Consider the following 56,248-nt stretch of genomic DNA (forward strand, 5'->3'; position numbering starts at 1 on the left):
CACCAGTTCAAACGACTCCGCACCCGCTACGAGCGACGCGCCGATCTCCACCAGGGCCTGCTCGAACTGGCCTGCAGCCTCGTATGTCTCCGCCGCCTCCGAACCGCATTCTGAAACGATCAGTAAGGACTCCAGCGCGTCTACGCGCTGTTCGGGCTCGACGCGAGCCAAAACCCATACATCAAGGACAAGAAGCTGAGCACGGCACTCCTGCAAGACGCTTTCAGGCACTGACGGCGGCTCTCTCCCCTCCTGGTACGTCGAACGGCTCCGCTCCCGCTGGCTGACATCTCAACGCTGAAATGACCTACCTCGGCCCCTGTCCGTGCCGTTCCGAGCAGCCATGCCGACGGCTCTTCCCGCACACCAGACGGGCTGGAGCCGGCTGCACACTCGCCAGCTCCAGCGATCGGGTACAGCACCCCGTTCAAAGCGACTGGCAACTTCAGAAACCTGGCGGTGGGCGTCACCACAGGAAGAGATTGTCGAGCCGTGCCCGGCTCGCTTGCCGAGAGTGTGCTCCGGACGCCGGCATCCAGCCGGTCATGCGGATCCCTCAGTGAGTGAGACTGGTGTGTGGGACGCAGATCGGCCCCGGACCCGGAAGGAGTGGAATGGACATCGTGTACGCCGCGCAGACGGCCTCCTTCGGCGAATTCCTCGACGCGTACGACCCTTCTCAGCCGAACGCCGAGGTGAACGGTCGCAGCGTCCTGATGGGCGCGCTGACGAACGTGGACCCTGGTGCGCGCAGCGCGATCGCGAACCGCCTCCTCGACGACGGCGCCGACGCGACGACGGCCCATGACGGCGTGAACGCGCTGCACGTCCTGCTCGGCAGCGCTCATCTCGCTCCCGAACTCGAAGCGCCGCTGCTGCGCCGACTGCTCGACGACGGCGCCGACGTCAACGCCGTGGCGGAGGGCTACGGAACGCCGTTGCAGCTGCTCATGAGCCAGTTCGCCTACACGGACGAGACGCTCGCGCCGTTCTACGACGTGCTGTTCGCACGAGGCGATCTCGACCTGCTGATGACCGGAGCCTTCGGGAAGTCTGCCTACGCCCTTGCGGTGAAGACCAGGCGCCGGCAGGGACTCAGGGCCCGGATGGAGCGATACCTGGCCGTCCACGGCATCGGGATTCCCTCCGTGCTCTGAAAAGAGACGACATCGACTGGGGCGCCACCCTCGGCAGCGACGGAGACGCAGGCCGGGGCTTCGAAGCGGAGCGGGGTGCGGCTGGCTCGCCGACGGCGGTCTGACGCGTACACAGCAACAGGGCCCATCCCCGGCGGTTCAAGCGATGGGCCCTGCTCCTGCGCACGGGAAGGGATCACGCCGAGTTCCGCGGCCACCCCGGCATCCTCGACGGCAGTGGCCCACTGGGCGCCACGGACGGCACGGGCACAGACCGATCTCCAGCAACCCAGCCCATACCCACTTCCGCCGGGACGGTAGGTTGACCAGCTGAAACACGCGTCGATGGGGTGGGAAATGGTGTGGTGGAACCCGGGCAGAGAACGCACGCGCGCCCTGAGGGGTATCGCAGGCCTCTTCGTGATCGCTGCTACGGCGGCCTGCTCCGCGAGCGAGCCTCCAGCGGAAACGGCCACGTACCGCGAGGGCAGGCAAGCGGGTGTCGAACTGCGCGAGACAGGCACCTGGCCGGACATCTCCCGGACCAAGGCCGAGGCACTGTGCGAACGGTCCTACGTGATGACCCTGGGCCTGTCGGGCACAGAAGCGGAGGAATTCACCGACGGTTGCGCGACAGAACTCATCGCAGACTGACCGGCCAGCCGCCGAGCCCCCCGGAGATCACGGCGACCGGGACCCGAAGAACGCGCCCGCCGAACCAAAGCAGCACAGAGCCGGCCGACACCCACCGAAGCGCGCACGGACGATGACCGACCTGAACCAGAATCCCTCCCCCACCCGCGCAGGAAGCAGATCAACCTGAACGCCGCCCTTGCGGGCACGGAGAGCAAAGCTTGTGAGTGGGCGGGGAGACGTCTCGGTGGACTACGAGTACACCTGCCACCAGCGGTCGGCCTCGGCGCGGGTTGCTTCGGCGTCGTACTGATGTGCGTCGAAGTGGAGTTCCGGCGGCGGGTAGGGGGGCGGGGGCGAGCGGGGACCACTGCGGCACCTCCCCTCCGACCACTGGACGATGTCGCCAAACCGCTGCACGACCGCGGTCAGGAAGTCGCAGCACCCAGCCGTGCACTCTGGCTCAGCGGTCGCCCGCAACGGGCTGGGCAGCCCCGCCGGCAGCATCACGGCGGCGTACGGTCCGCGGCACCCGGTCCATCACGCGTCTCCCACCCACCAGAACGAAGCGGCCAGTAGGTCCCGCCGGTTCTCATGAACACCGCCCCGGACTCGGATGGCGCGCCACCCTCGAAACCATCCCCGCGCAAGCCAAGCCACTGCCGCCGCGGCCAGGTTGATGGGGCGCGGTGTTTCGGCTTCCTTGCGGCGCAGGATGGTGATCAGCTCGCCGCCCGCGTGCAGGCGCAGCTCCGGTCTCGGGCCCGTTCAGGACAATCCCACTGCCATCGTTCCGCCGGGCTCGCCCAGACCGTCTCGCGGGTGACCGGGGCCGACAGGGGCCGGTCAGACACGGGGGATGAAGTCGGGGTTGATTCCGAGCGCGCTGACTCCAGCACGCACTTCCTCCATGAACTCGACGATACTCTCCCAGGGCGCCTGGGAGACGTGGATGTCCGGGGAGTAGACGGAGCCGAACCGCCAGCCGCAGCGCACGTTGGCCATGCGGATGGCGTAGAGCCAGTCGGCCGCCTCATGGGTGAGTCCGGCGTGGATCGCGTCGGCGACTGCCTCCCGCCAGGCGTCGACGGCTTCCTCGGCCCTGCCTTCCAAGCAGTTCCTTCGCGCTTCGCGTGCCTTGATCAGCGCAGCGTGCCGTCCCGGGACGGTCTGGTTTCGGGCCGCCTTGAGAAGGGTTCGGCGTTCTGCATCGTCGTATTCGGCTCGCATGAGGCGCGCAGTCGGACGAGGGTGTCGTCGTCGTGGTCGTCCCGGCGCTGTTCCTCGGCCTCCTGGACAGCCTTGTCGATGAGGAGCCGGTGATTGGCAGGCAGATCGTGCCCCAGGGCGAAGCGGCGTTCGACGGAGAGGAGGAAGAGGACAGGCCGGTAGGCGGCATGGTGGTCCGGCCCCGCGTACAGGACATCGGCGAGTGTGTCGTACGACGTGCCGAGGGAGTGAAGCACTGCTTCAACGGCCGTGCGGATGATTTGTGCGTGCCGTCGGATCTGGGGCCTGCTGCAACTCTGCTTCCTCTGCCTTGCGGGCGAGCTCGTCGAGCAGTCCCGCCAGCCTTCTCGGCTCGTGCCTGTCGCCGGCATGGAGTGCTTCGGCGGCGAGGCGGGCGGCGAGATCGGCTGCGTGGTCTCGTGCTTCTGCGGCTTGCAGGGCCTCCAGCTGCCGCTCGCGCAGTACGGTCGCGTGGCCACGGAAGCCGGCGTCTTCCATCCGGGTGGCGATGTCGCCGTACTTGCGTGCCGATTGTTCGGGCGCGGTGGCGTACTCGTCCTTTGCCGCGCGCAGGATCGGTCGCACGACACGGGTGGTGAGTGGCCCCAAGAGGATGCGGTCTGCCAGTTCCCTGCCGGTCGGGCAGGGGGGCGGGTACGCCGGTGAGCGGTGTGCCGGTACAGAAGAACTCTGCTGTCTCACGGGACCAAAAACGAGCAACGACATCGGCCTGGGAAGCTAGGAAGTCGTTGATCTGCTCGGCGCCCCACAGATCCAGTTCCAGGTCCTGGGGACTCTTCTGCCGGCGGTGAAACTCGTCGGCGAGCTGGGTGCGTTCCGTTCCGGCGGATGTGGCGATGATCATCTACCGGGCGTCGAATGGGCGATCTCCGGTGGCGAACTCCTCGACAGCAGCACGCAGCTGGCCGGCCGTGAACGTCTTGTAGTCCTCGCACTGCACGACGACAACCTGCTCGCTACGGCGAGGATGAGCTTCTCGAATCGGTCCCAGCCGATCGACAGGTCGAGGTCAGCACCTGGCGGTCGGGTACCTGGGAACCTCCGGGCGGCGGGAGCCTGAGTGTCTGGTCGTCCAGGAGCGACTACCAGCGGGAGGTGCCGGAAGCGGGTGCTGTCGGGGTGCTGTCGGGCTGGTCCACGAGCGTTTGTGGCAGCTGGGTCCGACCCTGCCCTGAGCGTTCGCCTGTGCTGCGGTCAGCATCTCCGCACGCGTGGGGTCCCCCCAACACGGTCTACTCCGTTGAACTACGACGGCCCCTCGGGGGACGCCGGACCGGCCCCCTCCTGAACCGGGTCCTCCCGCGGGAAGTCCCCAGCGTCGTCCGGCTGCACCTGAGGTGGCACTGGATTCGGGCGGTCGGGTCGGAGCAGTGCGGGCGGATTCGGCCCGGTGAGATAGCAGCGCAGCCGGAGGCGTGCGATGGACCGGACCCGGGGCCCGGGCCGGTGTACGTCGATGGCCACGCGGATCCTTGGGAGCGATGCCAGCAGGCGCCCGGCCCACAGGAGGCCCAGGACGGTCCGGTCCCGCCGTCGCTGCCAGCGGGTGCGGTGCATCTGCCGTTCGTGCTCCCTCTCACTGATGCGCCGACGTAGCCGGTCGCGTTCGTCGATGAGGGCGTCGTAACGGGCGGCGTCGGTTCCGGCCAGCAGAGCCAGCACCGCGTTGACGCCCAGAGCCTTCATCAGGTGCGGCTCGTACCTGTCGGGCAGTCGGTCGGCCAGCGCACGGTAGAACAGGACCGCCCGCGCACTGCACAGCAGCGCCTCGGTGTACCTCTCCAGTTCGTCGAGTACGGAGGCCTGTGCCAACAGGGCCCGGGCCAGCTGCGCCAGTTGCACCGAGTGGCGCTCCTCGGCCAGTTCGAGGGAGAGAGCGACGCATTCTTCCAGGACCTCAAGGGCGCGAACGTGCTCACCAGCGGCGGTCAGATCGGCCGCGTGGTTGTGCAGCGAGTCGAGCAGGTCGCGCAGATGGGCATCGGGTACAGCGAGCGCGAGCCGGCGCCTGACCTGGACCGCGAGGCCGCTGACCCTCGCGGCGTCCTCGACAGCGGTGAACACGGCGGCGTAGCGGTTCGCCAGATTGTGGAGTACGCCTCCGAGTACCTCGTCGTAGCCGCTGGGCCGGTCCCGGGCCAGGCCGGTCAACAGGTCGAGCGCCTGCTCGCAGGACGTGAGCGCCGCCGCCAGTTCGCCCTTCGCGGCGAGCGGGACGGACCGGTTGCTCAGTGCGACGGCCAGCCGCAGCCGGTGATGCCCCTCCTCGTCGCCGCCCTCCTCCACCAGCCGTTCGCCCATCGTGACGGCCTCGGTCGCCGCGGCGAGCGCGTCCTGGTCGAGTGCCAGTTCCGAAAGCGCCATCGACCGGAAGCTCAGTGCGTCCACCAGATCCTTCTGGAACTCCTCGGGGGAGCCATGGGCCAGCACGCGGTAGATCCCCACCGCGCGGCTGCTCGCTGCGAGTGACTCCTCCCAGCGATGAATCGCGCCCAGCCTCAACGCGAGCTCGTGTTCGGCGGCCGCCCACCCCGCTCGCTCGCGGACGGGTCCTATGCGCCCGCCGGCCCGCCACAGCACCCGGTTCCGCCGGACCGCGCGGAGCCGCACGGCGAGCCGGACGGCTTCGTCACCCAGCAGCCGACTGCGCTGGGGGACGGCCGAGAGGAGGCGCTCCGCCAGCTCGACCGGCAGGTCGGCCCGTTGCACCACCGTACTGACGGGGTTCACGAGCACTCCGGGGTTCTCGGACCGTACGGCGACCGTCACGGCCGGCACGACGAGTCGCCGAGGGAACGTCCGGACCAGGTCGTCGATCTTCCCCGCGAGATCGGGGTCCAGTCTGACCGGGAGCGCCGCCGCGCGGGCCAGGACGGTGAGCGGATGTTCGGCCTCGGATTCCTCCAGTTGCGGCAGGAGGGACGTCAGAAGACCGGAGCCGCCGTGGACCCGCCGAGCCACGTGGTACTCGCTGAGGCGGTCAGGTGCCAGCGCGCCCCAGTAGGAGTCGTTGATGTCGGGGTAGAGATCGCGCAGCCAGCGGGTCAGGGCGGTCAGCACCTTCTCGCTGAGACCTGCGAGCGCGGGGGCGGTGGCGAGCAGCTGCACGGCCCGGTCCCCGTTCCGTACCCGGGTGAGCGTCGCGAGGGCGACGGCCTCGGCGAGCACACCGGCTTCGAGGTCCGCGAGGGCTGGGTACTGTGCGGCTGTCCGCCGCCAGTAGCCCTCTTCGTGGTCGAGCAGCAGGCTCTCCACGTCGACCTCCGAGTCGGAGGTTCCGGAAATCCGGGGGCCCTGTCCCTTGCCGGCGTTCAGCAGGTCGGTCAGTGCCCGCATCTGAAGGACGAGTGCCGAACCCGAGGAGGCGCCCGCGAAATGCTCCGGCCCGGGAGCGAGCGAGCGCCCGGCCGCCTCCCAGTCGGTCTCCGTGTGACCGGGAAGTCGAGCGAGCCGCACCGCCAATGAGGTCACCGCCGCGCGGTAGAACCGCTGTCGTTCGGAGGCGCCCTCCGCCGCGTCCCGCAGCCGGACCACGCGGGCTCCGCCGAGAATCCCCGCGCTGCGGGGGCCGTTTCCTGGCAGGTGCTGCCACCACTCCCCGCTGCTGCGGGCAATCAGCAGGAGGCGGACCGGAGCGTCCACGGGGCGCTCCTCCAGAACCCGGAGCACATCCGTGATCAGCGAGGGTCGGGTGTCGGCGTAGTCCATGACGATGAGCAGCGGCCGATCGACCGCGGCGAGGGCTGCCAGCCCTTGCCCGTGCCCGTCTCCGACACTCGCCGGGCCGCTTTCCCGGAACTGGCAGGCCGCCCAGCCCTCGGCCGCGAGCCGTCGGGCGAACTCCCGCGCGAGGCGCGTCTTGCCCTGGCCGCCGGGTCCCACGACGAGCCGTACCGAGACGCCCTCTCCCCCGCACCATTCCCGGAGCTCGTCGAGCAGCGCGGTGCGGCCGATGAAGGGCATTGCCTCCACCTGCGGTCTCAGCAGTTCGGCCGGGGAGCGCGGCAGCCGGTGCGGAGCCGGGGACTCGCTGAGGTGCAGCAGCTCTACGGGCTCCACGACCGCGGTCCGTCCGGTCCGTTCCCGGAGTACCTCCTGGAACTCCGGGTCCCGCAGCAGCCGGTGCGCCGGGACCGCGTCGAGTTTGCCGTGGGCCCAGTTCGCGGCGTCCTCCGTGATGACGCCGCAGAGCACCCCGTGGGCCCACAGGGCCGCCCCCGACATGCCCTGCCAGCCCGAGGCCCCCGGCCCATCGGGGACCGGACCGTGGGCACTGAGTCGCCACCGGTCTCCGAGCATGCCGTCCCCGGGGTGGACGACACCGCTCACCTGGGTCGTCTCGATCTCGCCGGCGGTCCGCCCGGCCGCCGCGAAGCCGATGGCGGTGGCCGTGGTTCCCGGTAGGGAGGTGACCAGGCGTCCGTACCGCACGGGGGAGTCGCTCAACCGGCTGGGCCAGTGCTGGGCCGGCACCTCCAGAAGGAGTGCGTCCAATCCTCGTTCCCGGCCGTCCCAGACGCTGGTGCACGGGAGCAGTCCGGGCGCCTGGAGGGGCTGGACCTCAGCCCTGGCACCGGGCGGCACGGCATGGGCTGCGGTGAGGATCAGACGGGGCGCGATCACATAGCCGGAGCTGATCCGGGTCGGCCGACCTTCGTACGTGGCCCGGACAGCCACCACCCGTCGTTTGTCCATCGGGCCGAGACTGGGTCAGCCGGACGCGGGCGGCCGGAACAGGCTGCCACCCTCGACGGCACCCGTACCGCCGGGCACCTCCTCCGAGACCTGGACCGGCTGCCCGTCACCGTACACGGGCGTGAGAGTCAGGTTGATGCGGTGAGTGGTGGTTCGCGACAGCCCGGCGTTGACGTCCGCGGACACCACCCAGGCCCGGAAGCCGCCCTTGGCCGCTACGTCCTTGCGGAGTTCGACCGCGAACTCCATGCCGATGGGCCCGACTTCGAAACGGAGCCGCTCTCCGGCACCTTCGGCCGCTGCCCGAACCAGCTCGTCCCGGATCAGACCCACCGCCCGGTGGAGTTCCAACTCGTCCACTCGCGCACCACCTCTCACAGCCGTCTCGGCGAAAGCCTGTCGGACACCTCCACCCCATGAGCCACGGTCCGTACCCGATGTCCGGAATCCATTGGTAGCGGGGCTGATTCCGCACGGATTCCTCGCCGGTTGCCGGGCGACGGACCTCGCTCTCACACCGCGTGAACGGTGAGGCGCGGGCGAGGTCTGCCTGTCGGGGTTCCCGGCCGCTCCGGGCCTCACTCGACATTTGCGGGGATAGTGGACCGATCTGGGCGTCACGTTCTTCGACGACAGGCGTCTGGCGCGTGACCTCTACGCGGCGGCGAGCCAGGACTCAGTTTCAGTTTCTGGCACGAGTACGACCCCGCGCTGGTCAGGGAGCTCGTCATGCACCGGCATCTGGGAGGCGGCCCGCGGCGTCCGGCGATTCAGACGCTCCTGCGGACCCCGCGGCCGTCGTCGTGGGGGCCGGGGCGTGTGGGGAGCGCTCGGGCTGCTCCGCTGCGCGGGTGCAGCGCCGTTCGGCCAGGACGACGCCGAGCGGGCGGCCCGGCTCGTACCGGCGCTGCTGGCCGCCCTGCACCGGTACACGACCGCCGGCCCGCTCTGCCCCGAGGTTCCGCCTCTGGCGGCGGGCGTGATCACCGTCGGCCCCGATCACCGGATCAAGGCTGTCAGCCCGCAGGCGCTGCTGTGGCTGGACCAGTGGGCGGCGCGTGCCCGGGCAGAAGCCCGCCGTCAGGGCGGGTCGCTCCCCCTGGTGTGCGCGCCGCCGGCGGCCGGCCTGCGGCCGCTGGAGCGCCTGCCAGGGCCAGGTGCTCGACGCGGGCGCCACAGGCGATGTCGTCCTCGTCGTTCAGGGGGCCACCTGGGACCTCGTCCTGCCGTCCCTATGTTGCGTGGTACTCCCTCACTCCGCGGGAACGCGACGTCGTCACACAGCTCCGCACGGGAGCGTCCGTCAAGCAGATTGCCCGCCGCCTCGGCCTGTCCGCGTACACGGTCGACGACCACCTCAAGGCGGTCTTCTGGAAGACCGGAGCGGACGGGCGCGACGAACTCGGCGCGGCGCTCACCCGCTGACCCGGTCAGCGCCGGGGCCGTCTCTGATCCGTCAGCGTGACAATGGCCGCGAGCCCTTCCGGTGCCTCCTGGTGCGCCGTCCGTCCATCCCTGGCATCAGGGGGCCGCAGCGACGTGGATCCGGCCCACCGTGAAAGGGAAGACCGGTACCCAGCCGGTCGGCTCGCGCAGCGAGGCCGAGACGTACCCGCTCGTCGAGCCGCCGGCGCGCACCGTCCGGTCCGCCGGAGAATCCCGTACGGGCATGACGCGCATGACGCGCATGACGCGCACGGCTTGAGGACACGGACATGCCGTTGCCCCGTCGGGATCCCACCTCACCGAAAGACCTCACCGTGGTCCTGACCCGCGCGTTTCGTCGGTGCCCCGCTTCTCCCGCCGTTCCTGCGCGCCCCGGACGGCGCCGGGCTAGATCCGGGAGTTGCGCAGTGACTGCCACGCCGCGCCGGCCAGCGCCCGGGCCGAGCGGGGGACGGACAGGTGCTCGTGTTCGCGGTACAGCTCCCAGTTGTACTTGATCAAGGACGCCTTGTTGGAGGACAGGGAGTTCGCCTGGTGGGCCCGGTACACCGCGAGCGGCTCGGCCAGGCCGCGGGCGTCTGCGCCGTCCCGCATGATCGACAGCCACAGGGCGTAGTCCTGGCGCTTGTGCATCTCCGGCATCAGCCTCGTGCCCAGGATCCTGCGGTCGTACATGGCGGTGAGGGCGCCGATGTAGTCCCGGACCAGCATCGCGCGGTAGTCCACGTGGTCGCGCGCGCGGATCACGCGGCCGTTCGGGACCCAGTCGGTGCTCTCGCCGGTGTGGTCGGCGTCCATCTTGAAGTACGAGGTGAACGTGAGCGGCGCCGTGCCCTCGGCGGCGAAGGCGAGCTGCTTCTCGGTCTTCTCCGGCAGCCACATGTCGTCGCTGTCGAGGAAGGCGATGTAGTCGCCCCTGGCACGCTCGATCGCGAGGTTGCGGGCCCGGCCCGCGCCGCCCCGCTCGGGCGCCGACTGCGGCAGGACGCGCTCGTCCTGCTCGGCGAACTCGCGGAGCAGATCCATGGAGCCGTCGGAAGACTGGTCGTCGGTGACCAGCAGCTCCAGGTCGGCGTGGGTCTGCGTGAGCACCGACCGGACGGCGGGGCCAAGGGTCGTCGCCGAGTTGTACACGGGCATCACGACCGAGACCAGGGGCACAGCTTTTCTCCTCACAAGACCAGGAACGACAGTCCATTCAAGCACCCCGACCGAGGAGGACCTGCCATGCAGGTGGTTGTCGCCGGCCCCGGCCTGCTTCGGATGCCGGTCGGCACCGCCATGCCCGCCCCCCCCCTGCGCCACACCCCGCACGCACGCAGCTCCGGCAGCCGGACCCCGCCATGACTACCTCGACGAGTTCGAGAGGGACCGGTCCGTTGGGTGGCCGAGGAGTTCGGGGTGGAGGAAGAGGCCCTTCTGGTTCGGGGGTTTCTCCTCTTCGGGGGTCAGGGGGTGGGCTCTGGCCCAGTTGTCGCAGCGGACTCCGGTCACCTGCCAGCAGACCTCTAGGCCGGGACCGCCGCCCGCTATGGCGAAGGTGTGATCGGTGAGGGGGCGGCTGACGTGGAGGTCGGGGGCCGGGGCGCCGATCGCGGTGAGCTGGTAGCGGAAGGATTCGTTCAGCGACTCGAACCACTCGGGCAGTTCAACGGTGGCGCGGCCCTGTTCGTCGAGGGTCGCTGTGCCGTCGTACACGTTCTTCAGGTCCGGGGACTGGACGGCCGCGTGGACCAGGAAGCGGTTCTCGGGCTCGATGGGGTGGTCGATCCTGATGATGTTCACGCTGTCGGACACCGTCCCGGTGATGACGACGTCACCGTCCAGGAACGCCGCCTTCTCCGTCCCCTTCGCGTACAGGCCGGTGGCGCCGTGGGCTTCGACGCCGTAGTACTGGTCGCTGGTGCCTTTGACGCCCGGCCCCAAGGTGCACTCGCCGAGGACGCCGGCGTTCTCGCGACCGCCCTTGCCCTGCACCCCGTGGTTGTCCGTGCTGCGGCCGAACACGCCGGGGCCGTCGCCGCCGGTGCCGCGCACACCGGGGTGCGCTCCCCCGCCTTCGCCGGCGACTCCCACGTCTTCCTCGCTGATGCCCGTGACGCCGGCGCCCGTGGTGCTCGACGCGGAGACTCCGGGTCCGCTCGTACTCTCGGCCAGGACGCCCGCGCCGCTGTCGCTGACGCCCGAGAGGCCGGCGCCGTCATCGCCGGTGCCGAGGACGCCGGGGCCGGCGTCGCTGGTCCCGGAGACGCCGGGGCCGGAGGTGCCGGTCCCCCGTACGCCGGGGTCGGCTCCGCCGGCCTTCCCTTCGACGCCCACACCGCTGTCGCTCTCGCCGAGGACGCCGGGGCCCTGTTCGCTGGTGCCGGAGACGCCCGCTCCCTGTGTGCTCGTGCCGAGCACACCCGCGCCGTCGGAGGCGATGCCCTCCACTCCCGCGGACGCCGCTCCAGCCGTGCCGCGCAGGCCGACGCCCTGTTCGCTGGTGCCCGCGACTCCCGGGCCGGTGGCGGTCGCGTGTCCCTTGACGCCCGCGGCGTCGCCTCCGCCCTGGCCGCTGAGGCCGTCGCCCTTCGTACTGGTGCCCTGGACGCCGGGTCCGTCGGTGCTCGTCCCGGTCACCCCGGGTCCGCCGACCGCCTTCGCCTCCACGCCCGAGGCCGTGGCGCCGCGGGTCTCGGCGAAGACACCCGTGCCCTCCTCGCTCGTACCGCTGACTCCGGCGCCGGCGCCGGCCTCGCCGACGACGCCCGCCCCCTCCCCGCCACCGGTGCCGGTCACGCCGGCGCCCGAGGCGCTCGTGCCACGGACCCCGGGGCCGGTCTCGCCGGCGCCCGTGACGCCCGGGCCCGAGCCGGTACTGCTTCCGGTCACGCCCGGGCCGTCGACGCCCGTCCCCGACACGCCGGCGCCGGGGCCCTCGGTGCTGCCGGCCACGCCCGCGCCCCGCTCGCTCGTCCCCTGCACGCCGGGGCCCTCGCCGCCGGCGCCGAGGACGCCCGGGCTCTGATCGGTGCCCTCACCGCTCACACCCGGGCCGCCGCGGCTCGTGCCTTTCACCCCCGGCCCCTGGGTGCCGGTGCCGAGCACTCCGGGTTCGGCCCCCTTGGCGAGGCCCGACACGCCGACGCCGACGAGGCTGGTACCGAGGACTCCTGTGCCGGCGGTGCCGGAACTGCGGGAGGAGCCCAGGACCCCTACGCCGCCGTCCTTCTCATGGATGCCGAGCACGGCACCGACCTCCTTCGCCTCCGTGCTCGGCGTCCCGCTCACTCCGACGACGCCGCTGCCCTGCGCGCTGTCGCCGAAGACGGCGAACTTGACGTCCTTGGCGATGGTGTCGAATCCGGTGCCCCCGCTCTCCTGTCCCACGACCGGTCCTGCTGGGGACATGGTCGCCTCCTCTCGGGTGTGTCGGGACGTCACTCGTAGGCGATCTGTACACAGAACACCCTGGCCGTGCCGTTGGCGGCTCCGGTGATGTCGATCGTCAGGAAGTGGCGGTGCGACTCGTTCTCGATGCGCACCACCCCCGTCGCGTTCTCGGGGGTCTGCAGCACGTTCGTCGTCACGAGGGGCTCCGCGCCGACTCCCTCGTTGCCGATGGGACGCCGCTTCAGGGCGACCGTCAGGGTGCCGGCCGACTTGTTGCCGGTGACGAGAAGCGACTTCACGCGCACGCCGTCCGGGAGGACGATGCTCATGAAGCCGTGGGCCTCCGCCGCGAGCAGGGGCTTCTCGACCATGTCCACGCCCTGGATCCAGACCGGGCTGTCCTCGTCGGGGAACAGCGCGGGCGCCAGGGTGAGGTGCCGTGTCTGCACCGCCCCGCCCAGTTCTTCGATGATCGGATTGATCTGGTTCTGCGCCAGACCGGCGAACTCGGCCTCCAGCTGGTGGAAGCGACTGTTGAGGCCGTCCTCGCCGCCCGCCTGGACGCGGTGCTGGTGGTCGATCCAGTCCTTGTGACTGAACTTGGGGACGTAGTGGTCAGGCATGGCGGCCGTCCTTGCGTAGGCGGATGAAGGGGGACGAGAAGGGGTCCGTGACGTGGTAGGTCGGGAAGGTGTGCAGGCGCGGGCGTTCCGTGTCCTGGTCGTCGAGGCCGGCCAGGGTCCGCAGGCGGGCGGTGTCGCATTCGACGCCGACGGGGTGGAACCAGTTGAGGACGTTGAGGATCAGGTCGTACTGCTCCTTGGTGATCGACTTCTTGGTGACCGACGCGCCGCTGCCGGTCGCCCCGGGCTTGAGGTCGACCTCGCACCGGTAGGGCAGCAGGCCCTCGTCGGGGAGGTAGGTGGCCCGGAGCAGGACGCGTCCGGGCGTGACGCCGGCGACCGTGCAGACCGGGGCCTGGGGTGTGGTCGGTTCGGCTGTGCCGGGGCCGTCCGGGGTCGACGACCACACGAGTTCCTCGCCCAGGCCGGTGCCCAGCGGCACTTCGGCGGCGAGCCGGGGCGGGGCGGCGGGGTCCGCGCCGAGCGGCGCGGGGTCGGCGAGGAGGACGGTGCCGCTGCGGCGCGGCGCCATGACGAGGCAGGGCGGGTACGGGGCGGCGGCGGGGCTCGCGGCCAGGGCGGGCCCGCCGCGGCCGGGGCTGAACACCTGGGGCAGGCGGACGTCGGCGGCGGTGTCGACGAGCAGGACCTGGCCGACGGCCGAGGGTGAGCCGGCGGTCGCCACGTACAGCAGTTTCTCGTCGCCGCTGAGACTCAGCGCCACGGGCACGGTGCCGGGGGGAAAATCGGCGAGGACGACCTTCGGGGTCGCGTCCGGTGGGTGGTAGAGCAGGACCCGCCCGCCGCCGGCGGTGCCCGCGCCCGGGCTGATCAGGTACAGCTTCTCGCCGTCCGCCGTGACGGCGAGGGAGCGGGCCTTCGGATCGCCGGTGGCGACCGTCTCGCGCAGCATCAGCGTGGCGCGTTCGACCCGGCACCATCGGCCGTCGGCCAGGAGCGCGTACAGGGAGGGGCTGTCGGCGGCGACCGCGAGGTACCGGGGGGCGGCGGGCAGATCCAGCGGGGTGTCCGCCCGGCCGGCCGTCACGTCGAAGGCCCGCAGCTTCGCGTCGCCGCAGCCGACGTAGAGGCGGTCGGTGTCGGTGGCCAGGGCGGCCGGGCGCGGGCAGAGCAGCTCCGGCGGGTCGGCGGGCTCCAGGTCCACCGGGCCGAGGACGGCCACGCGGCCGAGCCTTTCGTGGGCGACGAACAGGCGGTCGCCGCCGAACGCGAGCGCGCCGGGGAAGGGGGCGACCCGGCGGGAGGCGCCCGGGGCGAGGTCGGGATGGGGCTGCCCCTCCACCTCCGTGAGGGTGACGGAGGTGATGCGGTGCGAGCCCGGATCGGCCAGGAAGAGCCGTGACCCGTCGGCGGCGAAGCAGGCGGCGGCGGGCGCGGCGGCGGGCGCGACCTCGAACGGGACGGACTCCTCCACCGTGACCTCCCGGGGGCCGGTGACGGTGAGCTGCTCGCCGGGGCGTACGGCGACGCGGACGGTCTCCGTTTCACCGGGGGTGGCCGGGTCGACCCGGATGTGGTCGAAGCCCGCCGCGAAGGCCCGCGCCGCGAGGGCCGAGGCGGTCAGCGTGGAGTGACGGATCCGCAGGGCCCTGCCCTGGGCGTGCAGGGCGGCGTCGGGGTCGGGCGGCGGGGCGCGGTCCGCAGCCGGCCGGCCCGCCTCCGGAGCGGCGTACGAGGCGAGGACGATGAGGGATCCGTCGGCGGGGGCGAGCAGGTCGAGCAGCCGGCCGAGGGCCTCGCCGGTGGCCCGTTGCATCAGCCGGTTCGCGTGCCCGGGGCCGGGGCCGTAGTCGACCGGGCGCGGCGGCCGGTTCAGGTCGTCGGTGCGCAGGCGCAGCATGCGCGGGTCGAAGTCGGGGGTGGGCGGGCCCGCGGCGGCGGCCTCGGTGGCGCCGTGGCGGCCGGTGCCGCTGATGCTCTCTCCGGCGCTCAGGGCGGTGTCGCGCAGACCGATCCGGACGCGGCCGGTGCCGCTGCCGACGTGGCCGCGGTACGCGACCTCGACGCGTACCGCGACGTCCCCGGCCGCGAGGGCGTGCAGGGTTCCCGGCTCGCCCGGCAGGAAGGCGGCGTCGCCCGCTCCCGAACGGAGCACGGACCAGCGGATCTCGGCGTCCCGGAGGCGGGAGGGATCGGGTTCGACGCGGAGGGTGAGGGCGTCGCCTTCCACGACGTCCGGCAGGCCCGCACCCGGGGCCGTACCCCTGCCCGCGTCCGGGCCGGGCCCGGTGCCGGGTCCGAGTCCGGTGGCGGCGGAGGCGGCCGTCGTGATGCCGAAGGCGTCCCCGCGGGGCTGGGCCGCGTAGACGTCGCCTTCTCTCGTGTGCCGGACCCAGCCGAAGCCGGCCGCGTGCGCGAGGGCGCCGAGTCGTGCCGCGTCCACGGCCGACGTTTCGGTGAGGGTGAGGAGGACGGCGCGTCCGACGCCGTGCAGGCCCGTGGCGTCGGGGGCGGGGTCGTACGCCTTGAGGACGTGCAGGGGGCCGGCGTTCGGGGCGAGCCGCTCGACGAGGGCGTCCAGGGCGCGGACGACGGTCAGTTGCATCCGGCGGGCGTCCTCGTCGTCCGCGAACGTCAGACCGGGCAGGTCGGGGTGGCTGATCAGCCAGGCGGAGTCGAAGTCGGGTTCGTCCCGGGCGGCGGTGCCGACGGCGGCCTCCTCCGGGGCGCCGAGCGTTCCGTCGGCGGCGATGGACTGGCTCACCGGAAGCGTCTTCGGCAGGACGCGCAGGAGTTGTCCGCCGGCGACCACGGGCCGCGTCTGCTCGCGCACCACGAAGGGGGCCGGATCGTCCGAGTCGGCGATCGGTCCGGCCACCGCGTTCACGGCGGCCTGGAGCGCGTCGGGCGTGGGCAGGAGCCAGCGGTGGAAGATGCGGAGCCGACGGCGGTACTGCTCGTCGGCCTCGCCGGTGACCGGTGCGAAGGTGTCCCGGGCCGTGGAGGAGAGACGCACCTCTTCGAGCAGGCCCCGGTACTGCAGGGTGGTCGTCGTCCCGTCGGCCAGGTCCTTCTCGCCCTGGCCCAGTACGAGCGCGGCGGCGCTGGTCAGCTCGCCGAGCGGGCGGGCGGTGACGTGCCGGGCCGCTTCCCGGCCGTCGAGGTGGAGCACGACGGTGCTGGTCGTGTCCGTGTGGGCGAGCGTGCCGGCGATGTGGTGGAAGGAGCCGTCGGCGAGGTCCCGGTCGGCGTACAGGTCGATCTGCGTGCCGCCGTCGGAGAGGGAGAGGCGGAGGTTGCGGTCGATGCCACGGAAGGTGCCGATGACGAGGGCCCAGCCCTTGCTGCCGGGGGTGTCGAGCCTCTCGCGCTTGGCGACCACGGGGCCGTTCGTGGTAGCCCGGTCCGGTCGCACGATCGCCTCGACGGTGAAGGGGGCGCCGGCGGGGAGGGCGAAGGCGGTGCTGTGCGCGACGGTGATGGCGCTCGCTCCCGGACCGAACGCGAAGGCGTGGGCGAAGCGGCCGGTCCGGCCGCTGTGGGCACCTCGGTTGACGCCCTCGCGGCCGTCGGTGTCGGGCGCGGCCGCGTCCTCGACGGTGGGCACCTCGGCGCCGGGGGTCGAAAGGCCCTGGTCGTCGAGCGGCGGAAGGTCGTCGAGGTGGAAGAGGGCGATGGTGTCGTCGTCGACCGTGTGCGGGCGGGGCGAGAAGCGGGGGGCGCCCAGGTCGAGGCCGAGCAGGTCGAGGCTGGCGCCGTGGGCGGTCTCGGTGTCCCGTTGGGCCGTCACGTCGTGGAGCTGCGCGGCGACGGTCTCGTGCTCGGCGCCGATGACCCAGAGCAGTTTGGCCAGGTTCCCGAGGAGGGCGGTGACCTCCCAGGTGACGGTGGTGACGGGGCCGCCCGGGTCGCGGGGGGTGAGGGAGACGAGGCGCAGCCGGTCGGTGAGGTCGGCGGCGCGGCCGGGGATCGGGATCGTGACGGCGCCGTGGGCCGGGTGTCCGGCCGGGACGCGTACCGTCACGTCCTCGGTGGTCGTGCCGTCGTCCCGGGTGAAGACGATCTCGACGGCGAGGGGTGCGGTGATGTCCTGACGGGGCGTGAGCAGGTAGCGGGGGGAGGCGGGCGGTCTGCCGTAGTGGTGCGCGTAGCCCTCGAAGTCGTACGTGCGGACGGGGATGGTCCCGTTCTCCCGCTGGGCGTCGAGCGGGACGGTGACGCGTTCCATGCCCCGGTCGTACGGGGCGGGAAGGGCGCCCCGCATGACGGTGAGGGCTCCGCCCGGCAGTGGGTCGCGGAAGCGGAGGCGGGCGCGGCGGGACGTCGTGGTCATGCGACCACGGTCCGGAGGTCGGCCATGGAGGTGTCCACGGAGAAGCGGGCGATCTCGTCGGGGGCGAGGTCCAGGTTCTCGCCCACGGACAGTTCCTGGGCGCCGCCGTATGTGGATCCGCCGTAGTGGGTCTGGCCGAAGACGGGGGCGAAGCGGCGCAGCCTCAGGTTCTGCACGTCGACGACGCCGGCGGCGGTGCGGGCGCTGAGGACGATGTCGGAGTAGAGCACGCCGTGGCCGAGGCGGAGCCGGTCGACGGAGGCGCGCACGGCGTCGAGGATCGCACCCTTGACGGCCTCCTCGTCGTGGCCCGTCTCGATGACCAGGGTGGCGCGGATCCCGACGTCCACCTGGTTGGCCGCGAGGAGGGCGGGGAAGACCGACACCGGGCGCCACTGCCGGACGACGTCGAGGACCTGGCCGTACAGGCCGGGGAAGGACGCCTCGTCCTCGGTCCAGGGCCAGCCGGGCTCGGGGGCGACGACGATGTCGAAGAAGTAGGGGGAGCCGGTCTGGCGTGCCCGGGAGAAGCCCCGGCTGCCGAACCGGAAGGTTCCGAAGGTGCGCCGGGTGGCCTCGACACCGCCGAGCGGGTCGAAGACCACCGCGTCGCGCACTCCGTTCACGTCGAGGACCTGGGCGAGCAGCGCCTCCTGGGTCCACACCGTACGGGGGACGCCGAGGAGCCGGGCCCGGTAGACGGCGTCGGGCTCGCCGAGGTCGCCGCCCTGGAAGTCCCGGGTCACGACGGCCTTGAGGGCGGCGGCACCCAGATTGAGGTTGTGCCGGGCCCATGCGGTGTCGAGCAGCAGCTCGGTGCCGAGCCGGATGTTTCCCTCGGCGCCGCGCACGACGGCCTCGACCTCGACCGTGGCCGACGACCGCTCCTTGGTGAGGGTGACCGCGCCCGTGCCGCGGAAGGCCAGCGCGGGGGCCTCGGGTGACGACGCGGTCACCAGGACGGTGCCTTGCGGGAGCACGTAGTCGCGGTCGGGTACGGCGTCGGCGAGCGTCAGGGCGACCGGGCCGTGGGCGCGCAGTTCGCGGCGGCGCAGGCCGAGGTCGCGGCCGAGCAGGTCCAGGCTGGGGCCCTGGGCGGTGCTGACGAAGTTGCCGTAGTACTGGGACTCCAGGGCCCGCCACAGCTCGTGGGTGTCGACGGCCGCGGCGTCCAGGACCTTGCGCAGGGCGCTGCCCGAGGTCAGGTCGACGTCGTCGCCGAACATGGCCCGGGCGCGGTCCTGCTGGTCGGCGATGATCCGGTCGATGCCCTTGACGACGAAGCCGTCCTCGGTGACGCCGAACCGTTCCTCGGTGGTCATGGGGTCCCCCTTGCTCGGAGGGTGAGAGCGGTGCTCGCGATGGTGTCGACGACGGCGAAGACCGCGTAGACGCGGGCGGCGTGCGCGGCGGCCAGCTCCCGGCGGTGGGTCTCCTCGTCGAGCCCGGGCCGGAGTTCGAGGTAGCGCGGGTCGTCGTCGAAGAAGACCTCGCGCACATCGGTGACCCGCCGGTCCGAGCTGAGGCAGCGGACGAGTTCCATGGTGAGGAACTCCTTGCGGGTGGGCAGGTCGTGGGCGTAGGCGCTGATGGCGAGTCGGTCGAAACCGAACGGCGTGTTGAGCCGGTCGCTCCCCGCCTGGGTGGCGACGCCCAGCTCCAGCGCCTGGCGCAGCGCCTCGGCGCCGACGACGAGCGCGAGGTCGAGGGAGCGACCGTCGAGGACGAGGTCGCCTTCGTCGAGGGCGAGGCTGCTGCCGAGGCTGGGCGCGCCGTCGCGGGGGCTCTCGGCGGGGAGGTACGGGAGGACTGCGGCGTCCAGGTCCGGGCCGCGCGCCGCCGTGCCCGCGGCGGTCGCGATCGACGTGGCGGCGAAGGGCCCGGCGAAGGACCCGCCGGGGGCCGGGGCGGTGGTCGGCGGCGGCAGCCGGGGCGGGGCGGGGCCCGCCGTGAGGGGGTCGCCGGGGCGGCCGCCCGGTAGGGGGTCGGGTGGGACGGGTCCTGCCGTGGGGGTGTCGGCGGGACGGGCGACCGCGGGACGGTCGGGCGGGGCTGGCCCCGCCGTGGGCGTGTCGGCGGGGCGGTCGGGCGGGACGGGTCCTGTCGTGGAGGCGTCGGCGGGACGGTCATCGTGTCGGCCATGGGGTCCGGTGCCGGACATCACAGGGTCTCCAGTACGGACTGGCCGGGGTCGGCGACCGTCCAGCGGTCGGTTCCCAGGCCGCTCACGGCGATCCCGCCGGCCGTGGCGAGCAGGACCGGGGTGCCGCCGACGGTCAGCTTGGTCGACCAGCCGTCGGGGGTCGCCGGGGAGATGGTGCAGGGCACGAAGCCGCCGGTCGTGGATGCGGTGCAGGGCGAGACCATGCCCGGTACGGGGGTGGTCGGCGAACCGAACGTCACACCGCCCTCCTTGCCGGCGAGCACGACTCCCTTGCCCTTGACCGTGACCCGGGGGTCGCCGGTCATGAGCCTCAGCCTGCCCTGGTGGTTGCATTGGATGATCGCGCCTGCGACGAGTACGAGAGGCATCAGCTGATCGCCACCTTCCCCTTGCCGATCGTGACGGTCACCCCGCCGGACGTGAGGACCACGTCGTGCGATCCGCCGTCGACGGTGACGTTCCCGTCGGCGTCGATCTTGACGGTGGTGCCGGACTTGTGGGTGAGCAGGAAGACCTCGGCGTCGCCTTCTTGGGGCCGCTCGCCGACCTCCGTGCAGGCCGCCGTGCCGATGGCGACCTTCAGGCCGATCGCCTCCACGACCCGTCGGCCGTCCGCGGCGATCAGGTCGTTGACGCCCTTGCCGGTGGGCAGCGCGGTACCGGCGCCGCTGGTGAGTCCGGTGGGCAGACAGAGCCACCAGTCGCCCTCATGGGACTTGGGGCGGTCCGTCTTGGGATCGTTGGGCCACAGGAAGCCGGCCACGACGGTGTCGTCGGTGTTGTCCCGTACCTGGTTGAGCAGGGCGCGCATGCCCTCGTACACCGGGACCGACAGGCCGACCTTGTGCCAGGCGAACGGCGAGGCGAGGGGCTTGTCGCGGCGTGTCGGATCGCCTCCGGTGATCGGCAGGTCGACGCTGGGCGAGGCCATCGCCTCGTTGGGCCGCTGGCCGCTCAGCACGGTCGCCACCCGCCGGTCCGGCTGTGCCCGGTCGATGACGCCGACGTCGACGGACGGGTTGACGGCGGCCTGCTCCTGGGCCTTGCCGGAGATCAGGTCGGCGATCGAGTGGGCCGTGGCCTTGCGGGCCAGGTCACTGAGCCGGTGGTTGCCGCCCTCCATGTCGAACTCGACCGCCCGGCCGCCGCAGGTGTATCCGCCGCGCGGCGAGAACGTGTGGGCGAGCTGGAGGATCCGGAAGCCGCGGAACGGATTCGCGTACCCCTCCACGCCGGCCGCCACCATCATTCCCGCCCGGAGGGAGGGGACACCGAGCACCGTGAAGTCGAAGGCCTCCACCTTGGCCGGGTCCTTCGGGTCGGTTTCGAGGGGCTGTCTGCCGACCGTGCCCAACTGGGCGGGTCGGAATTCGGCGAGCCGGGCGATCGTCATCGTCCTCGGCACCACGAGGCACTCCTCGCCACCGATCGCGGCGGCGAGAGCGGCCACCGGGGGGATGTGGGGGAACCTGCCCGCGGGCGGGTGCACGACGGTCTTGCCGCACTGGACCGTGCCGTCCTGGACGAGGATCTCGTACGCGTACTGGTCGGCGACCGCCCTGAGCAGCGCGAAGGCGTTCTTTCCGGTCTTGGTGATCTCGCGGAGGTAGGCGCAGGGTTCCGGCAACCCCACGACGTCGACCCCGGCGAGCCCCGCGATGTGCTTCGCGGCGTCGTGGGGCGTCGTCTCGGGCAGCGAGAAGCGGGCCCTGGGCGGGTCGCTCCCCGGGTCGGTGTGGGCGAGCAGCCGGTACGCGGCCTCCTCGTAGCCGGTGAGGCGGATGGCCAGCGGGGGGTAGCGGGTCGCGGACCTGATCGCGTCGACCCTGCCGGACAGGACCACCTCCCGCCCGGAAGGGTCGTCCAGGTATCCGAGGTGGATGTCGACGTCGATCCCGCCCTCGGGACCGGCCTTCTTCTCCCCGAGCGCGCCGGTCAACTTCTGGTGCAGGTCGAGGGGCAGATCGGCGAAGGTGATGTCGAACTTGCCGGGTTCACCGATCTCGTACTTGACGACGATCTCGGCGTCGGCGAGCACCGATCCGCTGCGGACGTCGTTCGAGACCTTCAGCCGCAGGCTCGGGAAGTCGATCGCGTACCAGAGGATCACGCCCATCGCCGCGCCACCCCGATCACGATCCGGGAGCCGTAGTGACCGCCGCCGTTGAGGTTGCCGCGGGCCACGATCGCCTCCACCAGCTTCAACGCCAACGGACCCGCCTGGTGGACGAGGTCCGGTTCGGGCACGAGCTTGCCGAGGAAGAGCACGCGCGGGCCGTCGGGGCCGGGGCCGGTCACCCGCAGCACCAGGTGACCGGGGGGCGTGGGCTGCAACGCGGGATCCATCGGCTGCGGGACCCGGCTCCACTCCGCAAGGTCGTACAGCGTCTCCGGCGGATCGTCCTCGCCGCCCTCGAAGTTGGCGTAGAGGGCGAAGTCGAAGGCGGTGTCGCCGACCGGACAGCGGAAGACCTGGGGAAGCCCGGCGTCGGACTCGACCGGCAGACGGTGGAAGAGCGGTTCGACGGTCACAGTCCACCTCCCAGCTGGCGGTCCGGCGGGAGCATCTCGCTCACGGTGGGGATCGCGACCGAGCCGGCGGCCAGCGCGAGGTCCAGGGCCTCCCCGAGGATGGCGGTCAGACTGGAGCGCGGTACCTGTTCCAGGTTGATGGTGACGTCCAGGGCGTCCCGCTTCTGGTTGGACTGGGTGAAGCGCAGACTGGTGATCTGCATGTCGAGACTGACCGTCATCCCGCAGACCACCGGCAGCCCGGCCACCTTCATCAACGGCGCCGTGGAACCCGCCAGCGCACGGGAGGTCAGCGCCATCGCCTCCAGGCCCTTCTTGGACAGCAGCCGGGTCCTGCCGACGAGCACGGCTTCGACGCTGATCGTCCTGGTCGTCGGCGAGACGAGCTGGGCCAGGCGGCTGCCCGCGATCCGGGCCACCTGATAGCCCTCGCTGAGGGAGAGGCTGGTGACGGTGAACAGCGGGACCGCGCCGATCAGGACGGGAACGTTCACACCGGCGGGCATGGTCCGCGCCTCCCTCGCCTGGTCATTTCTCCCCGGCCTCCTTCGGTACGCGCATCCGCTTGGCGGCCGGCTTCGACGACTCCTCGACGACCTCGTCGAGCTCCTCGCCCAGGTCGACGCGTACGCGGATGTCGGGCTCTTCGGCCGCTGCGGCCGACTCGGTGGGCGCGGCCGGGGCGGCTTCCTCGGTGGCCACGCGCTGACGCACTGCGGGCTCGGGCTGGGGCTCGGGCTCGGGCTTCTGCTCCTTCGGCTCGGGCTGACGCTCGGGCTCGGGCTTCGGTTCGGGGGGCGGCTTCGCCTCGGGCTGGGGCTTCGGCTTCGGCTTCGGCTGTGCCTCGGGTGCGGGTCCTGGTTTCGGTGCCGCTTGCGCCGCAGGCTTCGGCTTCGGCTTCGGCTTCGGCTTCGGCTTCGGGGTGGGCTTGGGTCCGCCCTTCGGGGCCGCCTTCCGCGGTGGCGCCGGTGCCCTCCGTTTCCTCGGCGGAGCCGTCACCTTCTTGAGGGCTTCCAGCTGCTCCGCCTCCGTCAGCCACTCCAGGTTGTGCCGGTACTCGGCGAACCACTGGGCGAAGTTCCGCTTGGCCTTCCCCCGCGCGGGCCCGGGGTCCTTCCACCCGTTGTTGCTGATGAGTTCTTCCTTGATCCTGGACATCTCGTGGATGACCCCCTCCCGGCCGGCCTGCTTCCTGGCCTCGACCAGTCGCCGTGTCATCTCCTTGTAGTAGTTGTCCGTGTGAAGGGTCTGGTGACGTGTGCCGGCCTCGGCGACGATCTTCGGGTCCATGGATGTACGGGGCAGATAGACGCCGTTGAGGGGGTCGTCGCGGGGGGTGATCCCGGCCCATTCGAGGATCTCCCGCGCGGGCCCGGCGCGCCGGTCGCTGTCCGCGATGATGTGGTGCGCGTCGTGCCCGGGCGGCTGGTGCTGGCCGATCGCCTCCATGCGCGCCGCCAGCTCGCGCGACGCCCGCTCGGCCTCCCCGGTCTTCGACTTGAGTTCCTCGCGGACGCCGAGGCCCTCCGGTGGCACCTCGTCCGGCTCGTGGTGCAGCGCCTTGGACTCGCGCCCGGCCTTGGCCTCGGCCTCCGCCACGATCTCCGCGACCTGCCCTTCGAGCGTGCCCTGCGCCTTCAGCCCCTCCTCGAACCGCTCCAGGTGTTCCATCGCCCGCGCGGGGTCGGTCTCGGAGATCCGCCGGATCTGCCGCAACCCCTCTTCCATGAGTTGCGGGTCCTTGAGCCCGGCCTTCGGGAAGCGCTTGCGCAGCTGGTCGATCCGATCCAGTACGGGGGCCCGTTCGGCGGCCGTGGCCTTGACGCGCGGCGCCCGTGGCGGCGGGTCCACTCTCCGCCAGGCCCCCTTCTTCCCCCGCTTGAGGTCGTCCAGGAACGTGCTGAACTCCACCGCCCTGCCGCCGGCGAGTTCCTTCTCCCGGATCTTCCGGAGCCGGGAGAGCATGGCGTCCAGGGCCTCCGGCCCGCCGGCGCCGCGGCCGTGCATCTCGCGGACGATGTCGATCCCGTACTGATGGACGGCCTCCATGCGCCGGCTCTCCCCGGCGAGCGCCGCCAGCAGATCCGCCTTCACCTCGGCCTTGGCCCCGATCCGGCCGAAGCCGATGTGGTCCAGCATCGCGGTGAACCGGGCGCCCTCGCCTTCCGGGATGGCGTCGACGATCCTGCCGACCTCGGCGATCTCGAAGCCGTCCTTCCCCGCCAACCGTCCGAAGGCGTGCGCCAGCTCGGGTGTGAGACCGCCCGCCTTGGCGCCGAGACGGTGCAGGGCGGCGGCCTTGCGTTCCAGGTCGGCGGTGACCGGACCGAGGCGCGGGTGTTCGAGGAACCAGGCCAGGGTGCTGCCCTTGGGCACGTCGACCTCGCTCAGGACCGCGCCGAGGCGGGCTCCGTCCTCCTCGGGAAGCATCAGCAGGAGTTCCGCCAGGGCGTGTTCGTCCTTGAGGCCCTTCAGCGCGGTGCTGCCGGCGTGCAGGGCCTCGGCCATCCGCGTGAACCGGGCCGCGATCTGCTCGCCCTCCAACATCCGGAGCGTCTTCAGGAAGCGGAGGACCGCGACGAGCCGCTCGATCTTGGCGAGTGCCTCGACGGCGGCCTTGATCTCCGAGATCCAGGTCAGCGCCTCGATGATCACGGCCCACTTGATCCTCGTCAGCGCGCGCGGGCCGGCTCCGAGGAGCGCCGCCCCGCGCAGTGCGTCGACGAGCGCCGTCCCGATGTGGTGGACGAGCGCCTGCACCTCCTTCATCGAGGGCTGATGGCCCCGGCCGGCCAAATCGCAGATGACGAGGAGACGTACCAGTTGGAAGAGTCCGGAGAGGACCTTCTCGGGCTCGGTCAGCATCATCTTGAGGGCTTCGAGCGAAGACAGGACGAAGCCCGTCGCCGCTCGGGCCGCCTCCTCGAACTCGATCATCCGCTTGAGGCCGATGACGGCGGTCTCCTCCTCCTCGACCGTCCGCGCGAGCCCGGCGTCATGCCGCAGCGACAGGTTGAACGCCTCTTCGACGAGCCCGAGGAACTCGCGCGGGGTGAGCGGCTTGTGGTCGCCGAACCGCTTGCCGACCACCTGGAGCAGCTCCCACAGATCGGGGCCCATGTCGGCGAACAGCTGCTCGTACAGGCCCGCCTCGATCAACAGGCCGCGGACGGCCTGCAAGGCGTCGAGGCCCTCCAGCGAGAGCATGATCTGGATGATCGCGTGCCGCTGTTCCTCGAACGTCAGCGCCTTGATCAGGATCTTCAGGTATTCCGCCCTCATCTTGGTGTCCGCCAGGGCGAACGCCTTGGCGTCCATGTCGCTCAGCTGGGCGGCGGCCTGCGCGGCGGACGCGTCGTCCCCGGCGAGACCGGCCCGCACCAGGCGGTCGAGCTCCTGGAAGGTGTGGGCCGCCAGCTGCTCGGCCGTCAGCCACGGCTCGGTCTGCGACGTACTGATCCGGAGCCAGCGGCTGCCCTGCTCCTTGCTGCCGTACACCCAGCCGCGTTCCTTGGTCCAGAGCAGGTTGACCCCGTAGCGGTGGCCGTCCAGGGTCGTGACGGTGGGCAGCACGGAGAACCCCTTGTACAGGCTGATCTCGTGCCCCTCCAGTTGCGTCTTCTGCACGGCGCTGCCGATGGTCTCGTCGGTGACGGTCGGCGAGGTGGCGACGGCCCAGTGGAGGCTCTCTTCGGTGCCGAGGGGGCCTTCGAGCACGGCGAAGGAGCGTGCGCCGAAGAGGTGGTCGCCGAGCTGGACGGCGTGGACGAGGCTGCGTGAGCGCGCGTGGCGGGTCGCCTCGCCCAGCATCACGAGCTGGGTGGCGCCGATGACCATCACGGCGCGGCCGTCGACCGGGCTCGGGCCCTGGACGACCTCGCTCAACGAGCGTTCCTCGTACACCACGATCACGGAGCCGTCCTCCTCGGAGCCGTCCTCCTCGGGGACGTCACCGGGGGCGTCCCCGGTGTCCCCGGCGTCCCCGGTGGTCTCCCCAGGGGCGGGCTCCCCGACGGGCTCGGCTCTCGGCGGTGCGGGTGCCGACGGCGGGGCGGCGGCGGACGGCGGGGCGGCGGCGGACGGCGGGGCGGGGGTGGTCGCTTCGGAGGCCGGCCGCTCGGGCGCGGCGGGGGGAGCTTCGGTCGGCGAGGCGGTAGGCGTGGCTGCCGGTCCGGACGGCTGTACGGCACCCTGACGCTGCGCGCCCCGGCCCTCCCCCGTACCGGCCTCGGGCACGGGTGCGACTTCGGCGGACCCTTCGCGGTCCCCTTCGCGCTCTCCCCCTCCGGTGTCGGGAACCGCCACCGCGAAGGTGAGGCTGCTGCGGCCGCGCGGCGTGGTTCCGGCCGGCGGCCCGGGCTCCGATCTCACGGGCCCGGTCGTCGGAGCGAGCTCGGCCCGCTCCTCGGCGGACGCGTCCTCGACCGTCCCATCCTCCACCGTCTCGTCCTCGACCGTCCCGTCCTCGACGGCGAGGGGCCGTTCCGGGACGGCCGGCGGTGGCCGCCATGGAGGGCCGGTGGCGACCCCGTCGTCCGGTCGGCCGTCCGGTCGGCCGTCCAGGCGGCCGTCCAGCCGGTCGTCCTGCTCGACGGCCGCGGCGACCGCTCGGAGCAGGAGCGCCGCCAACTGCCCTTCCCGGGCCCGCAGTCTCCCGTCCCCGGTGAAGGTGACCGAGGTCGGCAGGTGCAGTCGCCGGTACGCGACGCCCCGTACCGCCGTCCCTCCGGCGGTGTCCGGTGCGGCGACGACGGGCGGGTTCACGGCGCCGCCCGCGAGGGTCCCACGGCCTCGGCCGGGACGATGTCGGGGTATCCCGCCTCGGCGATCTTGGCCCGGGCCAGCCTCAGCCGTGCCGCCAGCGCCTTCTCCACCACCGGGCCGAGGCGTTCGAGAGCGGCGGGCGTCGGGGTGCCCGTGATTCTCACGGTGATCTCGAAGTGGCAGGTGATCGTGGGCATGGGAACGCTCCGGGCCGCGCGCTCAGCTGAGGGCCTCGTGCAGGGCGTCCCACACCTCGGCGACGAGGTCCCGGCGGGTCTCCTCGGCGATGTCTCCGGCCACCACCACCTCGATCGGGAAGTGGAAGTGGAGCTCCGCCTCAGGACCGGAGACCACGACGGGCTCGGGTCCCCCGGCCTCGGGCGGCGTGCCCTGGGGTTCGACGTCCTGCTGCGACATAGGGTCCTCGCCTTCCGGTCAGGCGCTGGTGGGGGTGACTTCCAGGCAGACGCAGTTGAAGGTGGTCGTGGGCACGCCGTCGACGACGATCGTGCTGGCGGCGGAGGTGATGTAGCAGTCGTTGAAGACGATCTGCTGGAACGTCCAGTCGCTGCCCGAGGCCTCCTGGACCCCGATGTTGAAGCTCTTGTGCTCCAGCGCCATCTGGGTGAGCTTGGCGACCACCGGGCCGATCGCCTTCACCGCCATGGAGAAGGTGAAGGCCTTGGGCTGGACGACGTGGGCGACGTTGTCGGCCTCCAGCGAGTGCAGGGGCTGCACCGGACTGTTGAAGGTCGGGTTGAACGAGTCGATGGGGGTGACCACGGTGGTGTCGATCATCACCGTCAACCTGGTGTCCCACTTGACCTCGGTCATCTCAGCGCTCCTTAACCCTTGAGGGCCAGCTTGACGGCGATCTGGTGGATCACGCCCGCGTAGACGACCGAGACCTCCATGTCGACACTTCTGGTGCTCCGTCCGTTCCCGATCTGCTTGACCTCGTCGGGGGCGAGCGTGGCGGGTTCCCGTTCCAGCAGCACCAGCAGCGGGATATGGATGACGTACTCCTCGATGACGTCCCGGGTCACCAGCGGGGAGAGCACGCTCTGGACGAGCGTGACGACCGTGCGCAGCCCCGGGCGGTCGATGCGGATGTCTCCGATGGCCTCGATCAGCGCGGCCTTGATCCGGAAGCTGATGTCGTCGAGCGTCCGCACGATGTCGACGTACGCCTTGTTCCCGGCCGGGCTGGCGGTGAGGCCCTCGCCCAGGTAGAGGCCGTGGCCGGGGAGCATCACCGGGCTGGTCACCCAGTTGATGGAATTCGTGTAGTACGTCTCGATCTCGGTGGCCGTGAAGAGACCGGACATGCCCATGTTGATCGGCTTGAGCAGCAGCGAGATGTGCGGTTCGTGGCCCGCGATCACCCCGGCGACCGCCGCCGCCACGTCGTCCTGGGACTCCTTGTGGGCGACCAGCACCATGCGGTCGGTCTTGATCGCTCCCGCGTTGCGTTTCACTTGCGCGGACTGCGCCTCCCCGGGATCCAGCGCGGCCACGCCGATGCGTTCCTTGCCGTCCCCACCGGTGTTGGAGACGTCCACCACATGTTTGGCGAGGAGTTCGACCGGATGGTCGGTGGCCGGGTTCCCGTTGAGGGGGGTATTGGCCAGGACGAGGATCTGCACCGGCAGGTCCTCCGCCTCCGTGAACGCCGTGTCCCAGTCCGGGTCGGCCGGGTCGACCTCGATGCCCCAGACGCGGGTCGGGGGCGGCGTCTGCCGGAAGGCGGTGGCGATGGCGGCGGCCACGTCGTTGGGCTTCTCCCACACCAGCGGATCACCGCTCGGGTGGTCTGCCGCCAGGGCGGCTTCGAGGGTCCAGGTGAAGCTGCTGACCTCGCCCGGGCCCTCGCCCCCTCCCCCACCCTCGACCTCGGCGACCGACTTGATCGTGAGGTACTCGGCCTCCTCGCCCTCCCCGATCCTGACGCGGGTGCCGACCGGGAAGCTCGCCGCCGCGGTGACGGTGGTGGCGGCCTTGTCGGCCTTGGCGGCGAGCGTCGTCGCTCCCTTCGGATACGCCTCCACGGCCTTTCCGGGGTACGTGAAGGACCGGGCGGTGGTGGCGCCTCTCCCGACGGCCCCCTTGCCGAGGACGAGGATGTCCCCGAAGGCTCTGGTGGCGGGTGCGAAGAGCTCACTGCTCGCCGTGACAGTGACGTAGTTGAACGGCATCGACTGCTCCTCACCGTGTGCGCGCCCGGCTCCGCGGGGGCGGGCGGGACGCGGTCGGTGACCGCCGGGCCCTCAGGGTGCCGTCTCGAAGACGGCGACGTATCCCTGGGTCGCCAGCAGATCGCCGACCAGTTGCTCGGTCGTCCGTGACGGTTCGTCGGTCGCGGTGGCCGGGAAGACCGCGAGCCACGCGCTGGAGGCGAGCGGGGCGCCGGCGTCCTGGGCCGCCGGTCGTGGGCTCGCCGCGTCGACCGCCCGCTTGGCCTGGCTGAGCCGGCGCAGCGCGTCGGCGAGGTCGAGACGGTCGAAGAAGAGCGCCGAGATCCGCAGGGGGAGGCTGCGGGCGGGCGCCGTGGGTTCGAAGGGGGGTGGTTCGGCGTACCGGAGACGGTAGGGCCGCTCGTAGGCGTCCTGCCGTGCCGCGGCGCCGTCGGCCGCCGCCCAGGCCGCCTCCGCCTCGACGGAGGCGAGGAGGCTGTCGGCCGAGGCGGCCTTCACCACGACCACGGTCTCCAGCGACATGTCGATCCAGTGGACCGCGGGGGTCGCCGGGATCTCGACGGTGGCCCGGGCCTGTTCGGTCACGGGGACCGTCTTGTCCCAGGATCCGCGGACGGCGACCGAGGCGTGCACGGCGGTCTGGAACTCCTGGTGGACGACCTTGACGGACTCCACCGACCGGATGTCGAGGGAGGCGGGGTCGTAGACGGAGACCAGCAGGGACCGTACCCGCTGGCGCTGGGGGTCGGTGTCGGGAACGAGGAGTGACGTCACGTGATCCGGTACCAGGTACCGGAGCATCAGGTCGTCCGTGAAGCCGTTCGTCGCCGCCATCTCGCAGTCACCTTCTCCAGCCTACGCCGCGGTGCCGATCTCCGTGCGCGTCAGCCCTCGTCGGCGGCCGGGAGGCAGTAGGCGCAGCCGTTGTAGCCGTGGGCCTGCGCCTCCTCCAGGCGCTCGAAGGGGAGCCTGTGGGCGAGGGAGAGCTTCTCGAAGAACGGGCAGGTGTTGATGTGCAGTTCGTGGCTCTTCGGATTGCCGAAGAAGAACTCGTCGAGCTCCTTGACCGCGGTGATCTGGATCGTCATGCGTCCGGCCACCTCGTCGTCCTGGATCTGGGTCGCGACGAAGGGGTACTCCTTGAGGTGTTCGGCCTCGTGGGAGAAGTCGATGACCAGGTCGGCCACGACCTCGTCCTCGGCGTCGAGCCGGAAGCCCTCGATGACCGCCTTCTCGCCGCCCGCCATCCGGAGCGTGGAGCGCACCTGCCCGGGTTCCGTCACCGCGATGTGGCTGAGGGTGGAGGATTTCACGAGGCTGCTCAGGGTCCGGACGGTGATCTGGGTGTCGGGGGGCATCTCCTTGGCGTCCAGCTCCCACGCGCCGTCCGTGGCCACCGGACCGCCGCGGAGCGTGAGGGTCAGCCGGGTCTGACCGCCGAGGACGGACTTGCGGGGGGAGACGTTGCGCTGACCCACGTTGTTGCTCTGGCGTACCAGCTGGTCGTGTGCCAGCGGTTGGCCGGACATGGCGGCGCCGGCGGGGTCGTCCGGGCCGTGCACGATGGCGATCAGGCATTCGTGACCGGCGATGGTGGGGATCCAGGGGAAGGGGCCGACCCGCACCGACCCGCCGGGCGGGATCGCCTCGTGGATGACCAGTGAGCCGACGGATTCGAAGTGGGTGGGCCAGGTCATGCCGGTTCCCGGGTTGCACCGGTGGGTGTCAACCTGGAACCGGTCGGCGCCGGCCTGCGCGGTCCCCCGGTTGTGCACCCGTACATAGAGGTGGTTCAGCTGGCCGACGATGGGGTCCTGGTGCTCGTCCGCCGGGTTGTCGTCCTCGAACTCGTTGCGGACCCAGATGTCGGGCGACTGCCACGTCGGATCGTCGCCGGTGCCGCTCGGCACGGCACCGGTGTCTCCGGGCCGGTCGGCGATGAACACGTCGACGACGGGCTTCGGCCAGAGTCCCTGCTCGGAGAAGACGTTGTTCATCAAGCTCTCGTGCAGGCCGTTGTTGAGCGTGCAGTCGACGGCGATGAGGGTCTGGGCCAGGTGGACGGCGTTCTTCTTGCTGTTCGACGTGTCGGGCTTGAGGCGTGGTATCAGCGCGAGGAGCAGCTTGGTCATCCTGTCGCCGGCCCTCTTCCGCGCGTTCATCTCCTTCTTGTCGCCGCCCATGCCGAGGTAGCACCGCCACAGCGCCGAGGCCAGCATGGAGGTGCGCTCGTCCGGCGTGTAGTCGTCGAAGTCCGCGTCGTCGAAGCGCTGGGTCAGGTCGAGGCGTCGCGCCTTGCTCCATTCGTCCTGCAGGTTGTTGTCGAAGGGGAACGTCTCGGTCCTGCGGTGTCCGGCGGGGTTGAACCGGTCGCGGTAGACGCCCGCCATGACGTCGCAGATGCTGTGCTCGTACTCCAGGGGGCCGGGCGGGCCGGAGCGGAGCCACTGGACGACGCCGTGCGTGTACTCGTGCACGATGATGCCGAGGTCGGCGGCGCCGGGCACGTGTTTCATGTCGAAGCGGATCCGCGGGGGTGTCGTCGTGCCGATCCACTCGCTCCGGTCGGTGGACGCGGCGCCCTGGGGGTCGATCTCGACCGGGACCATCCGGGCGTTGAGGATGGGGTCGCCGAGGTCGCGGAGGTATTGGGCGAAGGTGTCGGTCCAGTAGTAGGCGTTCGCGCTGAGGAACGCCTTGTCCTTGGCGTGGCTGCCGAACCGGAAGGCCTTCGTGGTCGACGTCGGCTGGGCGAATCCGGAGTCGTCCCAGTCGCTGCACAGGCACCAGTCCCCCTTCAGGTGGAACTTCCCGTTCTGGTCGGCTTCGGCGATGTCCACCTGGACGTCACGGGCGAACTGCTTCAGGGTGTCGTGGGTCGAGATGGAGCTGAGCGTGCCGTCGTTCGACTGCGTCACCGGGTCGGGCATGTACACATCGAGCGTGGCGGTCACATACCTTCCCCCGACCTCGATCCAGAGGAGCTTCCCCTCGACGGCGTCGACGACGACCCGGAAGTGCTCGAAGGGGCCGGTGGTCTCGACGATGAGGTCGTGGACGAGGTGCAGCCTGCCGTCCGGGCGCCGCCTGCCCTTGCGCAGCAGCGCGAGCGAGGCGGTGGGGTGGTCCGTCTCCGGCAGCGGGGGCCGGGTGGTGTCCCGCAGATAGACGAGGTCGTCGCGGACGACCGAAGCGGTCGCGTAGCCCTTGCGGAAGGGCGCGAGAGCGGCCTTCTCGGCGAGGTCGGGGTCCTGTGCCGTGCTCACGTCGGGGGCGTCGGAGACATCGGCCTCCGTCGCGTTCTCGACCTGCACGACGGCCGCCTGCCGGGTGTCGGCCACCATCTGGAGCATGGCGCCCCGGATCGGAACGTCCTGGTGGAACTGCTGGTAGCGGACGTTCAGGGTCCGCGTGTCCCGGTCGGCCCGGACCTCGCGGAGGTCGGCGCCCTCGGTCCCGAGTTCGCTCGCGCGCTCCCGTACGAAGGTGTTGACGGCCCTGCGGGCGGTCGGCGCGCGGAAGAGGGTGGCGCCGGGATCGAGGTAGCGGCGCAGGACGCCGTCGGCGCCCCGGTGCTCACCGACTCCAGGAAACAGCTTCAGCGGTTCGCCGGGCACCGGACCCGGGTCGTTCCGGAGTCTGCGCTCCTCGTTCCGGCCCATGACGTACTCCTCCGCACACACGGATCCACCCCCCTGGCGGCCCACCCCTCAGCGGACGACGGTGGGGTTCGTCAAGGGGCCTCCGCGGGAACACGGGACGGGATGGTCGGCAGCACGAGGCGCCGCGGCTCGGTGGCGAGGACGCGGCCGGAGCGGGCGACCGCCAGGAGGTTCGGCAGCGCGTACGGCTCCGCGGCGTCGAGGTCGACGGTGTAGCCGAGGTCCTGGAGGCTCGCGACCGTCAGCCTGCTCAGCGGGTTGTCGTTGCCGTCGATGCTCGGCGACATCAGCTCGTTGTCGAAGACGGACTCACGCCAGTGGCTGCCGGCGCTGCCCATCCCGCCGGTGTTCGCGACGGGGACGGGGCCCGGCGGTTCGCCGACCAGCGTCCCGAACTCCTCCATGCCCGCCGCTCCCACATAGGTGGGGTTGGGGCCGGGGAAGTCCTCGCGCAGCCCGAAATCGTCCCAGAGCGTGCCGATGCCCAGCACGTGGCCCATCTCGTGCGTGATCACGTCGAGGAGGGAACCGTCGGCCTCCATCTCGGCCAGGTCCGCGCTGTCGAACCGCATGCGCCCGGTCACGGGGAGTCGGGCACCGCTGACCGCGTTCGGCCGGCGGAACCGGGTCGGTCCGGCCTGGCCGAGGATGTTCGGCACCTGGTCCGTGCCGTCGATCGGGACGCCCTCGGCGTCGATGAGGACGTCGTCGACGACGACGGTGCCACTGAAGTCCCGCACGATCGCGGTCTCCAGGTCACCGACGATCACCCGCGTCCACCGCTCGGCGGCCTCGGCGAAGACGGCCTTCTGGCCTGCTGTCAGTCCTTGGACGAAGCGGACCTCGATCTGGAAGGGGGAGGTCGTGGCGGCGATCTCCGCCGCGCGGCCCCCGTCTGCGACCGCCGTGTACGTCTCGAAGATCGCGTGGTTCTGCCTGCCGCCCATGGCTCCTGCTCCCATCGCGTGCGGCCGCGTGTGTTCCCCGAGAACCAGCTTAGGCACGTTCCCGTCTACGGACCACCGACGGGACGGCGACGAGCCAGCGACGGGCCAGCGACGGGACGACAGGACAGCGACGGGCCGGTGGTCCGCCCACCGGGTAGGCCCTCGCACGTTGTTGCTCATTCAAGCGTGGCACCGGGCCTCTCAGCGCCACGCCGGCGGTGGGAGCGGCCGTCACCCCGATCCCGATCCCGATCCCGATCCCGATCCCGATCCCGTGGGGGCCTGTCCGAAGTCGCCAGTACCTCCACCTCCACCTTCGCCGCGCTCGTCGCCGGCAGGCCCGCGTACACCGGCGTCGTGGCCAACGACTCGGTCGTGACGAACGGCGCGCGGTACTACTCCGACTTCGGCGACACCGGGCAGAAGGTCGCGCGCCGGCCTGGCGCAGCGGCATGGCCACGCGGGTGAGCGACGGGGTCATCCTCACGAACCAGAACAGCAACTTCGCGGCCGCCCGCCGGTGGAGTTCACGCTGCGGGGAACCTCCGACGGCGTGACCCAGGACCTCGTCTTCATCGTCCCGCACGCGAAGGCCGGGGCCACCGCGGACGCGTGGAATCTCCGCAACCCCGCCTCGCCAGGCCCTCACGTCCTACCTCGACACCACGTCCCCGACGCAGAACGTCTTCGTCATCGGCGACTGGAACGACGATGTCGACACGTCCATCACACCCGGGAGGGCATCGCCGTTGGCCAACTTCGTGAACGACAAGCCTCGTTACGGCCTCCCGACGCACGCCCGCTGTCGCTGGTTCGCTGGTCGGTGTGCCGTCGACGGCCGCCCGCCGCGTCGTTCACGCACACCTGCGCCGACCTCGCGTGCACCTTCACGGACACCAGCAGCGACGCCAGCGGCGACGCCGACGGCACGATCCCGGGCCGCGGTTGGGCCTTCGGCGACGGCCGGACGTCGAGCGCGACGGACCCGAGCGTCACCTGCTCGGCAGCGGGCACGTATTCGGTGCCCCCTGACCGTGACGGACAACGACGGTGCCACGCACACCACGCCCACGGACGTCACCGTCACCCGCGGGAGGCGGAGGGGACCGGCCGACGTCGTGATCAACGAAGTGCCGGCCAACGAGCCGGGCAGCGATACCACGAGCGAGGCCGTCGAGCACGATCAGTTTGCTGACACGGTCTCCGGGTCGGCGGAGCGGCGGGTCGGCGGGGCGACGTACTGGGAAAGCCATCAAGGGTCCGGGGCGGCGGGGCCGCTCAGGACGAGAGCGGCGAGGGACCGGAAGCAGTGTGCACCGGGCGGGAGGGGATCGCGCCGTGACCATCCGCCTGCGGCCCGTCGGCTGGTCAGGCCTCGGGGCGGGTGGCCGTGACCACGTAGTAGTCCAGAGTGCCTTCCTGGTAGGCCTTCAGGAAATTGCGGGGCCACGTGCCCGGCTTCCACTGGTCCGACAGCCAGCGGTCCCAGCCCTCCCACACCTCCGGGCCGATGGAGGCGGCCCGCGCGTCCGTGAGGCCCGCCTGGGTGAACGCCTCCGTCAAGAGGGTGACGGGGCGGGCGATGTCCAGGCCGTCGGCGTAGGTGTCGAGGAGGTCGGCGAGCCGGGGGCCGTGGCGCGGGTCGTCGTCCGGGGTGAAGAAGCTCGCGACGGCTACCCGCCCGCCGGGCGCCAGGACCCGGGCCGTCTCGTGGGCGAAGGCGATCAGGTCGTCGAAGTGCTGGGCGGCCTCGACGCTGTGGACGCGGTCGAACTCGCCGTCCCCGAAGGGCAGGTTCTCCGCCGCGCCCCGGACGAACCGGAGCCTGGGCGGGGAGGCGTCCAGCAGAGCCGCGTTGGCTTGGCGGGCACGGTCCAGCTGCTGCGGATGGATGTCCATGCCGGTGATGTGTGCGGGGTCGTACTCACGCAGGGCCAGCGCACACCCGACGCCGAGCCCGCAGCCGACCTCGAGCAGCCTCCTGCCGGCGAGCGGCCCGGCGGAGTCGAGCACGTGCCGGTACATGTCCTGCTGGCTGCGGACACGATCGTCGACCGAGATCGGGCCGGCGACGTCGATCGACCTCCAGTACCCGAAGTTGATGAAACCTCCGGCGAACACCGGGACCGAGCTGAGGTCGGCCGGCCCGTACGTCTCCTGGACCGTGGCCCGCATTTCCACTGATTCCGCCACAGGCGTCACCTCCACGGTCAGTGTGACGGTCGGGTACCCAGGGTGTCGACGGCGCCACCGGCCAAGTCGCCGGCTGACGGGTAGTGATACCGCGCACGAGCACTTGTTCAGCCAGGGGGTGCCCGGCTGAATGGCCGGGCTCGGGCGGGCTACCGGTGTCAATCCGACGCCGTACGTTCCGTCGGGAGCGAGAGCCGAATGCGGCGCCCATCGGGGTCCACGTCGACAATCAGCGTCGCCAGCTCATCGCCGACCTGAGTGCTGTGGTCGCTGCCGAGCTTCGACAACTCGGAGTTGTGGAGCAGGCCGTCTATTCCGTCGGCGACGCTCACGAACGCGCCGAACGGAACCAGCTTCGTCACGCGCGCCCGCCGGACGCTGCCGACCTGATCGACCCAGGCCAGCCAGGGGTTCGGCTGCAAGGCGCGCAGGGACAGGACCGCTTGTCCACGCGTCTCGGCATCGACTCCGACGACCGCCGCGGTCACTCGCTGACCGACCGTCAAGACCTCGCTGATGGAAGAGAACCACTTCCAAGAGACCTCCGGCGGCGGAATGAAGCCCACGGAAGGCTCGGGGGCGTCATCGAGGTCGACGAACACACCGAAGTTCTCGATCGCGGCGACCACCCCCGAGCGTTCTTCACCGTGCCGGAGTGTCGCAAGGAACTCTTTCAGCGCCGCGGAAGGAAGTGGATACGTCACGGCCATGACGATATCCGCCCCCCTGCCCCGCCTTCGATGCGCCATCGACTTATCCGACTTCTCCCGACTTCTCCCGACAGTCTGCTGCGGGCGCGGCAGGGTTCTTGGCGCGTTCGTCGGGGTCGTCGAAGGCGGGCGTACGGCGTTGGGCGTGGTGTTCAGGCGGGGCCAAGGACGGCCAGGGCTGCGAGCGCGGGGCCGAAGGCGCCGCCGAGCTGGTAGCCCAGGTTGAACAGGCCTATTGCGGTGGGGCGTTGGGGTGGGGGTGCGCTCCGGACGGCCAGTACCCCCAAGGTGGCTTGGCCCGCGCTGGTGGTGAGGACGGCCAATGTCGCGACGGGGAGGAGCAGTGATGGCCAGGGGGTCAGCAGGGCGGTGAGCGGGGCCAGGGCTCCGGTGGTGAGCAGGATGGCCAGGACGCGGGGGTGGCCGAGTCGGTTCGCGACGACGGCGAGTGTCATGGCGAGGGCGGAGCCGGTGAGCAGGGCGCCCAGTTGGCCGACGCCGATCGTGGAGGTCGACCAGTCCGTGCGGTCGTGGAGCAGCTGCGGAACGGTGAACAGGAGGGTGAAGTACGAGGTCGAGAAGGCGCAGGCGAGCAGGGTGGAGAGGAGGAACGTCCTGGTGCGCAGCAGGGAGAGCGGGACGAAGCCGGCGGGGCGGGTCCGGATGTGCAGCGCGAGCAGTATGACCGTTGTCAGGGCGGCGGTCGTGGCGGGGAGCGAGGCGCGGGGTACGAGGACGAGGGACGTGGCCAGTAGGACCAACAGGGCCGCGCCTCGGGCGTCGAACGGGGTTGTCTGTCGGGGCGCGTCCGGGTCGGCGCGGCGGGTGACGGCCGGGAGGGCGAGGAGCGCGACCGCTCCTACGGCGAGGGAGAGGCGCCAGGAGGTGGTGTCCGCGATCAGCGAGCCGAGCAGGGGGCCGACCGCGCCGAACATGCCGAAGCCTGCCGTGATGACGCCCATCCTGCGGACCGTGCCGGCCAGGCTCATCGCGGCGGTGACCAGGCCGGCGCCACCCAGCGCCTGTACCGCGCGGCCGGTCATGGCCAGCGGCAGCCAGGGGGCGGTGACGACCGCGGTGCCGGTCAGGACCAGGGTCGCGCTCAGTCGGAGGACGACGCGAAGACCTCGGCGGCGCAGCAGTGCGGCCATCAGGGGCGTACCGACCGCGACGGCCCAGGCGAACGCCGTGACGAGCCAGGTCGCGGTGGCGGTACGGACGCCGAAGGAGTCGGCGATGTCGTCGAGGATCAGGACGGGGCTGTTGGCGCTGGCGGCGAGCGGGGTGGCCAGTAACGCGAGCCAGAGGGCGGGTACGGGGCGCGGCTCCGGTGGTGGGGCGGTGGTGGGAAGCGGTCGGGTGCGGTCGAGCAGGGGCATGGCGGACTCCGTGGCAGGGGCGGGCGGGGTGATGCGTCCGGCTCTGGGTTGCGAGCCGTTCAGACGGTGGTGATGACGTCGTCGTAGGCCAGGCGCGGGGAGCGGGGGAACCAGGCGTCCTCGCCGGGCTTGCCGATGTTGACGACCATCAGCGGGGTGTGGTCGGCGTCCAGGAACTCCTTCTGGACACCGGCGAAGTCCAGGCCGGTCATCGGGCCGGCGGCCAGGCCGGCGGCGCGGACGCCGACGATGAAGTACGCGGCCTGCAGGGCGGCGTTCAGCAGCGCGGAGCCCTCGCGGACCGGGCGCTCCGAGAAGAACATGTCCTTGGCCTGCGGGAAGTGCGGGAGCAGGGCCGGGAGCTCCTCGTGGAACTCGTTGTCCGCGGAGAGGATCGCGACGAGCGGCGCCGTGCGGGTCTTGGCCTGGTTGCCCTCGGCCATGTGCTTCACGAGGCGCTCGCGGGCCTCCTCGGAGCGGACGAGCGTGATGCGCAGCGGGGTCTGGTTGAAGGCGGTCGGGCCGAACTTCACCAGGTCGTAGATCGCCTGGACCTGCTCGTCGGTCACCGGCTCGTCGGTGAACGTGTTGGCGGTGCGGGCCTCGCGGAAGAGGAGGTCCTGGGCGGCGGAGTCGAGAACGAGATCGGACACGGTGCACTCCTGTTCATTCAGCCTTGATTATCTCAACGTTGAGAAGACGCCTGCTGAGAAGATGTCCGTTGAGAAGATGTCCGGTCAGAGGAGTGCGACGATGAGTGATGCCGTGGACGCGATCATCCACCAGTGGGTCGAGGAGCGCCCCGACGTGGAGGACGAGCTGTGGCCGGTGCAGCTGTTCGCCCGCGTCCAGCGCCTGAACCGGGTCGTCGAGAAGTCCGCCAAGGCAGCGGCGGCCGCTCACGGCGTGGAGTACGGCGAGTTCGACGTGCTCACCACGCTCCAGCGCTCGGGCCCGCCCTACGCCCTCACCGCCGGCGCCCTCCTGAAGGCGGCCATGGTGACCTCCGGCGCGATCACCAACCGCATCGACCGGATGGAGGCCAAGGGCCTCGTCGAGCGGATCCGTGACGACAGCGACCGGCGCACGGTCAAGATCCGCCTCACCGACCACGGTCACGACGTCACCCGCGCCGCCTTCGCCGACCACCTCGCCAACTACAGTCGGCTGCTGGCCGGCCTGGACCGCGAGCTCGTCGCAGGGACGGGCGACGGCCTGCGGCAGGTACTGGAATCCCTCGGCGACACCGATATCGGGTAGACCCTGCCCCCGGCGAGGACCGGGACCGGGCGGTGCCTGATCTAGGTCCGCAGCTGTCCTCATTCGGCTCTAGGGTCGTCGCATCGCGAGGGACCGGATGAGAGGACGAGACCGATGAGGCACGCTGCATCCGAGGGTTACACCAGCGTTGCACCGTGGGTGGTCACCGACGACACCGGTGCGCTGCTCGACTTCGTCACCGCCGCGTTCGACGGCGAGGAGCTCGCACGGGTACCAGTCGAGGACGGCACCATCGGCCATGGTGAGATCCGTGTCGGCGACACGGTGGTGCTGGCCTTCGACCGACGGTCCGACTGGCCGCTGATGCCCTCACTGCTACGGATCTACGTCCCGGACGCGGACGCCGCCATGGCCGCTGCTGTCGCACACGGGGCGCAGGTGGTCACCGAGGCCACTGACAGCGCGTGGGGGGATCGCGGTGGCCGCGTGCGGGATCCGTTCGGCAACATCTGGTGGGTGGTGAGCCGGGTCGAGGACGTCGCACCGGACCGGGCCTGGGAGCGCATGTTCGAGCCGAGGTACGCCGAGGCGATGCGCGTCGCCCAAGAGACGCTGGATGCCGCGTTGAGCGGCCGGGATTCCGGGGTTGCGAGTGCCCCGCGGCGGCCGAACCGCTGAGCCTTCCGGGGCCGCCGGAGATGCCGGCACATCCGCGAAGCTCCTGACGGACAGCTTCCGGCCGAGATCGGCCGAGTCCGGCGGCCCGCTGCGCCATGGACCAGTTCCTGCCGGATTCGAAGGCGTTGAGGCGGGTGTCCGCCTTGGCCGCCTCACGTGCGGCCGGGTGGCCTCGGCCCTCTCCGGCCGTCGGCTCCGTCCGCAGCCAGACCTCCTCGGCCGGATCGAATTCGCCGGTGGTCATCTTCTCGGTGCGCCAGCCGAAGCCGCAGGTCGCCAACGGGCCTTCGGTCAGGGCGTCCAGGCCGAAGCCGTGCTCGACGTCGATCTCGTTGATCGCCGAGGTCACGAAGGCGCCGGGGCCGAGTTCGGTTCGGTCGCGCTCAGGTACAGGGTCTGGGACAGTTGGCCGCTGTCGAGAACCAGGGCTCGGTAGGCCTTGGCGTGGTGGCGGTACTTCCGGAAGCTGCGCGCGTACCGCGGTGTGAGAACCGCCAGTACGAGCGCGTTGGAGAACCAGGGCTGGCCGGCCAGGGCTCGGCGGGCGAACTGATCGAGCGGCTCGTCCGGTGCGGGCAGGGGCTCAGGTGCGTGGTCGACCGCGTGGTAGCGGTACAGGCCGGGGCGTGAGGCCGTCGACGTTCTGCACGATCGGGTACGCCTCGGTCGGATGCAGACCGCTGCCGGAAGGCGGGTGCTTCTTCAGGAACACGGTCTCGTCGTCGACCCGCACGTGCGACTGTGCGGCGAAGACACATTGCAGCATCTGGGCGCACAACGCCGGCGGCGGCGCCCGGTCGCCGTCGACGTTGCGGCAGGTCACGCGCCGCGCCGGCATCTCGTCGAACTCGTTGCCCGCGATGCGCGGCAACCGCACCCGCTCCTGTGCGTCCCGGCGTTCGAGAACGTGCGCGGGCGGCGGTCCGAGCTTGCGCCACAGATCGGCTGCGGCGGTCATCTCGTTGACCTCCATGCTGCTGACGCCGTCCAGGCCCTGCCACCACGCGAGCCGGTGCATCATCGCCGCGGGCGGCCACCAATGGCCGGCGCGCAGCACGTCGTCGCGTTCGCGATGAGCGCTGTGGCGTGCGTCGTCGGTGATCACCAGGCCGCTGTCGGCCAGCTCGGCCACCAGCGCCGACTCCCCGGCGGTCAGTGAATCGGCGTCCTGCCATTCGGCGGGGCTCAGCCTGCCCGGGAGCTCGCGGTGTGGCGCGTCGACCTCGACCTCCGCGTCGAGATGGGCGGCCAGGGCAAGCCAGCGCCGGGGGGCGGCTGAGGCCGGCGCCATCGACCGTCCGCTTGATCCGCTGAGCCGGATCCCGCCGAAGGTCGTCGACCGACCGCTCGACCTGCTCGCCACCGACGACGACTTCCGCGAGCTGTTCACACAGCACCGCCACGCCGCGCAGGTCCAGGCCGGCTACGAACCGTCCGAAGAGGAGCTGCGTGAGGCCTCGGCGTTCACCTGCCTGATGGTGGATCGACTGGCCGACGAGGAGGCCATCGCTGACGCCCGCGACCAGCTGCGCTCCTATCTGCCGGGCTTCGGCACGCACACCGTCGTGTTCGCCCTGGGCGCCGACTCCGTCCCTACGAGGCTGCGCACCGGCTGACCGGATCCAGCCTCGACCGAGAAGCCGTGCGCCGACCGATCCCGGAGCGGGCTGATCCAACGGCTGCCCGCGCCTCCCTGATGCGGCCTCCTGCGGGCCCTCCCCGCGCATACGGGGAGGGCCACTGCTCCGTGGCTTCCGTGGCTTCCGTGGCCTCGGTGGGCGGACGGCCCGCGGCCTGGGCCTGGGAAGGATCGGGGCCCGGGACGGGTCGCGTCGTGCTCACGAGCGGCCGGGGGCCGAGGGCTTCCGGGCGCTCGTGAGCCGGAACGTCAGTTCAGGATGGCCGGCGGGGGCTCGCTCTGGTAGCTCGACAGGCTGAAGTGCTTCCTCACGAGCTTGCGCCAGGTGCCGTCGGTCACCATCTCCCCCAGGGCCTTGTTGATCTCGGCCTTGAGCTCGGCGTCGCCCTTCTTGAGGCCGATGCCGTAGTTCTCGTCGCTCAGGGAGAGGCCCACGAGCTTGAACTTGCCCCAGTGCTGCTGCTGCGAGGCGTAGCCGGCCAGGATGGCGGCGTCCGTGGTCAGAGCGTCGACCTTCTTCTCCTCCAGGCCCTTCAGGCACTCGGAGTAACCGCCGAGCTCCTGGAGGCCGGCCTTCGGGGCCAGATTCTCCTTGACGTTCTGCGCGGAGGTCGAGCCGGTCACCGAGCAGAGCTTCCTGGAGTTGAGATCCTCGACCTTGGTGATCGAGACCTCATCGCCACGGACCAGCAGGTCCTGATGGGTCAGGAAGTACGGGCCGGCGAAGTCGACCTCCTTCAGGCGCTTCTCGTTGATCGAGTAGGTCGCCACGACGAACTTCACGTCGCCGTTCTTGATGAGGTTCTCGCGCTGCGCCGACGGGGCTTCCTTCCAGACGATGTCGTCCTCGGAGTAGCCCAGCTTCTTGGCGACGTACGTGGCGACGTCGACGTCGAAGCCCACGTAGCCGTCCGCGGTCCTCAGGCCCAGGCCCGGCTGGTCGAACTTGATGCCGATGGCGATCTTCTCGCCTTTGCCGGCGAGGTCCGCCCCGGCGCCGCACGCGGTCGCGGTCAGGGCAAGGACGACGGCGCCGGCGACGGCGCCGACCGGGCGCAGGCCGCGGGGTTTCACGAGGGTGACGACAACTTCACCGCGGCTGCTCGTGAGACCGATGTCCTGGAGCCGGTGCAGGGCGCCGAAGCGTTTCCTCACTCCGGACAGAACGGCCGGGTCCTTCTGGACCGCCCGGGAAGGACCCTCGTACTCCTCGGACACTGCCACTCCGCTCATGCGCTTCTTGCTCCGTCCTGCTTGATGGAGAGCACACTAGAGACACATTCGAAGAATCGTCATCACATCTGAGCGGAAATTGAGGTGGCCGCACCTCTCCCCCGGGGTCCCGTCCTCACAGACCGCCTCGCCGGCCCACGGCATCCGTCTCGTCCGGATCTTCACATCTCCACGACCCCCGGCACGTGAGGGAGGAACAGCTCTCGACGTGCGCCCTCAGAAGCAATGCCTCAGAAGGTGCTGTCGTCCTCGTCCTCGGCCTCGTCCACCTCGTCCGAGGTCAAGGTGGACGACGTGGCCCATCGGATCGTGCGCAAGGCGGTGAACGCGGCTTTGGTCAGAGCCATGCACAAAGCTGCGCCACCGGCCTGGTCTGCTCCAGCCTCATGGGTTTTCATACTGCGCCACAGCGTGGCCGATGAGTTTCTGGCTCTCGGTCGGTCCAAGCTCGTGACACCCTGATGTGGAAGGACAGCGCGATGTCGGAACTTCTGGTCGACTTCATCACCTCCCTCGACGGCTACGCGTCCGGGGAGGGATGGCCCGGGTTCTGGGGCCTTGAGGGTCCGGAGTACCTCGCGTGGCTCGGCGAGCAGCCCCCGGTCACGTACCTGATGGGAGCGAACACCTACCGCCTGATGTCGGGGTTCGCCGCAGGCAAGGTCCCGGATGGCCTGGACGAGTTCAGGCCTGAGGAAGAGGCGTCCGTCGACGAGCTCACGCAGGCCGGCAAGGTGGTGTTCTCCTCCTCGCTCCAGGAGCCACTGACCTGGGCCAACTGCACGCTCGTCCGCGGCGATGCCGTCGAGGCGGTCCGTGCCATGAAGTCGAGCGGTTCTGGGCTCCTCAGCACGATCGGCAGCCTCAGCCTGAGCCGGTCCCTGCTACGAGCCGGACTCGTCGACCGCTTCCGGGTCGTGATGTTCCCTGTGATCACCGGGGCCACGGGCGAGGAACGCATCTACGACGGCTATCCGGACGTTGCCCTGGAGATGCTTGAGCACCGCACCTTCGACGGCCGCATCCAGCTGGTCGAGTACAAGCCCCGCGTGCTCGACCACCCGCCGCTCGTCGTCCCTGCGTGACGTCGTCCCATCCGCGCCGGCCTGGACGGCCGCCGGGGTGGCCGACGGGCACTGCGTGGAGGGGGCTCCCTTTCCCAGATGCTGCGGCAGTAGGACGGTACTGCCGAAGGCCGAGCCGGGGCGCCTCTCGGGGCGGGGCCATCCCCGCACGTACGGGGAGCAGAGCGCAGGGACTGTCGTGATGACGCACCTCGCCTATGCCCCGGTCTTCAGAAAGGGGAAGCCCTTCAAGTGGCCTGGGGACTGTCTCTGAGATCGACCGTGAGATCGTCATGATCGTGGTCGAGTCCTGGGTCATCAATGCCGACAGCCCTGTCCCTGTGCCGTCCGAGGCGGTGCCAGAGGCTCTTCGGTCGAGGATCGACGGCGGGCAGCTGGAGACGTGGCTGACCAGTTCGTCGGGACGGTCGCTGGCCTTCGTGACGAATACCGAGCGCGCGATGGTGATGCTACTCGAAGACGAAAGCGACCCCGGCGGGCATGCTGTGGACCCCGGGGCTCAGGGGTCAAGCGACGGTTTCATCCTTTCCAACGGGCAGGACGACGAGTACCCGGATGAGGACACCGTCCCTATTCGTGAGGCGTTCTCGCTCGTGAAGCAGATCGTTGCCACGGGATCCTGGCCGACGGACGCACACCGGGTCGTCGATCGCTGAGCGGCCTATCGCCGGGCCCAGATGAAGAGGGCGGCGAGGTGCAGTGCGGCCTGGTAGGCGATGGCGAGCTTGTCAGTTCGCATGGCCAGGCCGCGCCACTCCTTGAGCCTGTTGACGCACCGCTCCACGGCGTTGCGCTGCTTCTACGCCTCGGCGTCGAGACCCGGTGGGCGACCGCCGGCGCGGCCTCGCCGCAGACGGTGGCCGACCTGGTCCGATGGCCGGGGAATGACAGCGCGGATCCCGCGTCGGCCGAGGTGGCTTCGGATCGCGCGGGAGAAGTATGCGCGGTCCTCCAAGACGGCATCGGGTCGGGTCCTCGGTCTTCCAGGTCCACTTCGTGGAACACGGATTCCTGCCATGACGCTCTCGAAGGCCGGGGCGTCACCCGCCTGGCCTGCGGTGAGTTGTCCCTGGCGAGGTGGACCTTCGTGCTCAGGCCGCCACGGGAGCGTCCGAGTGCGTGGTCGTCAGGTTCGGTCCGGCCTGGCGCCCCTTTTTCCTGGCTCCGGCGGCGTGCTGCTGAGCCCGGCAGACGGTGGAGTCCACCGACACGGTCCAGCCGATGTCGTCAGCCCTCTCGGCCGCTGCCGGGATGCGTTCCCGGGTGCCGTCCACGGCCCACCTGATCAGCCGTTTGTGAGCGGTCTGGAACGAGCCGAGCTCGTCGGACAGGTCCCGCCGGGGGCGAGCAGGTGCGGTACCTCCACGCGATGCCTTCCAGGGTTCGGCGGTGATCGGCCCACCGCCGACCGTGGACCGGATCCACTTGGCATCAGCGGCTCGGCCCGGTCCCACATCACATCACATCAGTGATCACTAATCGGACGAACACGGACACATCCGATCAACCGACCAACCGCTCAAAGAGACACGCTCTCGTTCGATCTCGTCGGCGTCGATGGTGCCGACGTCGACGTGGAGGGCGAGCCAGGAGCAGGCCTCGCCCTCGCGGGCCGAACCGGCGCCCGGATGGCGGGCGTCTTCGGTGTGCCGTCAGCCGCAGTACGGTGCTGCGGCTCGTCGCAGTACTGCCTGAGCAGGACGTTCCGGCCCCGCGCCCCGCGGGTAATCGGCGTCGTTGAGTACGCCACGCGGAAAGGCCGCGCCCACGGCACCGTACTGGTCGACTGCGCGACGCGACGGCCGGTTCGCCCACCGCATCCGGTCCAGACACGCCACGGTCCACGCGATGCCGGACGCCGGCCACAGCCGCCGTTCCATCGGTCGCCGACTCCGCGTGACGCACCGCACCCTCAAAAGCCTTGCCGATGCGGCCAGACCAGAAGACCTGTTCACTGGCCGGTACCAGTTCAACCGGGCTTCCGACCGCGACCTCGACGCCGTGATCACCGACCTCACCCTGCCCTGGAACTTGCTGATCGTTTCAGAATGAGTTGAGCCGCGGGTCTCGTGCTCGACGATCTTGGTCGCCAGGGTGTCCGGGATGTGTGCTGATCTTGTTCCTGACGACCTGTGGGAGCAGGTGGCCCCGCTGCTGCCTCCTGCTCCCGAACGGCGCCGCCGTCATCCCGAGCGGTTGCGTGTTCCCGACCGAGTGGCGCTCGCCGGCGTCCTGCTCGTGCTGCGGACCGGTGTCGCATGGCGGCACGTCCCGACGGAGACCGTGGGCTGCTCCGGAGTGACGGCCTGGCGCCGGCTGCGGGACTGGACCGAGGCAGGCGTCTGGCCACGCCTGCACGCCGCCCTGCTGGCCGAGCTGCGCCGCGCCGGCCTACTGGACCTGGACGACTGCTCTGTGGACGGATCGCACGTCCGGGCCCTCAAAGACATCTCAGGGGGCTAAGAAGTCAAGCTGGTGGATGTAGCCGAGCTACAGGGGTCGGCCTGCTGCGCCATGACGGCGTCCACTTGCGCGATCGACCAGGGTGAAGACGGTCAGGGCGCCCGTCGACGCGGCCCCCGTGGCCAGGGCATCCGCCACGTACCGGCCCAGGTCCGGACGCAGGATGTCGACGAGCCCGAACAGCACGACAAACCCCGCGAGGCACGCCGCGACAGCCGCCCGCCAGCAGCGGTGATACGCAAAGAACCACTGGGCCAGGCACAGGCCGATCAGGGGTGCAGGGGACAGCTGCGGCTCGTCGAGGGCGGCGAGTACTCCGTATCCCAGCCCGCTGATCGTCCAGCAGGCGGAGCTTACGAGTGCCGCCTCGCTCCAGGACACGGGCCGCTTCACTTGTGCCGTCCGTGCCGCCCGCTGACGGCACCACCGGCCCGACGGCGCGCTCGCCACTGGGACACGCCTGCCGCGATCACCGAGAAGATCAGGAGCGGTCCGGCAGCCCAGTGGAGCACGGCCATCGGCCAGGCCGGCTCCTTGCCAGCCAGCATGGTCGTCATCCTGGCAGCCATAGCGATGCCCAGCAGCACATAGGCGAGACCCCAGGTGCGGGCCACCCACACGGGACCCCCGATCGGCTGCGGCGGCCGGTGCGGCCGGAGCACGGCCCGCCCGCCCAACCACGCACAGCCCAGTGCCACGACCGTCATGAACACTCCCCCAGCCGTGTCCAACCCATCGGTCTGGATCCCGAGCATCCGCGCCACACTCTTCTCACGTCACGCGGCCTCCAACATCAAGGCGCGCCCCGGTTCACCATGATGGCATTCCGGAAGCGACACCTCATTTGCAGGGCGCGGCAGGTGGTTGGAGCGGTTGCCTTCCGGCATCCGGCAATGTGGGCTGCTCGGACTACTGTCACTCAGGGGCTGGGAGGAGTGCCGGGAAGGCGCGTTGTTCGTCGAAATGCTGGCGGGTCTTGAGGCAGTGGTGGAGCTGGCCGAGGAAGCGGTTGAGCAGGTGTCGTTGTGCGGCGGCATGCCAGTCTCCGTGTTCGCGTCGGCGCCGGTAGTGAGCGTTGGCTCCGGGGGAGGCGGTGAGGGCGGCGAAGGCCCAGAGGAAGCCAGCGTTGATGAGGCGGTTGTTCTTGACGAAACGGCGGCCCACGAAGCGCTTCTTGCCGGAGGCCCGGGTGATGGGGGCGGATCCGGCGTATGACTTCAGCGCCCTGGCGTCGGTGAACCGTGCCTGGTCGTCGCCCAACTCGGCGAGGACGCGGGCGCCGAGCATGGGCCCCAGGCCGGGGAAGCTGAGCAGGATCTGGCTGTCGGCGTGCTGGTGAAAGGCGGCTGTGGCCGCCTCCGCGAGATCGTCCGCGGCCTGTCAGGTGGCGTCCAGCTGCTTGAGCAGGGCCAGGAGCTGGCGGCCGAAGGCGTCCTCGACGCCGGGCAGCTGGTGGGCGTACTCGGCGCGGAAGATGTCCCGCAGCCGCTCGGCTTCCGTGTCGCAGCCGCGGAGGCGGCCGCTGCGTTTGAGGGCGGCTCGCAGCTGGGCGAGGGTGAGCTTCGCGGCCTTGGCCGGGGTCGGGGCCATGGTGAGGATGACGCGGGCGTCAGCCCTGGTCAGACCGCCTTGTTTGCCCTGGAAGGCCAGCAGTGCAGCGGGGTAGTACTCGCGCAGGAGTGAGCGGACCTGGTTGGCGACCTGTTGCCGGGTCCAGACGGCGTCTTGCTGGGCTCGGGCCAGGACGGTGATGGCCTGGGCGAGTTCGGAGTCGGCCGGCAGAGGCCGGTGGGCGTGCATGTCGGTGCGCAGGATGTTCGCCAGGACCAGGGCGTCGCCGGGGTCGGACTTCTTGCGGCTGACGCCGTGGCGGTCGCGGTAGCGGGCGGCGGCGAGCGGGTTGATCGCGAAGATTCGGCGGCTGCCGGTGCGCAGGGTTGCGACCAGGAGGCCGTGGCTGGTCTCGATGGCCACCGGTATCGGATCGTCTGGGCTGTCGCCGTGCTCGGCGAGAAGGGCCAGGAGCGTGTGGTAGCTGGCCGCGTCGTCGGTGATACGGGCTTTGGCGAGCAGAGTGCCGGCTTCGTCGACGAGGGCGACGTCGTGGTGTCGCTCCGCCCAGTCGATGCCGCAGAACACGGTCAAGCTGTCCTCCCAGATCCGTCCGTTTGTGCAGGTCACGAGCACATGCGGGTCACGCGGCGCCCCAATCCAAGGACTCGTTGGTCCGCCATCTCAGTAGCCATTCGCGACACCAGCGCACTCCAGGGGCTCGATCTTTCTGCAGAGCTCACGGGCTCGCGGATGAACAAGAGGTCAACCCTGGAGCGGGCTCGCGCCGTGACGATCAACGTCCGAGCAGTCTCCGTGAGTTTCGCGGTGACCACGAAGGCGCTGGGCTGCGCCGCTCTTGACAGAGGCCTCAAGGACCCGGGGAAACGGAGGCATCAGCCCGGCGCCCGCGTCATCACCGCGAGCCCCGCAACGGACAGCGATGCCACTCTTTGAGGAGGCTTCGATAGCCAGGGGGGATCCAGGCATTCGCTGACCTGTGTGAGCAGTCACCCCGGGTCGTTGCATGGGCCCGGGCCGTCTGCTTACGCACTGGATTGGGGATCACGTGGGCCCCTCTCCCGTCGACCGTGCCCGTCCCGGCTCCAAGCACCACCTGATCGTCGACCGCCACGGAACCCCGCTCGCCGTCACGCTCACCGGCGGCAACCGACACGACGTCACCGCGCTCCTGCCCCTGCTGGACGCCGTTCCATCGATCCGGGGACTGCGGGGACGCCCCCGCCGCAAACCCCGGCGCCTGTATGCGGACCGGGGCCATGACTCCGACAAGTACCGCCGCCTGCTGTGGAAGCGCGGCATCAAACCACTGATCGCACGACGCGGCGTCGCCCACGGCTCCGGACTGGGCAAGGTCCGCTGGGTGGTCGAACGCGCCTTCGCCTGGCTCCACCAGTTCAAACGGCTCCCCACCCGCGACGAACGACGCGCCGATCTCCACCAGGGCCTGCTCGAACTGGGCTTCAGCCTCATATGCCTCCGCCGCCTACGAACCGCATCCTGAATCGATCAGTGAGTCAGGTGTCAGTAGGGCCGGATACCCTCCGACCCATGGCTGACACTGAACTGACTACGCTGCTCAGCGTCTTGAACAGCAAGCGCACGCATGTCCTGAGCATCCTGGAGGGCCTGGACGAGGAGGCACTGCGGCGCCCGGTGCTACCGTCTGGCTGGACGTGCCTTGGGCTGGTGCACCATCTCGCCCTGGACGACGAGAAGTTCTGGTTCCGCGCGGTCGCGGCGGGAGAGAAAGCGGCGATCGAGGAGATCCTCGGGTCCGGGGAGAACGCGTGGCAGCCCGCCCCGGAGAAGACGGCCGAGGAGGTCTTCGCCCTCTACCGCCGGGAAGGTGAGCTCGCGGACGCCTTCCTCGCCGACGCTGACCTGGAAGCGGCCCCGGGCTGGTGGCCGGACTTCTTTGGCAACTGGCGATACGACAACCTGCGCGAGGTCATCCTGCACGTGATCACCGAGACCGCCACTCACGCAGGCCACCTGGATGCCGTGCGGGAACTCATAGACGGCAGGCAACGCTTGGTTGTCGCATGACGGGAGAGCCGCTCCGCTCTGCCGACCAGATCGTCGAGCGCAAGGTCCAGAGCTCAACTCATTCTGAAACGATCAGTTAGGCGAAGCCGAAGGACACGGCAACCGGATCCAAATGGTCAAACCCCGGATGTCCGGCCGCGCCGGTTTCGACCTCCCTTACCATCACCGGTCCGCCCGCGGCCTCAACGGTCTGCAGCATCCGCCGCCTCGCTGCGGTGCGGCACCTTCGACACCGAACGTCCCACGACCGTCAGCGACTCCGCGAGCTGGTCCAGCTCGGCCTGGCGGGCAGCAATCTCCTCCAGCGGCGACACGACTTCCCCTCCCGAACGACCAGGCACCCCGCCGCGATCGCAGGAAGCCCGCCGCTTACGGCGCGGCCGAAGCCGGAAACACCCACCCCGACCCGTCAGATGATCTACGCGCCAGACTCCCGCCCCCGACCAGCACGAGCAGAACCGCTGACCAGCCCGGATTCCTTGGAGCGATAGCTGACTCACCAACAACAGGCCGGCGCGCGACGAGTCGTGTCGCCAAGCGCTGGAGCGATGGTCAGGGGATGAGCAGCACCTTCCCGGAGGTCTTGCGAGCCTGCAGGTCCTCGTGGGCCTGCCGCGCGTCGGTGAGCTGGTAGGTGGCGCCGATCCGCACGTCGAGGGAGCCGTCGGCCATCGCTGCGAAGAGATCGCCCATCCGCCACTCCAGCTCGGCGCGGGTCTGGACGTAGTCGTCGCTGTTGGGGCGGGTCAGATACACCGAACCGGCCTTGTTCAGCAGTTGCGGGTCGATCGGCGGCACTGGACCGCTCGAGGCGCCGAACAGCGCCAGCATGCCTCGCTTGCGCAGGCTTGCCAGGCTTCCGTCCACAGTGGACTTGCCGACCCCGTCGTAGACGACGTGAACGCCCTCACCGTCGGTGAGCTTCCGGGTTGCATCGGCGAAATCCACCTGGTCGTAACGGATCACCTCGTCGGCCCCGGCCTCGCGGGCAAGCGCCTCCTTCTCGGCGGTCGACACCGTGCCGATCACCCGCGCTCCCCGCGCCTTGGCCAACTGGATCAACAGCAACCCGACTCCCCCGGCCGCCGCGTGCACCAGGATCGTTTCGCCCTCCTTGACTGGATAGGTCGATGTGACCAGGTAATGCGCGGTGATCCCCTGCAGCGGCACAGCGGCGGCGATCTGGTCGGTCACGCCGTCCGGTACGTGCACCGCCGAATCGGCCGGCACCAGCGCCCGCTGCGCATAGCCGCCCGGCACGCCCTGCCAGGCCACCCGGTCCCCCTCGTCGAAACCGCGCACGTCCGGGCCGACCGCGACGACCCTCCCGGCGCCCTCCAGGCCAAGGACGTAAGGCAGCGGGACCGGGTAAAGCCCAGTCCGTTGGTAGGTGTCGATGTAGTTCACACCCGCAGCCGCCACGTCGATCAGGAGCTCGCCCGGGCCTGGCGCGCCGATCTCCACCTCCGCGACCTCGAGCACCTCCGGGCCTCCGGTCCGCCGAACCTGCACTGCTACGGGCATGCGCCCTCCTCACTTCGGGTCACGTTCTCGGCGGCTACGACTGTAGCTGCCGAAAGGATTTCCAGCTGACGGGAGGTGGGTGCGGCAATCGGGTGGGGTACGGGGCCCGAACCGGCGGTCATCGCAGGCTTCAAGAAGCCCAAGGGTATGCAGCTCGCGGCCGCGAGGAAGCTGGTGCACCAGCTGATCGCCGCGGAACGGGCGGTGTGTGAGCACGCGTTCGCGCATCTCAAGAACTGGCACGTGCCGACCACACTCCGCCTCGACGTGAAGTGGGCCACCCGGCTGGTCCGGGCGCTGACGATCCTCACCCAGCACGAGATCGCCCGCTGACCGACCAACTTCACACCAGACAGGCCCAGACGACCAGCACCAGTACGACGTCACCCATCCACGCCACCCCCGTGACCCGCACGTTCAGGATGAACACAACTCCTTGACGACGGCCTCGCCGATCAGTTCGTTGAGCGGGCGTCGGCGGGTGCTGCGGGCATGGCGCGGCCAGCGGTGAGAACGGTCTCGCCGAGCAGGATGATGAAGAACAGGCGGAGGCGTTCGAGCATGAAGTGCTCGCGCAGCATGGCGGTGCGGGTAGCCGGGGCCGTCACCGCGCCCGCGACGCAGGGGACCACGAGAAACGGGATCACGAACGCCCAGGCACGCTCGTCGAAGTGCCGGGGATCGCGGCGTTCATGAAGAGCCCGAGGCCCATGACGATCACGATCACGATCACCCACCGGCTGACCTGACGAGCCGCCTCAGGCCGCTGGGCATAGCCAGGTCGTCGACGGTGCGGCTGAAATCCGTCATCTTGAGCCTCTCCCGCCACTGCGACAGCGCCAGCAACTCGTCACTCGTGAGCTCACGTACATCCCAACAACTCGGCGCGCCCCTTGCAGGCGCCCATACCCATGGGGCCCGGCGTTCCGGTCCAGGGCCCAGAGGACCCGTCACCGACTCCCCTGTTCTCCTGCGTGGCAGGGGTTCGCCCCCCCCTGAGCGGAGTGCTGCCGCGCAAGAGGGATCGGAGGGCCGGTCAGCCTGCCTATGCCATGGCTGTGCCCCGTAGGTACGCGGCGAGAATGGCCCGGGGTGACGCAGTTGTTTCGAGTGCGGTGCGGTGGAACAGCAGCGCGTCCGTGAGGGCGATCAGATCCTCGACGTGCGTGTCCGAGCTGGGCAGTCCGGCTCTGGTGAGGGCGGTCGCGGCCACCCGGCGGCTGGTGGCGTGTACGTCGGAATCCGCCGTCAGCTTGGCTCGGAGGCGTGGCTCGTCGTGCAGTTCGAGGAGGAGGGCGTAGCGGGCTCTCATGTCGTCGCGGCGCGACGCGAGGGTCTCGACGAGTCCGGCGAACATGGCGGCGAGCGCGTCGGCATCGAGGGCGCGTCCGGGTTCGAACCCCCTCGCGTCCAGAGCCGCGCCAAGCTCTTCGGCGTCGGCCTTCGATCGGGCTGCGAGCGCGTCGACGATGAGTTCCACGAGCGCGAGCCGCGTCTTCGCATGGTAGGAGGTCGACCCCTGCGGGATTCCCGCCTCGCGGTCGACGGCTCGATGCGTCAGGGCGCGGACGCCGTCGCGAGCGATGATCCGAATCCCGCTGTCGGCGATCGTCTCCCGCCGTCCGCTGCCGCTGCTGCCGCCGCCGCTCGTCGTATTCGTGGACACACCCTGATGCTACAGGTGTAGAGTCTCGAACCTGCTCTACATCTGTAGTGGGAGTGATGCGTCGCGCCGTCAGGTGCGGCAGCAGAACAGGAGGAGAGCGCGATGATCGACTTCGTTCCCGATCCGGGCCTGTACCCCTTCGTCTCGCGGTGGTTCGACTCGTCCGCCGGCCGGGTCCACTACGTCGATGAGGGGGCTGGGCCGCCCATCGTGTTCTGCCACGGCTCCCCCACCTGGAGTTTCCTCTACCGCCACATCGTCAAGGAGCTTCGCGGCCGATACCGCTGCATCGCCGTCGACCACCTCGGCTTCGGCCTGTCGGCGCGCCCGGCGGGGTACGGCTACACGATCGCGGAGCACACGGCTGTCCTGGGCGAGCTGATCGACCATCTGCGGCTCGACGACTTCATCCTGATGGGACAGGACTGGGGTGGACCCATCGGTCTCGGTGCGGCCGTCCCGCGTGCGGATCGCGTCCGGGGAATCGTGTTGGGCAACACGGCGTTCTGGCCGATCGAACAGCTGGCGAACCGGGCGTTCAGCGTGATCATGAGCAGCCGTCCCATGCAGCGGCGCATCCTCGAACGGAACCTCCTCGTCGAGCAGTTCCTGCTCGGGAGCAACGGCCCCGCCCTGACTGCGGCCGAAGCCGATCACTACCGGATGGCGCAGCCCACGAAGGAAGCCCGGCGCGGACTCGCCACCATGCCCGGGGAGATCCGCGCCGCTCGTCCGCTGCTGGAGGACCTCGCCCGTAACGTGCCCGACCGCCTCGGCACCAAGCCGGCGCTGGCCGTATGGGGCATGCGGGACTTGGTGTTCCGGCCGAAGGCGTGTCTCCCTCGGATGCGCTCCGCGTTCACCCGACTCGACGTCGTCGAACTCCGCCGGGCGAAGCACTTCATCCAGGAGGACGCGCCCGGCGAGATCGCGGACGCGATCGCCGAACGATTCCGCTGATGCGTGGCCACCGGCCGTTCCTTCTCTCACTCAGCAGGGCTGTCCGGGAACGGTGGTGCCTGCCCCTGGCCGACGTCGCCTACGGTCACCTGACCGGCACGATCACCCCCGAGGAGTGGCTCTCCAGCAGCATCGGGAAGGTGCCCACGGCGTCCACGGCCATGGACAGTTCGGCGATGATCTTGGGATCGTCGAGGGGGCCTCGGAGGAACTCCTCCAGGCGGTGCATGCGGTAGCGGACCGTGTTCTGGTGGCAGAAGAGACGGCGCCCCGCCTCCGCCGCCGAACCGTGTGCTTCGAGCCACGCGCGGGCGGTGGCCAGGAGTGTGGTGCGGTCCTCCTCGGGGAGGGAGAGGACTCCGCCCAGGATGCGCTGGACCGCGCGCTGGGTCGTCTCCAGGTTGTTCATCACCAGCTCCGTCAGAGGCGTGTCGTCGAGCTGGCGCACCGCGGGGGTGCCGTCGGGGAGGGACTCCGCGGCGACCTGGGCGTAGCGGAGTCCGCGGCTCGTCTGGTCGAGCCGCTCGTACAGCGGGCTGACACCCACCCGGCCGGTCGCCACCGCCCTGACGGCGGCCAGCACCTCGTCCACCGACTGCCGCGGTGGGCAGGACAGCACTCCGATCTCCGAACCGGGCTGGGCCCGCCACGCGGCGCCGACGTCGAGCGCCCGCAGCCGCCGGTCGAGGCCGGGGAGCGGCGATGCGCCGCCGTCCGGGACCTCCGCGGTCACCACGAGGAACCGGCCCAGGAAGGGGAAGTCGAGCATGCGGGCGACCTCCCACACGGTGTCGCTGCTCGGGGAGGGCCCGTCGATGAGCTCGGAGACCAGGGCGGAGCGCCGGCGGTCGGTCTCCACCATCCGCTCGGCGCAGGTCTCGCGGTAGGCGTCGGTCAGGGCGGACGAGTAGACGTCCGCCAGCTCCCAGATGTGCGAGGCGGTCTCCAGCAGGGCGTCGGGGGCGTCGCCTCCCGCCTCCCTGGCCGCGTCGAGGAGTTGCTCCCAGAAGTAGCGGAAGCTGATCCGGTAGGCGCGTAGTACCTCGGGCAGCGGTGCGTTCTGCAGGGCCCGCTTGCGGCCGGTCTCGGTGGGGCCGGTCAGGTCGACGGCGGTCGAGGCCGGGTCCGTGAGGTGGGCCAGGGTGTGGGCGACGTTCAGCCTCATGGAGGCGTGCAGATCTTCGGGACCCACGACCATGCTTCGGTAGAAGTCGATGTTCTCGTAGGTGAGTTCGGACATGGCGGTCGCGAGGGCGTCCAGACGGGTCGTCAGGGATCGCGCGAGTTCGGCCACCAGCCGGCGTGGTTCTGTCGTGAGCACGGGGCGAGCCTAGGTGAGTGGTGGGAGGGGCCTCCTCACAACGCCCGAACGAGGGACAAGGTCGTTGTCGCGGGCGACAGAGGTCTCTGTAGGCGTCGACATGGTGTGCGGCGGCCGGCGGCTGTGAGGATCGGCGCGTCGACACCGGCCCCCTGTGCGTGAAAGCGAAATGACGTGAGCAACGTTGCCACTCTCCTGACCGAGGCGGTCCGGAGATACCCCCGCCGCCCCTCGCCGAACGGCGAGGGAACGGTCCGGGACCTGCTGAAGCTGGACGAACTCAGCGCCCGCGTCGCCGGCGGACTCCTCTCCCACGGGGTACGCCCCGGGGAACGCGTGGCACTGGCGGTGCCCCGCGGCCCGGTCTACTCCATCCTGTACTTCGGCGTGCTGCGCGCCGGTGCGGTCGTCGTCGTACCGGCTCCCCCGACCCACTCCTTCGCGGGCCGGTCACACGGCGCGCGCCTGGTGTTCGCCGCCTCGCAGGGGTCGGGGCCTGCCCTGAGTGAGGGGGCGAGCGGGACGACCGTCGTACGGGTGGGGTCCGACTTCCTCGACCAGGTGGCGTTCTGGCCTCACCACGCCGGTGTCGTCCACCGCGCGGACGACGACGTGGCGGTCGTGGTCGGGGACGCGCACCCGGACCCGGACCACGGGCGTCCCGATGCAGCGGGGTCACCACGCATGGAGCCGCACGACGGTGCGGGGGGCTCGGCACGGCCGGTCTCATCGGATCGCTGTACGGGGCGCCGACGGACCGGCTCCTCGCCCACGCGTCAGGGGGCTGGAGCTGATGCTGTGGCGACTGGTCCTGACCGCGCTCGGAGACGAGACCCTC

The 56,248-nt window shown here is 70.7% G+C and carries 50 protein-coding genes and 5 pseudogenes (1 of these 55 cut by a window edge); 16 read left to right on the top strand and 39 right to left on the bottom strand.

What is annotated here, in order from left to right:
* The 3 genes and pseudogenes from HHL19_RS21720 to HHL19_RS21730 form a co-directional block, all read left to right on the top strand.
* Positions 1 to 114 (top strand): annotated as a pseudogene (locus HHL19_RS21720) (IS5/IS1182 family transposase); the annotation flags it as partial.
* Between the two features lie 509 nt (positions 115 to 623).
* On the top strand, positions 624 to 1,157 hold the full coding sequence (locus tag HHL19_RS21725; protein ID WP_169092001.1) for a hypothetical protein: 534 nt from the start codon (positions 624 to 626) through the stop codon (positions 1,155 to 1,157).
* 336 nt (positions 1,158 to 1,493) lie between these two features.
* Complete coding sequence (locus HHL19_RS21730) at positions 1,494 to 1,790, top strand: hypothetical protein (RefSeq protein ID WP_169092002.1); 297 nt, start codon at positions 1,494 to 1,496, stop codon at positions 1,788 to 1,790.
* Positions 1,791 to 2,615: 825 nt separating this feature from the next.
* Here HHL19_RS21730 and HHL19_RS21735 read toward each other — a convergent pair.
* From HHL19_RS21735 to HHL19_RS21755, 5 genes are all read right to left on the bottom strand, one after another.
* Positions 2,616 to 2,882 carry a hypothetical protein gene (locus HHL19_RS21735; RefSeq protein ID WP_169092003.1) on the bottom strand — a complete coding sequence of 89 codons (267 nt, stop codon included), beginning with the start codon at positions 2,880 to 2,882 and terminating at the stop codon, positions 2,616 to 2,618.
* Between the two features lie 29 nt (positions 2,883 to 2,911).
* Complete coding sequence (locus HHL19_RS21740) at positions 2,912 to 3,235, bottom strand: hypothetical protein (protein WP_169092004.1); 324 nt, start codon at positions 3,233 to 3,235, stop codon at positions 2,912 to 2,914.
* Positions 3,236 to 3,239: 4 nt separating this feature from the next.
* Positions 3,240 to 3,584, bottom strand: coding sequence for a hypothetical protein (locus tag HHL19_RS21745; protein WP_169092005.1), 345 nt, complete (start codon positions 3,582 to 3,584; stop codon positions 3,240 to 3,242).
* Between the two features lie 681 nt (positions 3,585 to 4,265).
* The gene (locus HHL19_RS21750; protein WP_169092006.1) at positions 4,266 to 7,514 is read right to left on the bottom strand and encodes a hypothetical protein; all 3,249 of its coding nucleotides are present in this window, start codon (positions 7,512 to 7,514) and stop codon (positions 4,266 to 4,268) included.
* A 216-nt stretch (positions 7,515 to 7,730) separates the two neighbouring features.
* The gene (locus HHL19_RS21755) at positions 7,731 to 8,075 is read right to left on the bottom strand and encodes a trypco2 family protein (protein WP_169091998.1); all 345 of its coding nucleotides are present in this window, start codon (positions 8,073 to 8,075) and stop codon (positions 7,731 to 7,733) included.
* 822 nt (positions 8,076 to 8,897) lie between these two features.
* On the opposite strand from HHL19_RS21755, the gene HHL19_RS21760 reads away from it, so the two are divergent.
* The gene (locus HHL19_RS21760; RefSeq protein WP_169092007.1) at positions 8,898 to 9,140 is read left to right on the top strand and encodes a helix-turn-helix transcriptional regulator; all 243 of its coding nucleotides are present in this window, start codon (positions 8,898 to 8,900) and stop codon (positions 9,138 to 9,140) included.
* A gap of 96 nt (positions 9,141 to 9,236) precedes the next feature.
* Here HHL19_RS21760 and HHL19_RS21765 read toward each other — a convergent pair whose 3' ends face one another.
* The 23 genes from HHL19_RS21765 to HHL19_RS21875 form a co-directional block, all read right to left on the bottom strand.
* Complete coding sequence (locus tag HHL19_RS21765; protein WP_169092008.1) at positions 9,237 to 9,413, bottom strand: hypothetical protein; 177 nt, start codon at positions 9,411 to 9,413, stop codon at positions 9,237 to 9,239.
* A gap of 135 nt (positions 9,414 to 9,548) precedes the next feature.
* Positions 9,549 to 10,322: a glycosyltransferase family 2 protein gene (locus HHL19_RS21770; protein WP_169092009.1), complete on the bottom strand. Its 774-nt coding sequence runs from the start codon at positions 10,320 to 10,322 to the stop codon at positions 9,549 to 9,551.
* Between the two features lie 186 nt (positions 10,323 to 10,508).
* Positions 10,509 to 12,554 (bottom strand): hypothetical protein, encoded by a 2,046-nt coding sequence (locus HHL19_RS21775; protein WP_169092010.1) that lies wholly within the window; start codon positions 12,552 to 12,554, stop codon positions 10,509 to 10,511.
* A gap of 29 nt (positions 12,555 to 12,583) precedes the next feature.
* On the bottom strand, positions 12,584 to 13,159 hold the full coding sequence (locus HHL19_RS21780) for a hypothetical protein (protein WP_169092011.1): 576 nt from the start codon (positions 13,157 to 13,159) through the stop codon (positions 12,584 to 12,586).
* Positions 13,152 to 17,453 (bottom strand): LamG-like jellyroll fold domain-containing protein, encoded by a 4,302-nt coding sequence (locus HHL19_RS21785; protein WP_169092012.1) that lies wholly within the window; start codon positions 17,451 to 17,453, stop codon positions 13,152 to 13,154. The genes HHL19_RS21780 and HHL19_RS21785 overlap by 8 nt, the downstream gene beginning before the upstream one ends.
* Positions 17,450 to 18,775: a baseplate J/gp47 family protein gene (locus HHL19_RS21790; RefSeq protein ID WP_169092013.1), complete on the bottom strand. Its 1,326-nt coding sequence runs from the start codon at positions 18,773 to 18,775 to the stop codon at positions 17,450 to 17,452. The genes HHL19_RS21785 and HHL19_RS21790 overlap by 4 nt, the downstream gene beginning before the upstream one ends.
* Positions 18,772 to 19,614: a hypothetical protein gene (locus tag HHL19_RS21795; protein WP_169092014.1), complete on the bottom strand. Its 843-nt coding sequence runs from the start codon at positions 19,612 to 19,614 to the stop codon at positions 18,772 to 18,774. Before HHL19_RS21795 ends, HHL19_RS21790 begins: the two co-directional genes overlap by 4 nt.
* A complete protein-coding gene (locus tag HHL19_RS21800) occupies positions 19,614 to 19,985 on the bottom strand; it encodes a hypothetical protein (RefSeq protein ID WP_169092015.1) in 372 nt (123 codons plus the stop codon). Before HHL19_RS21800 ends, HHL19_RS21795 begins: the two co-directional genes overlap by 1 nt.
* Positions 19,985 to 21,733 (bottom strand): hypothetical protein, encoded by a 1,749-nt coding sequence (locus HHL19_RS21805; protein ID WP_169092016.1) that lies wholly within the window; start codon positions 21,731 to 21,733, stop codon positions 19,985 to 19,987. The genes HHL19_RS21800 and HHL19_RS21805 overlap by 1 nt, the downstream gene beginning before the upstream one ends.
* Positions 21,724 to 22,149 (bottom strand): hypothetical protein, encoded by a 426-nt coding sequence (locus HHL19_RS21810; protein ID WP_169092017.1) that lies wholly within the window; start codon positions 22,147 to 22,149, stop codon positions 21,724 to 21,726. Before HHL19_RS21810 ends, HHL19_RS21805 begins: the two co-directional genes overlap by 10 nt.
* Positions 22,146 to 22,655, bottom strand: coding sequence for a hypothetical protein (locus HHL19_RS21815; protein WP_169092018.1), 510 nt, complete (start codon positions 22,653 to 22,655; stop codon positions 22,146 to 22,148). Before HHL19_RS21815 ends, HHL19_RS21810 begins: the two co-directional genes overlap by 4 nt.
* Positions 22,656 to 22,677: 22 nt before the next feature.
* Positions 22,678 to 26,913 (bottom strand): AHH domain-containing protein, encoded by a 4,236-nt coding sequence (locus HHL19_RS38550; protein WP_169092019.1) that lies wholly within the window; start codon positions 26,911 to 26,913, stop codon positions 22,678 to 22,680.
* Complete coding sequence (locus HHL19_RS21825; protein WP_169092020.1) at positions 26,910 to 27,110, bottom strand: hypothetical protein; 201 nt, start codon at positions 27,108 to 27,110, stop codon at positions 26,910 to 26,912. The genes HHL19_RS38550 and HHL19_RS21825 overlap by 4 nt, the downstream gene beginning before the upstream one ends.
* A gap of 22 nt (positions 27,111 to 27,132) precedes the next feature.
* Entirely contained in the window at positions 27,133 to 27,330 is a 198-nt protein-coding gene (locus HHL19_RS21830) for a hypothetical protein (RefSeq protein WP_169092021.1), read from the bottom strand.
* Positions 27,331 to 27,348: 18 nt separating this feature from the next.
* Positions 27,349 to 27,747 (bottom strand): hypothetical protein, encoded by a 399-nt coding sequence (locus HHL19_RS21835; RefSeq protein WP_169092022.1) that lies wholly within the window; start codon positions 27,745 to 27,747, stop codon positions 27,349 to 27,351.
* A gap of 11 nt (positions 27,748 to 27,758) precedes the next feature.
* Complete coding sequence (locus HHL19_RS21840) at positions 27,759 to 29,108, bottom strand: hypothetical protein (RefSeq protein ID WP_169092023.1); 1,350 nt, start codon at positions 29,106 to 29,108, stop codon at positions 27,759 to 27,761.
* A 72-nt stretch (positions 29,109 to 29,180) separates the two neighbouring features.
* On the bottom strand, positions 29,181 to 29,942 hold the full coding sequence (locus HHL19_RS21845; protein ID WP_169092024.1) for a hypothetical protein: 762 nt from the start codon (positions 29,940 to 29,942) through the stop codon (positions 29,181 to 29,183).
* Between the two features lie 50 nt (positions 29,943 to 29,992).
* Positions 29,993 to 32,770, bottom strand: a complete 2,778-nt coding sequence (locus HHL19_RS21850) for a hypothetical protein (protein WP_169092025.1) — start codon at positions 32,768 to 32,770, stop codon at positions 29,993 to 29,995.
* 71 nt (positions 32,771 to 32,841) lie between these two features.
* Positions 32,842 to 33,717 carry a leishmanolysin-related zinc metalloendopeptidase gene (locus tag HHL19_RS21855; protein ID WP_169092026.1) on the bottom strand — a complete coding sequence of 292 codons (876 nt, stop codon included), beginning with the start codon at positions 33,715 to 33,717 and terminating at the stop codon, positions 32,842 to 32,844.
* A gap of 1,368 nt (positions 33,718 to 35,085) precedes the next feature.
* Positions 35,086 to 35,910 (bottom strand): class I SAM-dependent methyltransferase, encoded by an 825-nt coding sequence (locus HHL19_RS21860; protein WP_346768365.1) that lies wholly within the window; start codon positions 35,908 to 35,910, stop codon positions 35,086 to 35,088.
* 158 nt (positions 35,911 to 36,068) lie between these two features.
* A complete protein-coding gene (locus HHL19_RS21865; protein WP_169092027.1) occupies positions 36,069 to 36,620 on the bottom strand; it encodes a S1 RNA-binding domain-containing protein in 552 nt (183 codons plus the stop codon).
* Between the two features lie 152 nt (positions 36,621 to 36,772).
* Complete coding sequence (locus HHL19_RS21870) at positions 36,773 to 37,999, bottom strand: MFS transporter (RefSeq protein WP_169092028.1); 1,227 nt, start codon at positions 37,997 to 37,999, stop codon at positions 36,773 to 36,775.
* A 59-nt stretch (positions 38,000 to 38,058) separates the two neighbouring features.
* Complete coding sequence (locus HHL19_RS21875; protein ID WP_169092029.1) at positions 38,059 to 38,652, bottom strand: malonic semialdehyde reductase; 594 nt, start codon at positions 38,650 to 38,652, stop codon at positions 38,059 to 38,061.
* A 100-nt stretch (positions 38,653 to 38,752) separates the two neighbouring features.
* Here HHL19_RS21875 and HHL19_RS21880 point away from each other — a divergent pair, with 100 nt between their 5' ends.
* Both HHL19_RS21880 and HHL19_RS21885 read left to right on the top strand, forming a co-directional pair.
* Positions 38,753 to 39,259, top strand: a complete 507-nt coding sequence (locus HHL19_RS21880) for a MarR family transcriptional regulator (protein WP_169092030.1) — start codon at positions 38,753 to 38,755, stop codon at positions 39,257 to 39,259.
* A gap of 114 nt (positions 39,260 to 39,373) precedes the next feature.
* The gene (locus tag HHL19_RS21885; RefSeq protein ID WP_169092031.1) at positions 39,374 to 39,898 is read left to right on the top strand and encodes a VOC family protein; all 525 of its coding nucleotides are present in this window, start codon (positions 39,374 to 39,376) and stop codon (positions 39,896 to 39,898) included.
* Between the two features lie 583 nt (positions 39,899 to 40,481).
* Here HHL19_RS21885 and HHL19_RS36850 read toward each other — a convergent pair.
* A complete protein-coding gene (locus tag HHL19_RS36850; protein ID WP_206325083.1) occupies positions 40,482 to 41,030 on the bottom strand; it encodes a hypothetical protein in 549 nt (182 codons plus the stop codon).
* Between HHL19_RS36850 and HHL19_RS38555 the strand changes: the two genes are divergently transcribed.
* Entirely contained in the window at positions 40,996 to 41,514 is a 519-nt protein-coding gene (locus HHL19_RS38555) for an NHLP-related RiPP peptide (protein WP_169092032.1), read from the top strand. The two genes, HHL19_RS36850 and HHL19_RS38555, sit on opposite strands and share 35 nt — an antisense overlap.
* 272 nt (positions 41,515 to 41,786) lie before the next feature.
* Here HHL19_RS38555 and HHL19_RS21900 read toward each other — a convergent pair whose 3' ends face one another.
* A complete protein-coding gene (locus HHL19_RS21900; protein ID WP_169092033.1) occupies positions 41,787 to 42,770 on the bottom strand; it encodes a glutamate ABC transporter substrate-binding protein in 984 nt (327 codons plus the stop codon).
* 479 nt (positions 42,771 to 43,249) lie between these two features.
* Between HHL19_RS21900 and HHL19_RS21905 the strand changes: the two genes are divergently transcribed.
* Positions 43,250 to 43,855, top strand: a complete 606-nt coding sequence (locus HHL19_RS21905) for a dihydrofolate reductase family protein (RefSeq protein WP_169092034.1) — start codon at positions 43,250 to 43,252, stop codon at positions 43,853 to 43,855.
* A 272-nt stretch (positions 43,856 to 44,127) separates the two neighbouring features.
* Complete coding sequence (locus HHL19_RS21910; RefSeq protein ID WP_206325084.1) at positions 44,128 to 44,511, top strand: hypothetical protein; 384 nt, start codon at positions 44,128 to 44,130, stop codon at positions 44,509 to 44,511.
* Positions 44,512 to 44,516: 5 nt separating this feature from the next.
* On the opposite strand, the pseudogene HHL19_RS21915 reads toward HHL19_RS21910, so the two are convergent.
* Positions 44,517 to 45,346, bottom strand: a pseudogene (locus HHL19_RS21915) (IS5 family transposase).
* A 357-nt stretch (positions 45,347 to 45,703) separates the two neighbouring features.
* On the opposite strand from HHL19_RS21915, the gene HHL19_RS21920 reads away from it, so the two are divergent.
* Together HHL19_RS21920 and HHL19_RS21925 are read left to right on the top strand one after the other, a co-directional pair.
* The gene (locus tag HHL19_RS21920; RefSeq protein ID WP_169092035.1) at positions 45,704 to 45,907 is read left to right on the top strand and encodes a hypothetical protein; all 204 of its coding nucleotides are present in this window, start codon (positions 45,704 to 45,706) and stop codon (positions 45,905 to 45,907) included.
* 51 nt (positions 45,908 to 45,958) lie between these two features.
* Positions 45,959 to 46,300 (top strand): annotated as a pseudogene (locus HHL19_RS21925) (transposase); the annotation flags it as partial.
* Positions 46,301 to 46,345: 45 nt separating this feature from the next.
* On the opposite strand, the gene HHL19_RS21930 reads toward HHL19_RS21925, so the two are convergent.
* From HHL19_RS21930 to HHL19_RS21940, 3 genes and pseudogenes are all read right to left on the bottom strand, one after another.
* Entirely contained in the window at positions 46,346 to 46,699 is a 354-nt protein-coding gene (locus HHL19_RS21930) for a hypothetical protein (protein WP_206325085.1), read from the bottom strand.
* 8 nt (positions 46,700 to 46,707) lie between these two features.
* On the bottom strand, positions 46,708 to 47,025 hold the full coding sequence (locus HHL19_RS21935; RefSeq protein ID WP_240981795.1) for a hypothetical protein: 318 nt from the start codon (positions 47,023 to 47,025) through the stop codon (positions 46,708 to 46,710).
* A gap of 208 nt (positions 47,026 to 47,233) precedes the next feature.
* Positions 47,234 to 48,478, bottom strand: a pseudogene (locus HHL19_RS21940) (IS110 family transposase).
* Between the two features lie 460 nt (positions 48,479 to 48,938).
* Here HHL19_RS21940 and HHL19_RS21945 point away from each other — a divergent pair.
* Both HHL19_RS21945 and HHL19_RS21950 read left to right on the top strand, forming a co-directional pair.
* Positions 48,939 to 49,394 (top strand): annotated as a pseudogene (locus HHL19_RS21945) (IS5 family transposase); the annotation flags it as partial.
* Positions 49,395 to 49,441: 47 nt separating this feature from the next.
* Positions 49,442 to 49,939 (top strand): DinB family protein, encoded by a 498-nt coding sequence (locus tag HHL19_RS21950; protein WP_169092038.1) that lies wholly within the window; start codon positions 49,442 to 49,444, stop codon positions 49,937 to 49,939.
* A gap of 182 nt (positions 49,940 to 50,121) precedes the next feature.
* Here the strand turns inward: HHL19_RS21950 and HHL19_RS38195 are convergent, their stop codons facing one another.
* Positions 50,122 to 50,253 (bottom strand): hypothetical protein, encoded by a 132-nt coding sequence (locus HHL19_RS38195; RefSeq protein WP_277349178.1) that lies wholly within the window; start codon positions 50,251 to 50,253, stop codon positions 50,122 to 50,124.
* Between the two features lie 238 nt (positions 50,254 to 50,491).
* Positions 50,492 to 51,463: a quinone oxidoreductase gene (locus HHL19_RS21955; protein ID WP_169092039.1), complete on the bottom strand. Its 972-nt coding sequence runs from the start codon at positions 51,461 to 51,463 to the stop codon at positions 50,492 to 50,494.
* Positions 51,464 to 51,610: 147 nt separating this feature from the next.
* On the opposite strand from HHL19_RS21955, the gene HHL19_RS21960 reads away from it, so the two are divergent.
* Positions 51,611 to 51,796 (top strand): hypothetical protein, encoded by a 186-nt coding sequence (locus HHL19_RS21960; protein ID WP_169092040.1) that lies wholly within the window; start codon positions 51,611 to 51,613, stop codon positions 51,794 to 51,796.
* Positions 51,797 to 51,918: 122 nt separating this feature from the next.
* Here HHL19_RS21960 and HHL19_RS21965 read toward each other — a convergent pair whose 3' ends face one another.
* Positions 51,919 to 52,110, bottom strand: a complete 192-nt coding sequence (locus tag HHL19_RS21965; RefSeq protein WP_169091999.1) for a hypothetical protein — start codon at positions 52,108 to 52,110, stop codon at positions 51,919 to 51,921.
* Between the two features lie 398 nt (positions 52,111 to 52,508).
* The gene (locus HHL19_RS38560; RefSeq protein ID WP_169092041.1) at positions 52,509 to 53,129 is read right to left on the bottom strand and encodes a TetR family transcriptional regulator; all 621 of its coding nucleotides are present in this window, start codon (positions 53,127 to 53,129) and stop codon (positions 52,509 to 52,511) included.
* Between the two features lie 102 nt (positions 53,130 to 53,231).
* Between HHL19_RS38560 and HHL19_RS21975 the strand changes: the two genes are divergently transcribed.
* Positions 53,232 to 54,089, top strand: a complete 858-nt coding sequence (locus HHL19_RS21975) for a haloalkane dehalogenase (RefSeq protein ID WP_169092042.1) — start codon at positions 53,232 to 53,234, stop codon at positions 54,087 to 54,089.
* An 85-nt stretch (positions 54,090 to 54,174) separates the two neighbouring features.
* Here the strand turns inward: HHL19_RS21975 and HHL19_RS21980 are convergent, their stop codons facing one another.
* Positions 54,175 to 55,410 carry a helix-turn-helix domain-containing protein gene (locus HHL19_RS21980; protein WP_346768366.1) on the bottom strand — a complete coding sequence of 412 codons (1,236 nt, stop codon included), beginning with the start codon at positions 55,408 to 55,410 and terminating at the stop codon, positions 54,175 to 54,177.
* Between the two features lie 793 nt (positions 55,411 to 56,203).
* Here HHL19_RS21980 and HHL19_RS21990 point away from each other — a divergent pair.
* A protein-coding gene (locus tag HHL19_RS21990; RefSeq protein WP_240981796.1) for a hypothetical protein crosses the window boundary here: on the top strand, positions 56,204 to 56,248 show its start. Its footprint extends 177 nt past the window's final position; the window shows 45 of its 222 coding nt (coding positions 1–45); the start codon lies at positions 56,204 to 56,206; the stop codon falls past the right edge of the window.

Source organism: Streptomyces sp. R302 (assembly GCF_012927245.1).
Classification (GTDB): domain Bacteria; phylum Actinomycetota; class Actinomycetes; order Streptomycetales; family Streptomycetaceae; genus Streptomyces.

What these genes read in the sequence shown, in the direction of transcription:
- HHL19_RS21880 (WP_169092030.1), top strand. Translation starts at nt 38,753, where the DNA reads ATGAGTGATGCCGTGGACGCGATCATCCACCAGTGGGTCGAGGAGCGC.
- HHL19_RS21975 (WP_169092042.1), top strand. Translation starts at nt 53,232, where the DNA reads ATGATCGACTTCGTTCCCGATCCGGGCCTGTACCCCTTCGTCTCGCGG.
- HHL19_RS21950 (WP_169092038.1), top strand. Translation starts at nt 49,442, where the DNA reads ATGGCTGACACTGAACTGACTACGCTGCTCAGCGTCTTGAACAGCAAG.
- HHL19_RS21845 (WP_169092024.1), bottom strand. Translation starts at nt 29,942, where the DNA reads ATGGCGGCGACGAACGGCTTCACGGACGACCTGATGCTCCGGTACCTG.
- HHL19_RS21760 (WP_169092007.1), top strand. Translation starts at nt 8,898, where the DNA reads ATGTCGTCCTCGTCGTTCAGGGGGCCACCTGGGACCTCGTCCTGCCGT.
- HHL19_RS21910 (WP_206325084.1), top strand. Translation starts at nt 44,128, where the DNA reads ATGATCGTGGTCGAGTCCTGGGTCATCAATGCCGACAGCCCTGTCCCT.
- HHL19_RS21730 (WP_169092002.1), top strand. Translation starts at nt 1,494, where the DNA reads ATGGTGTGGTGGAACCCGGGCAGAGAACGCACGCGCGCCCTGAGGGGT.
- HHL19_RS21955 (WP_169092039.1), bottom strand. Translation starts at nt 51,463, where the DNA reads ATGCCCGTAGCAGTGCAGGTTCGGCGGACCGGAGGCCCGGAGGTGCTC.
- HHL19_RS21815 (WP_169092018.1), bottom strand. Translation starts at nt 22,655, where the DNA reads ATGCCCGCCGGTGTGAACGTTCCCGTCCTGATCGGCGCGGTCCCGCTG.
- HHL19_RS21780 (WP_169092011.1), bottom strand. Translation starts at nt 13,159, where the DNA reads ATGCCTGACCACTACGTCCCCAAGTTCAGTCACAAGGACTGGATCGAC.
- HHL19_RS21835 (WP_169092022.1), bottom strand. Translation starts at nt 27,747, where the DNA reads ATGACCGAGGTCAAGTGGGACACCAGGTTGACGGTGATGATCGACACC.
- HHL19_RS21840 (WP_169092023.1), bottom strand. Translation starts at nt 29,108, where the DNA reads ATGCCGTTCAACTACGTCACTGTCACGGCGAGCAGTGAGCTCTTCGCA.
- HHL19_RS21785 (WP_169092012.1), bottom strand. Translation starts at nt 17,453, where the DNA reads ATGACCACGACGTCCCGCCGCGCCCGCCTCCGCTTCCGCGACCCACTG.
- HHL19_RS21855 (WP_169092026.1), bottom strand. Translation starts at nt 33,717, where the DNA reads ATGGGCGGCAGGCAGAACCACGCGATCTTCGAGACGTACACGGCGGTC.
- HHL19_RS21850 (WP_169092025.1), bottom strand. Translation starts at nt 32,770, where the DNA reads ATGGGCCGGAACGAGGAGCGCAGACTCCGGAACGACCCGGGTCCGGTG.
- HHL19_RS21790 (WP_169092013.1), bottom strand. Translation starts at nt 18,775, where the DNA reads ATGACCACCGAGGAACGGTTCGGCGTCACCGAGGACGGCTTCGTCGTC.
- HHL19_RS21870 (WP_169092028.1), bottom strand. Translation starts at nt 37,999, where the DNA reads ATGCCCCTGCTCGACCGCACCCGACCGCTTCCCACCACCGCCCCACCA.
- HHL19_RS21800 (WP_169092015.1), bottom strand. Translation starts at nt 19,985, where the DNA reads ATGCCTCTCGTACTCGTCGCAGGCGCGATCATCCAATGCAACCACCAG.
- HHL19_RS21830 (WP_169092021.1), bottom strand. Translation starts at nt 27,330, where the DNA reads ATGTCGCAGCAGGACGTCGAACCCCAGGGCACGCCGCCCGAGGCCGGG.
- HHL19_RS21920 (WP_169092035.1), top strand. Translation starts at nt 45,704, where the DNA reads ATGCCGGACGCCGGCCACAGCCGCCGTTCCATCGGTCGCCGACTCCGC.
- HHL19_RS21865 (WP_169092027.1), bottom strand. Translation starts at nt 36,620, where the DNA reads ATGGCCGTGACGTATCCACTTCCTTCCGCGGCGCTGAAAGAGTTCCTT.
- HHL19_RS21900 (WP_169092033.1), bottom strand. Translation starts at nt 42,770, where the DNA reads ATGAGCGGAGTGGCAGTGTCCGAGGAGTACGAGGGTCCTTCCCGGGCG.
- HHL19_RS21775 (WP_169092010.1), bottom strand. Translation starts at nt 12,554, where the DNA reads ATGTCCCCAGCAGGACCGGTCGTGGGACAGGAGAGCGGGGGCACCGGA.
- HHL19_RS21795 (WP_169092014.1), bottom strand. Translation starts at nt 19,614, where the DNA reads ATGTCCGGCACCGGACCCCATGGCCGACACGATGACCGTCCCGCCGAC.
- HHL19_RS21960 (WP_169092040.1), top strand. Translation starts at nt 51,611, where the DNA reads ATGCAGCTCGCGGCCGCGAGGAAGCTGGTGCACCAGCTGATCGCCGCG.
- HHL19_RS21935 (WP_240981795.1), bottom strand. Translation starts at nt 47,025, where the DNA reads ATGACGGTCGTGGCACTGGGCTGTGCGTGGTTGGGCGGGCGGGCCGTG.
- HHL19_RS21805 (WP_169092016.1), bottom strand. Translation starts at nt 21,733, where the DNA reads ATGGGCGTGATCCTCTGGTACGCGATCGACTTCCCGAGCCTGCGGCTG.
- HHL19_RS21885 (WP_169092031.1), top strand. Translation starts at nt 39,374, where the DNA reads ATGAGGCACGCTGCATCCGAGGGTTACACCAGCGTTGCACCGTGGGTG.
- HHL19_RS21825 (WP_169092020.1), bottom strand. Translation starts at nt 27,110, where the DNA reads ATGCCCACGATCACCTGCCACTTCGAGATCACCGTGAGAATCACGGGC.
- HHL19_RS21905 (WP_169092034.1), top strand. Translation starts at nt 43,250, where the DNA reads ATGTCGGAACTTCTGGTCGACTTCATCACCTCCCTCGACGGCTACGCG.